We start from the raw sequence: 57,057 nt of genomic DNA on the forward strand, positions 1-57,057 counted from the left end.
TAAACTATTGCTGAACTGGAGACAGACACACATGAATATGATGAAAACTGCCATGCTGATTGCTCTCATGACAGTCATGTTCATGAGCATCGGCTATTTGCTGGGCGGTGGCGGCGGCATGATGATCGCATTTGTGATCGCTGTTGCCATGAACCTTTTTGGCTATTGGAACTCCGACAAAATGGTGCTGTGCATGTATAATGCGCAGGAAGTCGATGAGCGCTCTGGCTCCGACTATTACCGCATGGTCCGTGGTCTGGCTGCCAATGCGGGGCTGCCCATGCCGAAAGTCTATATCATCCATGAAGATCAGCCGAATGCTTTCGCTACTGGCCGCAACCCGGAAAATGCTGCCGTTGCTGCCACAACCGGACTTTTAAACCGCCTGACACCCGAAGAAGTCGCGGGCGTTATGGCGCATGAGCTGGCGCATATCCAAAACCGCGACACGCTGACCATGACAATCGTGGCAACCCTTGCCGGTGCCATTTCCATGCTCGGCAATTTTACTTTCTTCCTTGGCGGAAACCGCGAGAACGGCAATGGCATCATGGGCGTGATCGGCACAATTATCGCGATGGTCGTTGCTCCCTTTGCAGCCATGATCGTGCAGATGGCAGTAAGCCGTACCCGCGAATATGCTGCGGATCGTCGTGGGGCTGAAATCTGCGGCAACCCGCTCTGGCTTTCTTCGGCCCTTGGCAAGATCGCACGCAGTGCCAAATCTGTTGTCAATGAGGAAGCCGAACATAATCCCGCAACTGCGCATATGTTTATCATCAATCCGCTGAGCGGTCGTGGTGCAGATAACCTGTTTTCCACCCACCCGGATACGGATAATCGTATTCAGGCACTGGAACAAATGGCTGCCGAAATGGGCATTCGCACGGCTGGAATGGCTCAGCGCAGTTCCCCCCCTTCACAAAGCAGTGGGCCATGGGGTAATGCAGGCAATAATAGAAAGGGCGGTTCGGGGTCCAATTCCGGCTTCCGAGGCCCATGGTCATAAAAGCGTGCCCCTGAAAAAGCCCGCGTTAAATAAAGTAGAACAGCGTGAACGATAAAAAAGCTGCGCCAAAGCGTGGAAATAACAAGCCGACACCTCATAAACACGCAGCAGACCGTGCCGAACGCTTGCGGCCCGGTCTTGCCGTGCGTCTGACTGCGGCTCGCCTGCTTGGTGCGGTGATTGAAAAAAACACATCGCTCGACGGTCTGACCGATAACAGCCATGGCCATCCGCAATATCTGGCTCTCGAGCCACGCGACCGAGCGCTGGTTCGCGCCATTCTGGGTTCGGCACTGCGCAATCGTGGCAGCATTGATCGCGCCATAAACAAGCGCCTTGACCGTCCATTGCCGGAAAATGCCCACGCGCTCAAACACCTGCTGCATGTTGCAGTCGCCCAGATTTTCTACCTCAATCTGCCCGACCATTCAGCGGTTGATCTGGCTGTGGAAGCCGCCAATGCCGATCCGCGCAATCGTAAATATGCAGGCCTCGTAAACGCTCTGCTGCGCCGTCTGTCGCGCAACAAGGAACGCGCACTGGCGCATATATCACAACCTGAAACCAATGTACCCGAATGGTTTGCAAGAAGCATTAAAGACGCTTATGGCGCGGAAAAAGCCACGGCTATTTTCACCATGCATTCTTATGAACCGCCAATCGATTTCACGATAAAAGGCGATCCAGAACAATGGGCTGAGAAGCTCGGTGGTATCGCTTTGCCAAACGGCTCAATACGCCTTGAGACTATCGAGGGAAGTATCACCGATCTGCCCGGCTTTGCTGAAGGCGACTGGTGGGTGCAGGATGTGGCTGCAAGCCTGCCTGCACGACTGATGGGCGACATAAAGGGCAAGCGCGTTGCCGATCTTTGTGCAGCCCCCGGCGGCAAGACTGCCCAGCTCATATTTCAGGGTGCAGACGTGACCGCGCTCGATATGTCCGAAAATCGTCTTAAGCGACTTCAGGGCAATCTGGAGCGCCTTGGTTTGAAAGCACACACAATTGTCAGCAATCTGCTCGATTTCAAACCGGATGAATTGTTCGACGCAGTTCTGCTTGATGCACCCTGCTCATCGACAGGCACTGTACGCCGCCACCCTGATGTGCCATGGACCAAAACCCCGCAGGATATTGAAAAGCTTGCCAGCCTTCAGGCAAAATTGCTTGCCCATGCTGTGACGCTCGTAAAACCCGGCGGCACGATCCTGTTTTCCAATTGCTCGCTTCATCCGCTGGAAGGTGAGCAATTGGCACGCAAAGCGCTTGAAAACCCGGCACTTGAAGCCGACCCTATCATGCCAGGCGATTGCCCGGGACTTGACGGGCTGATTACGGATGAAGGCTTTCTGCGCTCCACCCCTGCTGATTTGCCAGCAGAAAAATTTGATGGCAATCCAAAGCTGGCCGGAATGGATGGCTTTTTTGCAGCTCGCTTCAGGCGGAAATCCTGATATATTAGTTATCACTGATTATAATCGATGAAATTACCATAATCGGCCTGCCTCGCCGTTATGGTTAACACTCGATTCACCATTATCGACGATTCTAATAATGCATGATTCCGAAGGTCGGAAACCGGCATTTCGATAAATCATGTCAAGAAAGGACGGACCTGCCTTATCGGGTCCAGTATGAATGAATTATAATACGGAGAACAAGAGGGTGGCAGTCGCGCTGAGCGAAACCCCGCATCTTTGGGGACTGGCTGTTGCACAGGCCTGGCGCAGGTTCAGCCGCCGCCTGCGTATGGGGCCGCTTTATCGCTGGCGTTTTACCGGTTTTACGCCGGATCGCATCCTCATTGCTCCGCCTGATCTTCGCGTTGCCGACCCGCAACTGGCACAGGAATTTTACCACGGCCGTTTCGCGCTCGCCGGTCGTCTTGTCGAAACAGGCGGCATGTCACCTTTTGCTGTCGAACCACCAACCCCTGAATGGGAAGCAGCCCTTCAGAGCTTTGGCTGGCTCAGACATCTCAAAAGCGCAAACAGCGAACTTGCCACCGCCAATGCGCGCGCACTCATTGATGACTGGATGCGCCTTTATGGCAAACGCATCGGCGGCCTTGCATGGTCGCCGGAAGTGACAGCACAGCGCATCATCGCCTGGCTACAACATTCCAACCTCATTCTCGCAGGCGCAGAGCTGCCAGCCTATCGTAAATTCATGCGCTCACTGGCCATGCAGGTGCGTTATCTGCGTACGGTCGCCTCTGCCATGGATGACGGCGAAGAACGGCTGCGTGCCCGCATTGCGCTTGCTTTCGCAGCGCTTGCCTTGCCCGTTTCACCACCGACCGCACGTGCAGCCCGCCGCAATCTCGAATATGAGCTGAACCGCCAGATCCTGCCTGATGGCGGACATATCTCACGCAATCCGGTCACGATTCTGGAACTGCTGGCAGATCTGCTGCCGCTGCGACAGACTTATGCCAATGGCACAGAATCCCCGCCCAAGGCGCTCATCGAAACCGTCGAGCGCATGTTGCCGGCACTGCGTTTCTTCCGGCATCAGGATGGCAATCTCGCATTGTTCAACGGGGTTGGCCCAACCTTGTCCGAGCGTATCATCTCGGTCCTTCGCCATGATGAAACGGCTGGTTCACCGCTGACACATGCGCCCTATTCCGGTTATGAACGCCTGTCTATGGGCGCAACCACCATCATCGCCGATACAGGTCTGCCACCACCCGTGACAGCCTCACGCGATGCCCATGCCGGCTGCCTCTCCTTTGAAATGTCCTCCGGGCGCCAGCGCTATATCGTCAATTCCGGTATCGACCGTTACGGTCCGGCAGAATTTCGCCCGTTGGGACGTTCGACTGCTGCGCATTCAACCGCTACAATCAATGATACGTCCTCCTGCCGCTTCAGCCTGAATGCTGGCCTTTCCAGCATGATTGGAACCCCGATCATTGCCGGTCCGACCAGGGTACAGCGTGATCGCATCGAAGATCAGGGACGACAGGGCTTTGTTGCAAATCATGACGGTTATGTCCGGCTTTTCGGCATTTTTCATGAACGTCGCGTTGTGCTTTCCCATAATGGCAGCGTCATTCAAGGGGCTGACCGTTTTTATCGCGGCGACGCCAAAGCACTCAAAGCCAATGGGCGCGATAATATCACCGTGCGTTTTCATATCCATCCGGCGGTGGAAATCTCATTTGACGAAAACGGCCTGATTAATCTGAGCGCCCAGCATGACGATACATGGGTATTCTCCTGTTTTGAAGTCGCTCCACAGCTTGAAGACAGCATCTTCTTTGCTGGTTTTCGCGGCCCCGTGACATCAAAGCAGATTGTACTCTCTTTCCCGGCGCACGAATTGCCGGAAGTGAACTGGCAATTCAGCCGTGTCGCCATCGGAAGCTATGCTTAATCCACAAAGGCCTCTTTTAGCTGCGATTTGAGGTATGATTCAGCTCACAGCTGTGCTAATCCGCCAGCGTCCCACCCTTCCTGAACGCAGAACGCTTCAGCAACGAAGAGACCATTTCCTATGGCTGTCAGCTCCAAGCATATTCCAGCTCCCGATCTTTATCGGGTGCGTCGCGCCCTTCTTTCCGTGTCCGACAAGACCGGTCTCATCGATTTTGCCAAGGCACTTCATGCCCACGGCATTGAAATCCTCTCGACCGGTGGCACCGCCAGGTCGATTGCTGCAGAAGGCATTCCTGTAAAGGACGTTTCGGAAGTCACCGGCTTCCCGGAAATCATGGACGGGCGCGTGAAAACGCTGCACCCATCGGTTCACGGCGGCCTGCTTGCAGTGCGCAACGACCCTGAACATGTTGCTGCCATGGAAGCCCACGGCATTGGTGGCATCGATCTTGCTGTCATCAATCTCTATCCGTTTGAGGAAGTCCGCGCCAAGGGCGGCGACTATGACACTACCGTCGAAAACATCGATATTGGTGGCCCGGCAATGATCCGGGCTTCGGCAAAGAACCATGCCTATGTTGCAACCGTTGTCGATCCGGCTGATTATGCAGACGTTGTGGCCGAGCTTGAAAAGAACGAAGGCTCGCTGCCTGTTTCTTTCCGCAAGAAGCTTGCTGCCAAAGCATTTTCGCGCACTGCCGCCTATGATGCAGCCATTTCCAACTGGTTTGCCGAAGCCATCAATGAGGAAACTCCCACCTATCGTTCGATCGCGGGCAAGCTGCATTCCGTCATGCGCTATGGCGAAAACCCGCATCAGACAGCAGGTTTTTATCTGACCGGCGAACTGCGCCCCGGCGTTGCCACCGCAACACAGCTTCAGGGCAAACAGCTGTCCTATAACAATATCAATGACACCGATGCAGCTTTTGAACTGGTCGCCGAGTTCGACCCTTCCCGCACTGCTGCTGTCGCTATCATCAAACATGCCAATCCTTGTGGTGTTGCAGAAGCAGCAACCATCAAGGAAGCCTATCTCAAGGCACTGGCTTGCGATCCGGTTTCAGCTTTCGGTGGCATTGTTGCACTCAACAGGACGCTTGATGAAGCCGCAGCCGAAGAAATCGTCAAGATTTTTACTGAAGTCATCATCGCACCGGACGCAACCGAAGGCGCACAGGCAATCGTTGCAGCCAAAAAGAACCTGCGTCTGCTGGTAACAGGCGGCCTGCCTGATCCACGGGCCAAGGGGCTCGCAGCGAAAACTGTTGCCGGCGGCCTGCTGGTTCAGTCACGCGACAATGGCAATGTCGATGATCTTGACCTTAAAGTTGTTACAAAACGTGCTCCAAGCGAAGCCGAACTGAACGATATGAAATTTGCTTTCCGTGTTGGTAAGCATGTGAAGTCAAACGCAATCGTCTATGTCAAGGACGGCGCAACAGTGGGCATCGGCGCAGGCCAGATGAGCCGCGTGGATTCTGCCCGCATCGCGGCCCGCAAGGCTGAGGATGCAGCGCAAACAGCCGGCCTTGCCGAACCACTGACCAAAGGATGTGTTGTCGCTTCCGACGCCTTCTTCCCGTTCGCTGACGGTCTTTTATCCGCTGTTCAGGCAGGTGCGACAGCGGTTATCCAGCCGGGTGGCTCAATGCGGGATGACGAAGTCATTGCCGCAGCTGACGAGCATGGCATTGCCATGGTCATGACCGGCATGCGCCACTTCCGTCACTAGGGTCAGTACTCATTAATTTGATGAGAATGGCATCTGAAATGACAAGATATGCAAGGAGAGATGTGAGGACCGGGGGGGCCCGGTTGAGCGGCTCGACGAAGCAGATCACCAAGTCATTTCGATGTCCGAAGGATGTGGCCCATCCGCCCGGTCTACTTCGTCGGAAAAGCTTGAAAATGAACCACATTTCCTTCGCCTTTCCTTCTCGTATCCGAACGGATGGCCTCACACCATTCCCGTCAAATTAATGGGTCCTGACCCTAGAGCGCGTTTCGATCTGATTCAATCAGACCGGCGCTCTAACTCTTTCTTCCTTAAGCATACTCTTATCAATCATCGTTGAACGAAGATCAAATCCCAAAGCCCCGGCGACGCAATGTTGCCGGGGTTTTTTCTTTGAGTTTTCGCAAGCAAAAAGCATCTTCGCAAACGAAAATGCACCCTATTAGTTAGTCGGCAAATTTGGTTAAAGAGACAGAATAATCACTCAAAAACACCCCTATTGCTTTCATTTGATATTCATATTATTTCGTTTAAGTTCACATTGCGCTTAAAGGAAACAAAAAAGCTTGGCAGAAAACCATCGATAGTGCAGCAATAAGAATCTGAATTATGTGAAGATGCCCGGCAGCCTGAAAAGGGTGTGCTGGCTCTTGGAGAGACACATATATTCATTTGAAAGAAGCAAATAGGATTGCAACGGATATACATATTCGCATCCTGACAATATCTCTGCCATTCGCGCGGGAGGAGTATATTAAATGACACAATTTATAGGTTCCATTGACCAGGGAACCACCAGCTCACGTTTTATAATCTTTGACCGGAACGGCGATATTGTCGCCATGAACCAGCGTGAGCATGAGCAAATTTATCCAAAAGCCGGATGGGTCGAGCACAATCCGAATGAAATCTGGCGAAACACGCAGCATGTCATTAGCGAAACTCTGAAAAAAGCAAAGCTCAAAGCTTCCGATATTGCATCTGTTGGCATTACCAACCAGCGCGAGACCACACTGCTGTGGGATAGAAAAACCGGTGCGCCACTTTACAATGCCATTGTCTGGATGGACACGCGCACAGATGCGCTGGTTGATCAATTCGTGAAAGATGGCGGCACAGATCGTCTGCGTGACAAGACAGGACTGCCGATTTCAACCTATTTCTCAGGCCTCAAACTGCGCTGGATACTCGATAATGTGGCCGGTGCACGCGAAAAGGCAGAAGCAGGCGATGCGCTGTTCGGCACAATGGATAGCTGGCTGGTCTGGAACCTCACCGGCGGCACCCAAGGCGGCATTCACATCACCGATGTAACCAATGCGTCCCGCACGCAGCTGATGGACTTGTCGACGCTTGAATGGGACGAGGAAATCCTCCGGCTTTTCGATATTCCCGCGGCTTGCCTGCCGGAAATCCGCTCATCCAGTGAAGTCTATGGCGAGATAATCCTGCCCGCGCTTGGCAATGTGAAGCTTGCAGGTATTCTGGGTGATCAGCAGGCAGCCCTTTTCGGTCAGGCCTGCCTTGAGCCGGGCGAAGCCAAAAACACCTATGGCACCGGCTGTTTCATGCTGATGAATACCGGCGAGAAACTGGTCCCCTCCACCTATGGACTTTTAACAACTGTTGCCTATCAGCTTGGTGATGAAAAGCCGGTCTATGCGCTGGAAGGCTCCATCGCAATCACCGGCGCACTGGTGCAATGGCTGCGTGATAATCTCGGCATCATCAAAAACAGTGCCGACATTGAAACATTGGCACGCACGGTCAAAGACAATGGCGATGTCTATTTCGTCCCCGCCTTCTCCGGCCTCTATGCACCGCATTGGGAAGATTCTGCACGCGGCGTCATTGCTGGTCTCACACGCTTTGCCAATAAGGGTCATATTGCACGTGCAGCCCTTGAAGCCAGTGCCTATCAGGTGCGTGAAGTGCTGGAAGCCATGGTCAAGGATTCAGGCGTGAAGATCACTGAACTGCGTGCCGATGGCGGCATGACCATCAATGAACTCTTGATGCAGTTCCAGTCCGATATTCTCAATGTTCCGGTTGTGCGTCCAAAGATCATCGAAACCACAGCTCTTGGTGCAGCCTATGCAGCAGGACTGGCCGTGGGCTATTGGAAATCGACAAATGACATTATCGAGAACTGGCAGGTCGGCCAGCGCTGGCATCCAAAGATGACAGCAAAAGAGCGGACCAGTCTGTTCAACGCATGGGAAAAGGCCGTGCAGCGCTCGCTCAACTGGGTCGATTAGAGCATAATCCGCTCTAAAATACAGGGACCCGAAGCAGACTGAACTTGAAAACGATCAATGATTATCGACAGCCGGTGAGCATATCCACTCACCGGACAGCTTTTTAGTATCTGAATTATTCTCTCGGAGCATATAATGAGCAATGGTTTTATCGGTGAATTTCTCGGCACGATGATGCTGATCCTGTTGGGCGATGGTGTGGTTGCAAATGTGCTTCTTGCAAAATCCAAAGGCCAGAACTCCGGCTGGATCGTCATTACCGCAGGCTGGGGCTTTGCGGTTCTCTGTGGTGTGATGGTTGCTGTAGCGGCTGGCAGTGCCGGCCATCTCAACCCCGCAGTAACGCTTGCTTTCTATATGGCCGATAGTTTTCCGGCGGCAGACGTCGCGCCTTACATTGCAGCGCAGATGCTTGGTGCTTTTACAGGCGCAGTGCTTGTCTATCTCGCCTATCTGCCGCACTGGCAGCCAACGCAAGACAAACAACTCAAGCTCGGCGTCTTCTGCACCGGACCTGCCATTCGCAACTTACCAGCCAATTGCCTGACAGAGATTATCGGCACATTTGTTCTGGTCTTTGTGGTTATTGCAATCGGTGCAAAATCTGTTGGCGCCACGGGCGTTCTGGGACCATTGATGGTCGGCCTGCTTGTCTGGGCACTTGGTGTTTCGCTGGGCGGCCCCACCGGTTATGCAATCAATCCAGCCCGCGATCTTGGACCCCGCATTGCCCATGCCTTACTGCCGATTCCGGGCAAAGGCAGCTCTGACTGGTCCTATGCCTGGGTACCCGTAGCAGCGCCGGTCATCGGTGGCTTCCTTGCCATTGCCTGCGCCAAAGCCGCAGGCATGATATAAGAGACAGGGCTGGCGCAGCCGGTTGCTGCGCCAGTCGCCTATATGCGTTCAGCCGGATAGGGTGTGGCTTTGGCAAGCACAAATCCAACGCCAAACAGCACAATCAGCACTGACATGCCCAAGGCTGCCGATCCACTGAGGGCCGTCACTGTTGCCACAAGAAAAGGTCCGATAAAACTGGTGGCACGACCAGCCAATGCATAAATACCAAAATACCGGCCAGATTCTTCTGGCTTGATGCTTCGCGCAAACCATGACCGTGAAGATGCCTGCACCGGTCCAAATGCAGCTCCAATCATCAAACCATAGATCAGATAGGCATGTTCGGCAGGGGTCGCAAACACGCCTGTGCCCCTTGGAGAATCAAAAGAAATAAGCCCGAACAGCGTATACGCACGCCCTGTCGATACTATACCCAATGACGCTATCAGCAAAAGCACAATTGAACCAAGCACGATAGCCTTGGAACCAAAGCGCGTATCGAGCTTGCTCGCAAGAAGACAGCTGAAAACTGCCATCACATTGAGAATCATACCAAACAGACCAATCTCAGTGATAGACCAGCCAAACAAAACAGCAGCATAGCCGGCACCAAGCGCCAGCATCGCATTGACACCATCCTGATAGACCATTCGCGCAATCAGAAAGCGGACAATCCCGGGACGTCTGCGAACTTCCCCAAGCGTTTTTTTAAGTTCACCAAGCCCCGATCGCAAGGCTGGAGCAAGTTTGTCGCCTTTGGAGACATCCGGCGTAAAGAAAAACATCGGCAGGATAAAAACAAGATACCAAAGAGCAGATATTGGCCCTGCAATGCGTCCATCCTCGCCCTGCACCGGATCAAGCCCGAACAAAGGATCAAATCCAATAATGGTCTTGCCGGTTTCAGGCGATGCGGCAAGACAGAACACGATGAAGATAAGCACAATCATTCCACCAAGATAGCCCAGCCCCCAGGCAATATTGGAAATTCGACCAATATCCTTGCGTGGCACCAGACGCGGCATCATGGAATCATTGAAGACGATAGAAAATTCTGCCGCAATCATTGCCAGGGCGAATGCAAACAGAACCCAGTAAATATTGGCCCCCGGAACAGCAAACCAGAGTGCAAAAAGAGCCGAAATCTTGATAATTGCAAAAAAGGCAATCCACGGTTTTCGTGGCCCGGTCCGATCTGAAATGGCGCCCAGAATTGGCGACAAAATTGCCACGGCCAGTCCAGCAGCGGCAAAGCCATACCCCCATGCAATCTGCCCGGTCTCCGGACTTTCTGCCATACGGGAAATGAAATATGGTCCAAAAATGAACGTTGTTACAACTGTAAAAAACGGCTGTGCCGCCCAGTCAAAGAATATCCAGCCCCACACTCCACGGCGTGACGAATAGCCGTCAGCTATCATTTTACATTCCTGTCATCGGTTGCTCCCCCACAAAGCGCAAAGAACTTACACTGCTAATATACACACCACAACAAAAAGGGCGGCCAAAGCCGCCCTTTTTAAATTCAATCACTTAAATGGAGTTATTGGATCAGATCTGACATCAAACCTGCGGCCACAGCCAGACGCGATACGCTAAGATCGCCCCCTTCAGTCAGTGCAACCATACGGTGTCTGATCTGATCAATGCGCGCTGCATCTTCTGCAAACCATGCCGCCGCCGGATCCTCGTCCTGACCGTGTTTTTTGAGGGCCGCAATTGTGATGCCACGCGCTGCCTGCGTGATCGTATCGCTTGCGCGTGACAATGCCAGACCATCATAATAATCGGTGACAGGAATATTACGTGCAGCTTCTTCGATACGACCAATGCGGAAAGCTTCCGACACACCAAAATAGGCTTTAGCCGTCGCCACCAGATCGGCAGATGCCAGATGGGCAATTAATGCAATATCCGGCATGATACCTGCAAGCTGCAGATTGGCCAGACGCCGGGCAAGCTTCTCAGGCGCCCCCTTCTCAACAAAGGCTGCCTTGTCTGCCTGCACCGTCTCGATGAGATAGTCTGGCATCAGACTATCAAAGCGCGGTTCAAGTGCAGCACGGGCAGTTGTGATCGTGCTCACCAGCTCCGTCAGATTTGCTCGCGTCGTATCATTGCGCAGCACCCAGGCAGTCGTTGCGAGCAGCATTTCTGCAACCAGTTGATAGAACTGGTTCTGCACATCACCGGCCACCTTGTTATCAAGCGCATCAATCGCATCATAGATCGCATTGATCTCGAAACCATCGCGCACCGCAACATAGGCCCGGACAATATCAGCTGGCGACTTGCCGGTCGTATCGGCCAGACGGCTGATGAAAGTGATACCACCGCGATTGATGACATCATTAGCCAGCAAAGTAGCGACGATTTCACGCTTCAACCGATGATTGGCAATTTCATCGGCATAGGTTTTTACCATCCGCTTGGGGAAATAACCAAGCAGCAATTGCTCAAAATAAGGTTCATCAGGAAGCCTGCTTGCAACCAGATCATCAGAAAGCGACAGCTTGGCATAAGCCAGCAGCACAGCAAGTTCCGGGCGCGTCAACGGCTGTCCCGACTTCTGACGTTCATTCAGAACGGCATCCGAAGGCAGATATTCGACCTTGCGATCCAGCAATTTGCGTGCTTCAAGCTCAGCCATGAAGCGAGCCTGATAAGGCAGCTCTACGAGACCCTGGCGTTCATTGAGAGACAGGGCAAGCGGCTGCAGATAATTGTTGCGCAGCACCAGTTCAGACACATCATCGGTCATGCTCACCAGCAGCTTGTCGCGTGCAGGACGCTTCAATTTGCCTGAACGCATCGCAGCAGCCAGTGCAATCTTGATATTGACCTCGACGTCAGAGCAGTTGACGCCTGCCGAATTATCAATGGCATCCGTATTACCGCGACCGCCGCTCAAGGCATATTCTATGCGCCCACGCTGGGTGACACCAAGATTTGCCCCCTCGCCAACAACCTTTGCCCGAACTTCCGAACCCGTAATACGAATTGCATCATTGGCGCGATCACCAACCTGCGCATCCGTTTCAGCGCTTGCACGAATATAGGTGCCAATACCGCCGAACCACAGAAGATCGACCTCTGCTTTCAGAATCGCCGTCATGATTTCCTGTGGCGTTGCAGTGGTTTTGCCAAGACCAATAACTTCAGCCGCTTCTTTGGAAAGCGTGATGGTCTTCTGGCTGCGGCTATAAACACCACCGCCCGACGAAATTTTCGAGCGGTCATAATCCTGCCAGCTTGAACGCGGCAGCTCAAACAGACGCTTGCGCTCTGCAAAACCTGTCGCCGGAACCGGATTTGGATCAATGAAGATATCGCGATGGTCAAAGGCTGCAACCAGCCTGATCTGCTCCGACAGAAGCATACCATTACCAAACACATCGCCCGACATATCACCCACACCGGCAACCGTGAACGGCTCGGTCTGAATATCCTTGTTAAACTCGCGGAAATGCCGTTTCACAGCTTCCCATGCACCACGTGCGGTAATGCCCATGCCCTTGTGATCGTAACCGGCAGAGCCGCCGGATGCGAAAGCATCATCGAGCCAGAAGTCATGGGCCTGGCTGATCGCATTTGCCGTATCGGAGAAAGTTGCTGTGCCCTTGTCGGCAGCAACAACGAAATAGGGATCATCATTGTCGTGTCGAACCACTTGCGCAGGCGGCACGACATCATTGTCATGAATATTGTCAGTAACCGACAGAAGCGTCGAAATGAACACCTTGTAGGCATCACGACCCGCTTCAAAAACCGTATTCCGATCACCGCCAACCGGCAGACGCTTCGGATAGAACCCGCCCTTGGCACCAACCGGCACGATCACAGCATTCTTGACCTGCTGTGCCTTTACCAGACCCAGAACTTCTGTGCGGTAATCCTGTGCCCGGTCCGACCAGCGCAAACCGCCACGCGCAACAGCGCCAAAACGTAAGTGCACACCCTCAACTTCCGGTCCATACACAAAAATTTCGCGATATGGGCGTGGATCAGGCAGACCATCGATAAGCCGCGGATTAAGCTTGAATGCAAAGGTTACACGCGGCCTGCCGTCACTATCCGGCTGATAGGCATTGGTGCGTAATGTTGCTTCAATCAGATTGCGGAAACGACGCAATATCTGGTCATCATCAATGCTTGGCACGCTCAGGAGTGCGGTTTCAATGCCATCAACCAGCTTCTTTTCAGCCGCTTCACGACGTTTGGCCGACGGATTGAAACGCAAATCAAACAGCGCATAAAGATCACTGGCAATTTCAGGATAACGGTTCAACGCTGCTGCAATAAAGCCCTGCGAGTAAGCAATACCCGCCTGTTGCAAATAACGGCCATAGGAACGCAATATCATGATCTGGCGTGCACTCAGCCGTGCTGTCTGCACCAATGCATTATAGCCATCATTATCAGCCAGTCCGTCCCAGACAGTGCGGAAGATATCTTCAAGCATCTCCCCATCGTCAGACAAATCGACCGGTGCGCCATAGGCATTTACGAGCTGCATGTCATGAACATAAACAGCAGCCCCATCCTGACCGGCATGCGGAAGATCGATGGTCTGTTCGCTCACGACACGAAAGCCCATATTTTCAAGAAGCGGCACCCGCTGCGACAGCACAACCGGCGCACCATGATGATAGATCTTGAGCGAAACAGCATCCGGGCCATCAGTGCGATAACGGTAGAAATCCACGAAAAGCGGGGCTTCGGCGCTCAGGCCAGCGATGCGCCTGGCATCAACCAGCGCCTCTGGTGCGGTAAAGATTTCGCGATAGGATTGCGGGAAGCTGGAAGCCAGAGCAATAGTCTTTGCATCTGCGTTTTCCGCGCTTTCGCGCACCTCATCATCCCATGTTCGCACAATCGAACGCACTTGTTCTTCCAGCGCATCACGATCCACATGCGGCGTTGAACGCTCATGGCGACGGATGACAAACTGAACCCGTGTCAAACCGTTTTGCAGAAAGACCGGATGAAATTCAAAACTGTCACCGCTGTAAACATCAACAAGATAGCGACCGATCTTCTCACGGACGACTGAATCGTAACGGTCACGCGGGATATAGACAAGCACCGTGGCAAAACGGCCAAAGCGGTCAAGACGCGGGATCGCGCGAACCCTTGGACGTTCGCCAAGCGCCAGAATCAGCTCGACATTGGCCGTCAGGCTTTCCGTATCGATCTGGAACAGCTCATCGCGCGGATATTCTTCCAGCACATTGACAAGCGCCTTGCCGGAATGATCTTCACGGTTGAAGCCAAGATGTTTGATAACCGTATCAGCCTTGGAACGGATAAACGGAATACCGGCGACAGAACTGATATAGGCCACCGACGTAAACAGACCCACCAGACGCAATTCGCCTATCGCTTCACCATCCGCTCCAAAAATCTTCACACCGATATAGTCAAGATAAGACCGGCGATGCACCAGTGACAGCGAATTGGCCTTGGTAACGATGAGCGGCTCATTGCTATCAAGGAATTCTGTAACCTCACGCGGTGTTACCTTGTCTTCGCCTTCCCGGCGCAAAACCCGCACTTCGCTATCATTGAGAATGCCAAGCGTTTCCTTGGCCGCAATAAGCTCACGCTTGTCGCCCTTGCCCTTGAAGGTCAGCTCGCGCATGCCAAGGAAAATAAAACGGTCATCGCGCAACCATTCAAGGAAAGCAATCGCCTCCGGCATGGCCGGATCAAGGTTCAGTTCCTGAACACGCTTATAATCAGCAATTGCGTCATCAAGACGCTTGTTCATCGGCTTCCAGTCACTGACGGCAGAACGAACCTGCCCAAGAACCCGCTTAAGAGCGGCAGTCAGATCAGCCTTCGCCTGTTTGTCGAGCAGCGGCAGATGAATCTGCACAAGGCTGACACGTTCAATCCCCTTGGCGGGTGCGAGTTGCGAAGCCTCGCCCAGAATTGTAAGATCATTCTTATCCCGCTCTATATCGAGAACCGGATGCACAACCATGAAAATCTGGCTGGCATGATCATTCAGCTCGCCCATGATCGAGTCGAGCAGAAAAGGCATATTATCATTGACGATGGTAATAACACTGACAGGGCGGCCATGGCGCTCGATGCTATTATCGATGCTGATGATGCTCTTGCCCTTGCGGTAAGTCTCAAGCGCTTCATAACCATACTGGGCAGATTTATCGAGTGCTACAGTATCATAAGCTGCAAGATCTTCAGGCGGAGCCCATTCGAAGAGAAGCTGCGCAAAGGCTGTAAACGCCCTGGACTTTCCTCCCTTCTTCTCCTCCTTGCCTGCTTTTGAACCCTTAAATTTATTCGACCGATCCTGCTTTGCAGTCACGTCGGATACTCCTGTCATGATGGCAATGCGCATCAAACTAGCAGATTGAGCATTTGTTTCGATGACAATTCGTTGAAAACAACCAAAAAAATCCGTGAAAGTCAGAAAGCTTGTATCTAATCCATTTAATTTGAAACAAAACTTCGCAAAGCTTTGGAAAAATTGCAAAATCTGCTGCTAGCCCTGTCCTGAAATGAAACATATCTTTTACGTAAGCGTCATAAAAACTGTAATTCACTATAAATCAGTGCCGAATCTCACGCCCGCAATGGCACTCAAAGCTCGATCAGATGGTCGTCAAGTTCATTGATATTGTTTGCTCCTGCCGGGAAATGCTTTTCCAGCAAAACACCGGCCTGAGCGATCGCCAGTACAAAACCCGTCCCCACTTGCGCACGCGATGCATGATGCGTGAGCGTCGCCACAATATCATTCCATTCTTCCTGCTCAACCCGCGCATCAATGCCCGCATCGGCAATCACTTCCGCATAATGTTCAGCCATGGAAACAAACAATAAAATACCAGTGCGGTGCTCTGTAATATGGACATTGCGAGCAAGAAACTGCTGCAAGGCATTGAGATGTGCACGCTTGTATCGAATGCGACGCGGCACCAGCAACATGCGCATGGATGGTAAAAACCACAAGAGAAGCATCGCCGTGATAAAAGCGGCCAGCACTGCAAGACCAAACATCGGCAGGCTGATATCAAACCAGTACCAATGTGCAAGAAAGGCTGCGATGACCGAAGCAATCAATATGCCACAGGTCGCAACAAAGCCTGCCGCAAAGAAATAGTCGTCACTGCGACGCGCCAGAACCGCATAAATTTCACCGCTTGTATTGGCTTCCGCCGCACGGATTGCCTTGGCAATATTCTCGTGATCCTGATCACTGATAAGGTTTTTCGTGTTCACAAAACTCTCCCTTACCAGCTACCCGAAGCGCCGCCGCCACCTGACGAACCACCGCCGCCGGAAAAGCCGCCACCGCCACGACCACCTGATGACCAGCCACCGCCGCCACCGGAAAAACCGCCGCCACCGGAGCCGCCACGGGAATTAAAATCCATTATCATGCCAAGCCAGCGATATTTTCCAGGGCCGATCTTCTGCCCGAAAATCGGTGCCAATATCGCCATACCAAAGCCACCGAAAAAGATCAGTGCCCAGAAAGCAATGAAGATCACAAACACCCAGTCGATATCATTGTCGCCGGTGACACTGTTCAAATTGCGCCTGGCACGCTCTTCCAGTTCAGCTGCATCACCGGAAAGAACCGACAATATACCATCGACGCCCTGAACAATGCCTTCAGAATAATTACCGTTGCGAAATTCAGGTATAATCGTGCCATTGATGATAACACTCGAAAGCGCATCCGTCATGGTGCCTTCAAGCCCGTAGCCAACCTCGATACGCACCTTACGGTCATTGGGGGCTACAACCAGCAAAACACCGTTGTTCTCCTGTTTCTGCCCCAGCGCCCAGGCACGAAACAACCGGTTGGAAAAGCTTTCAATATCTTCGCCATTGAGACTGGGAGCAGTCACCACGACCACCTGATCGGATGACTTTGCTTCAAAATCAGCAAGCTTCTTTGTGAGTTGTTGCAATTGCGCAGGATCCATGATCCCGGCAGCATCAACCACCCGTCCCGTCAGCGCCTGCGCAGGCTTTGCCGCGTCTTGCGCATGAACAGCCCCTGCAACAAAGCTGACAAATAAAAGCAGAAGAACAGCACCAAGCCATCGCGGCCCAGTCAGGCCACGAACCACCACATCACGCATGGGGAGCAAAGCTGCCACAAAATACCCGATCAGTTGTTAAAATTGACCTGAGGGGCACTTTGGCTCGACGCATCGGCACTGAATGTCTGCATCGGCACAGCATCGCGGTACCAGATCCATGTCCAGATCATCGTCGGCATGGTACGGATCGAGGTATTATAGACGCGGACCGCTTCAATATAATCGCGACGCGCGACAGCAATACGGTTTTCCGTACCTTCAAGCTGGGATTGCAATGCAAGGAAATTCTGATTGGCTTTCAAATCAGGATAGCGCTCGACAACAACCATCAAACGCGAAAGCGCACTGGTGAGGTTAGCCTGATTGTCCTGAAACTGCTTGAAAAGCTCAGGATTGCTCAGCGTTTCCGGTGTGATCTGCACCTGCGTTGCCTTGGCGCGTGCATCGATCACAGCCTGCAAGGTGTCTTTTTCATGGGCGGCGTAGCCCTTCACCGTTTCCACCAGATTTGGCACCAGATCAGCACGGCGCTGATATTGATTCTGCACTTCACTCCATGCAGCCTTGGCTTTTTCATCATTGGTTGGAATCGTATTGAAACCACATGCAGAAAGCAGCGGCACCAGAACGATAAGACCCAAAGCAATGAATATACGGCGAAAAGAGAAAGAACGGATAGCGGTCACAGCCGACATGATGTTCTCCTGAACGGGGCGCCTTTGCTGCGCCAGATAAATTTATGTGCCCGAATATATGCATTCACGCAAATGCGAGCCGTCAAATCAATAAGATAGACGAAATCCTGACTTTTTCCAGTCGTTTTACATATAGCAAAAAGCCAAACAAAAAGGCAGCGGATTGCTCCATTGCCTTTTTGTTCACACCTGCATAATTCCTTAAACTTAAAACAGTTTAAGGTAAAATTATGCAGTAGGTATAAAGCGTTAGAGCGACCTTTGTGCGCCCGATGAGGCGCACGGCGCTCTAATTGCGAAAAATTATTCGCTTGCAGCTTCTTCAGCAGGAGCGGCTGCGGCAGCAGCAGCTTCAGCAGCCTTTGCAGCGGCTTCTTCTTCAGCCTGCTTGGCCAAAGCAAGACGTTCCTGAGCTTTCTTGCCTGGCAGACCCTTGGTCAGGTTGCTGCGTGCTTCGCGCTTGGCAATACCGGCCTGATCGAGGAAGCGAAGAACGCGGTCGGTTGGCTGTGCACCCTGTGCAATCCAATGCTGAATACGCTCAGCGTCCAGCTTTACGCGTTCTGCGTCCTTAGCAAGCATCGGGTTCCATGCACCAACAGTTTCGATGAAGCGGCCATCGCGTGGGCTGCGAACGTCAGCAACAACAACGTGATAGTAAGGACGCTTCTTGGAACCAGCGCGGGCGAGACGAATCTTGAGAGCCATTTTTTCTTTCCTTTAGACAATAATCCTGCCCTGTCGGGCTATTCAGTTTCCGCTGTGATTGGCAGCAGCATGCTCATGGTGCCGAATAACTTCCTTCACGATGAAGTTCAGGAATTTTTCAGCAAAATCCGGGTCGAGATGGGCATCAACTGCAAGCGCACGAAGACGCTCGACCTGACGCTTCTCACGGGCCGGGTCGGCAGCAGCAAGGCCGCGCTCGGCTTTCAGGGTGCCCACAGCCTTGGTGCAGCGAAAACGCTCGGCAAGCATGTGGATCAATGCTGCATCGATATTATCGATGGATGCACGCAATGCGAGAAGTTCAGCAGGTACAGTGTTCTGTTCGTCAGCCATCTTACTCACTTCTTCTTCGGCAAACCAGGAAGACCGCCACCAAGACCGGGAAGCTTGGGACCGCCCAGACCGGGTAGTCCTCCACCCGGAAGACCTGGCAGTCCACCACCCTTGGTCAGACCTGCAGCTTCGGCCTGTTTTGCCAGCGCTTCAAGCTGCTTGGGGTCCATCTTGGACAGATCAGGCATTCCGCCCATTCCAGCTCCTAGACCACCAAGACCCATCTTGCCAGCAAGGCCACCCATCATCTGCTTCATCATTCCGCCCTTGCCCTTGCCCATGACTTTCATCATGTCAGCCATCTGGCGGTGCATCTTGAGAAGCTTGTTAATATCGGCGGCACTGGTGCCGGACCCTTTGGCAATGCGCTGCTTGCGGCTATGTTTGAGAAGATCAGGATTGGCGCGTTCAGCCTTGGTCATCGAACCGATAATTGCAAGCTGGCGATCAAATATCTTGTCATCAAGACCGGCTGCGGCAGCCTTGTCCTTCATCCCGCCCATGCCGGGCATCATACCCATGATGCTGCCCATACCGCCGAGCTTTTTCATCTGGCCCAGCTGGTCGGCAAGATCATTGAGATCAAACTTGCCCGACTGCATCTTCTTGGCCATCGCTGCGGCTTTTTCCGCATCAATGTTTTCAGCAGCCTTTTCAACGAGCGAAACAATGTCGCCCATACCAAGAATACGATCGGCAATACGCTTGGGATAAAACTCCTCGAGCGCATCCATTTTTTCGCCGGTTGCGATCAGCTTGATCGGCTTGCCGGTGATTGCACGCATCGAAAGGGCTGCACCACCACGGCCATCGCCATCCATACGGGTCAGCACAATACCGGTAATGCCAACGCGCTCATCGAAATTACGCGCCAGATTAACCGCGTCCTGACCCGTGAGGCTGTCAGCCACAAGCAGGATTTCATGCGGATTGGCGGCCTTGCGGATATCCGCCATTTCCACCATCAACGGCTCGTCGATATGTGTGCGGCCGGCAGTATCGAGAATAACCACATCATGACCGCCAAGCTTTGCAGCCTGAACAGCACGCGATGCAATCTCAACCGGCGACTGGCCAGCAATGATCGGCAATGTATCAACAGAAGTCTGGATACCGAGCTGACGAAGCTGCTCCTGTGCAGCCGGACGGCGCGTATCAAGCGACGCCATCAGCACCTTTTTGCGGCTGCGTTCTGTCAAGCGCTTGGCAAGCTTGCCAGTCGTCGTCGTTTTACCCGAACCCTGCAAACCAACCATCATAATGACAACCGGTGCCGGCGCATTCAGATCAACCGAAACGCCTTCAGTGCCGAGCATTTCGATAAGCTCGTCATGGACGATCTTGACGACCATCTGGCCGGGCTTGATGCTTTTGAGAATTTCAGCACCAACAGCCTTCTCACGAACGCGCTCAGTAAAAGAACGAACCACTTCCAGCGAAACATCGGCTTCGATCAGCGCACGACGCACTTCGCGCAGCGCAGCCGCCACGTCGCTTTCAGAGAGAGCGCCGCGTCCGGTCAGGCCGTTCAGAATAGAGCCAAGACGCTCCTGAAGTGATTCAAACATCTAATTTCCTTTTAATCCGAGAAGAGACCAGGGCTTCATCAGGAAGGCTCATCAGGGATACATCGTTCTTTGACCAGAGCAGTTCAAGAAGCAACCAAAGCAGTACAGCACCCGAGGGCGCATCGCGCTGTCGGATGTGGACCTCCGGGATCTCTTTATACCAAATGGGTCCCGGTCGGTGGCTCGCGTTCTGTAGATCGCGGATAGATTGGTTGAGCGTTTAAAGCGGCAGGCCGGTAATGTCAAGTAAAAGGCGGAAAACGAAGCTTTTAAAACGCAAAGACACGCATAAATACACTAAAATAAGGACCAATTTACGAAAACTTGAAGATTATATGGAAGGATGGTCACCAGTGCGCGGCTGCCCGGAGAGCTTACAATTCCTTTCTGGCATGACATTCATTGTAAAGAATGGCAAATTCGCGCTGAGGTAGAATCAACTCCGAAGGAGAAACGAATGGCATTGTTTGCCAAGGGCCGGACATGGACGGCAGCAGCAGTTCTTGCAGTAAGTATGATGGCTGGAACAAGCATCGTCGAAGCAGCCCAGTGTGGCAACAATGGCGCAGGTTATAATGCCTGGCTCCAGCAGACGATCAAGGAAGCATCTTCGCGCGGCATTGGCAAGCGTGCAATAAATGCTCTGGCTAAAACAAAATATGCGCAAGCCACCATCAATGCTGACCGCAATCAGAAGAGCTTCAAGCTTTCCTTTGAGCAATTCATGCAAAAACGTGGTGCAAACACGATCATTCAGCGTGGAAAATCGATCAAAAAACAGAATGCAGCTCTCTTCGCTGCTATCGAAAAGCGCTATGGCGTACCAGCCGGACCTCTGATCGCAATCTGGGGCATGGAAACAGGCTTCGGTGCTTATCTTGGCAAACAGCACACGCTTTCGGCTGTTGCAACATTGGCCTATGACTGTCGTCGCAGCGACTACTTCACCAACCAGCTCTACGCAGCACTCAAGCTGATTGACAATCAGGACCTTGATCCGAACGCAGTTGGTGCAATGCATGGTGAAATCGGCCAGACCCAGTTCTTGCCAGCCAACGTTCTCAAATATGGCGTTGATGGTGATGGCAGCGGCCATATCGACATGGCCCGTTCAAAGGCTGACGCCCTTTATTCAACTGCAAATTTTCTTGTCGGGCATGGCTGGAAGCGCGGCGCCGGTTATCAGCCGGGTGAACCAAATTACAGGGCAATTCAGGGCTGGAATGCGGCACAGGTCTATCAGCGTGCTATTGCCGTCATGGGCAGGGCAATCGATCAATAATCAAGTTTACAGCGCTTTATAAAAAGCGATATATCATATGCTCAATACAAAAAAGCCCCGATTTTTCGGGGCTTTTTTCACATTATACTGATGTTTTCTGCTCAGCCACAACCAAACTGTCAGGTCTTTTAAAATCACCCGTCTGCTGGTCCATCACCCACAGCTCGCCTGTCGAAATATCAAACCAGGCACCATAGAGTTTCAGCCGCCCCTTTTTCTCAAGAATATCGACACAAGGGAATGTCCGCAGATTGTTGAGCGAATAACGGATCGAAATCCGCTCCAGGGCCGTCTGTCGCTCGGTCGGTGTCATCAGTTCATTGCCATTGATCGTTTCCGCAGCCGGCGCAATCAGGCTCATCCACTTGCCAATGAAATCGCTTGGTGAAAGCGGCTCGCTCTGGGTGTCGAGCGCCGCTTTGATCCCCCCGCATCGGCCATGACCCATGACAACAATATTCTTCACCTTGAGACTTTGCACAGCAAATTCAAGCGCCGCCGAAGCCGCATGAAATTCACCATCCGGCTCATAGGGCGGAATAAGATTGGCAACGTTACGAAGAACGAACATTTCACCCGGAGCCGAGTTGAAAATTGTTTCCGGAGCGGCACGGGAATCGCAACAGGCAATCACCAGGGTTTCTGGTGCCTGCCCTTTTTCAGCGAGTTCCTTATAACGTGCCGTTTCAGACGCGAAATGCTCGCTCATAAAGGTTTGATAACCGGCGAGGAGTGAATCTGGAATATCAGCCATGGTTTTCCATTATCCTGATCGAAAATCCAGGGCAATCAAAAAAAACAACAGGCCGCAATTCTTACGACCTGTTGCCGCTTGCAAGAAATATTATGCACGCAATCCCTTGGTTGGATGGACCAGACGTCGTGTCTGAACCATTGCCATGGGTGTGACAAGACTGGAAGCATCTGCTTCAAGCATCAACTCGTCTGCGCCGCGCTTCGCCGAACGCGCCATGATCTCGAATACGGCTGCGGTGGTGCTTTGAAGAGATTTTTCCTCAGAGAAACCCGAAAGCCTGCGCGCCAGAAACACCGCAGATGTAAGATCGCCAAGGCCATTGGTCGGACCATCGACACAGCGGTGCTCAGCCATCAGCGCCATGGTTGGCGTCAGAAGAATATTGCCAATACTCCCGCTCATCAATGGAAAGGCAGATGTCACCAGCGTGGTTGCCGGTCCGATATCAAGGGCAGCTTCCATCAACGCCTTGTTGTCTTCCAGCTCGACGCCGGTCAGCCATGACAATTCAAAACGATTGGGCGTCGCAATATCTGCAAGCGGCATGAGATAATCCCGGATACCGGTGGCCGTTGCTTCCGGCACATAAAGCCCTGCCTGATCACCAATCACCGGATCACAAAGATAGACCGCTTCGGGATTAAGTTCCTTGACCTTTTTAACCAGCCCCGCCACCGCTTCCGCCTGCTCGGGATGCCCGAGATAGCCAGTCAGTATCGCTCCGACTTCGCCCAGCCATGGTGCACGTTCAAGATCATGCATCAATGTTGCAAATTCCTGCGCGGGCGGGACAATCCGCCCGGCAGCACCATGTCCGGGATGCCAGGGCAACACAACCGTTGGCACAGCCCATACTGGAAAGCCAAGCGTTTCAAGAGCAAAAACAACGGCACGGTTTCCAACAGAACCGCGCACGACATGGCTTGAGATGACAATAACGGTTGTCGCATCCGAAGGCACAGGAAGCGTCATGTTAAACCTGGCTTTTCATGAGATAGGAAATCAGCCAGACGATAATCGCCAGCGTGATGATGAGGCCAAGCCACCGTCCGGCACGGGTGGCCCAGAGTTCGATTTTATCATTTTCCGGGGCATCATGGGCAGCAAGGTGATTAGCGGTACGCGAAAACCCGCGCCGTAAAAGACCTTCAGCCCCGGTCTGTTCACGCTCCAGTCGTTCAAGAATACGCCGGGCTTCATCCTGACGCTCACGCTCCGAATTTCCACCCTCGCCTATACCCGCCTGATGGCGTTCTCCCATATTCTGCCTGCCTTCAAGAAAGACTCGTGCCCTGAATCATATCTACACAATCATGCCCGAACAGCCGTTCTGCAAGCAGAATATTGTCTACGCATACAAGTTTCACGACAGGCTTGCCAAAATCACCACCTTCGACCGCGAAAATTAGGGGCAGCGCTCTAGGGCCAATCGACATTCATGTTTTGAGGCGTGGTATGGACGAAAATTGTCCAGTTTCAGGAGCGAAACCGAAGGTGGAGTGTCGCTCCATCGAGGTTTAGCGACGCCAAAATGGGCAATTTGCGCCATATCCCTTTGGGACGTGGCGGATTTTGTCCCTGAATGCGTCGAAAAGCCCTCATGGTGTTCACACCACCTCGGCCTTTTCTTCTGTTCTGCGACAAAATCCGGCTCACGCCCCGCCCGAAAAATGAATGTCGATTGGCCCTAGCCCATCGTCGGAATGACGAACTCTGCCCCGTCCTTAACGCCAGACGGCCAACGCGAGGTGACTGTCTTGGTTTTGGTATAAAAGCGGAATGCATCCGGGCCGTGCTGGTTGAGATCACCAAAACCGGAAGCCTTCCAGCCGCCAAAAGTGTAATAGGCAATCGGAACCGGGATTGGCACATTAATACCGACCATGCCAACCTGAACACGGCTGGCAAAATCACGCGCAGCATCACCATCACGGGTGAAGATCGCAACGCCATTGCCATATTCATGCTCATTGGGCAAAGCGAGAGCTTCTTCATAGTTTCGGGCGCGAACAACCGAGAGAACCGGACCAAAGATTTCTTCTTTATAAATGCGCATATCCGGCGTCACATGATCGAACAGGCAGCCCCCCATATAAAAGCCGTTCTCATAGCCCTGCATCTTGAAACCGCGACCATCAACGACAAGCCTGGCACCTTCCTCAACACCAAGATCAACATAGCCGCGAATGCGCTCAAGTGCAGCCTTGGTAACAACCGGGCCATAATCAGCCGAATTGTCGGTCGAAGGTCCGATCTTGAGGGCTTCAACACGCGGGATCAGCTTTTCCATAAGACGGTTTGCCGTATCCTCCCCAACAGGCACCGCAACCGAAATCGCCATACAACGCTCGCCTGCCGATCCATAACCTGCACCAATCAACGCATCAACCGTCTGGTCCATGTCAGCATCCGGCATGATCAGCATATGATTTTTGGCGCCACCGAAGCACTGAACGCGCTTGCCATTCGCGCAACCGCGACCATAAATATATTGCGCAATTGGTGTCGAGCCGACAAAGCCGATTGCCTGTATATCAGGATCATCAAGCAGCGCATCAACCGCATCCTTGTCACCATTGACGACATTGAAAATACCAGCCGGAAGGCCTGCTTCCATGAACAATTCGGCAAGGCGCATCGGCACACCCGGATCGCGCTCGGATGGCTTCAGAACAAAAGCATTGCCGCAGGCAATTGCCGGGCCGGCTTTCCATAACGGGATCATGGCCGGGAAATTGAACGGCGTAATACCGGCAACAACTCCAAGCGGTTGACGCATCGAATAGGTGTCTATTCCAGTGCCTGCATTATCGGTAAATTCACCTTTCAGCATATGTGCAGAGCCAAGGCAGACCTCTACAACTTCCAGACCACGCTGAATATCGCCCTTGGCGTCAGCAATCGTCTTGCCATGTTCTCGGGCAAGCAATTCGGCAAGGCTGTCATATTCGGCTTCAACCAGTTCAAGGAACTTGCGAAGAATACGCACACGGCGCTGTGGGTTGGTCGCAGCCCATGCTGGCTGTGCTGCCTTGGCATTTTCAACGGCTTCGCGTACTTCATCTTTTGTAGCAAGCGCCACAGTTCCCTGAACGGTTCCATCAAGTGGCTGAAAAATATCAGCCGTGCGGCCGCTTTTACCAGAAACATGCTTGCCGCCAATGAAATGTCCGATCCTGCGCATCGAAATGCCTCCCATATATTGTTTCATCTGGCAGCAGATTGACTACCATCTTGCTATCTATCCTGACTCTGCAAATTCATGATTGCAATCCACTGAAAAGCGTATCCGTTGTGCGTTTTTTATAGTACGATTCTGAAACGATCACGCTCACACAGAAAATGCCATGAACTGGGATGATATTCGGATATTTCTGGCTGTGGCGCGCGCAGGGCAAATACTGGGCGCGGCCAAAAGGCTCGGCATCAATCACGCGACTGTTGCACGCCGCCTGACAGCACTGGAAACGACCCTTTCGACCACATTATTGACCCGACGCACCAATGGTTCAACACTGACTCAGGCCGGTGAGGAGTTTCTTCTGGCAGCAGAGCGTATGGAAACGGAAATGCTCTCTGCACGCGCACAGATAGGCAATGCCGATATTGCCGTTTCCGGCACCGTTCGCATCGGCGCCCCGGATGGCTTTGGCGTCAGGTTTCTTGCCCCGCGGCTCGCACGCCTCACGCAGCATTATCCCGACCTCACCATTCAACTGGTACCGGTTCCGCGCTCATTTTCACTCTCTCGCCGCGAAACCGATATTGCCATAACAGTTGAACGCCCCGAGCAAGGTAGGCTGATTGCCCGCAGGCTGGTGGATTATACACTCGGTCTTTATGCCCATCGCAGCTACCTTGAAGAACATGGTACGCCACAAAACATTGAAGAGTTAAACAAGCACAGACTGATCGGTTATGTTGAAGATCTGGTGGTCAATCAATCTCTGGCCTATGCATCCGAGATCAGCCGCGACTGGAAACCGGATTTTGAAGTTTCAAGTGCATTAGGACAGGTGGAAGCCGTACGCGCAGGCGCAGGAATCGGCATTCTTCATGCATTTATCGCAAGAGCCGATCCCGACCTGATGCCACTTTTTCCAGATCGCACAATCCGCCGTGCCTATTGGCTGGCCTATCATGAATCCGCACGGTCCTTACGGCGTGTAACCGCCGTTTCAGCGCTTATTTCAGAACTGGTCGAAAACGAGAAATCGCTTTTTGGTTAGCGAATACGCCAGTAAGTCACCATGATAACCGCAATCATAACTGCTGGAATAAGCAGCGCATCCAGACCAATAAAGGAATGCCCCAACCCGCCACACAATGCGCCGGTCATAAGAGACAGCCAAACTGAGAAATGTTGCAACCAGCGCCAACGCGGAACATCTCCACGTATATATCCGGCAAGATCAGCAGCTGAGTTGAATAACGTCCCGGTGACATAAGTCACACCAAGCCGCGCGGAACCAATTGGCTGTACGGCAGCATTCTGCGCACCCATGGCAGCGGCAAGCATCAACACCGGATGAATCAGGTCCAGCCCAAATCGACGCAATACACAAACCAGAACAAGCACAAGCGCCACAATTGCCATGACCGCTATGCTGCCATTTTTGCCATAGGACCGAACGGCAAGGGTACCGAGAAATGCGCCGGCAAAAAACAGGCCAACCAGAGCCATAGGCAGCCAGACAATTACCCGCCCCATAATATCCGGTTGTCTGGCAATGGCGAGACCGAGCTGGGTCGTGTTGCCGCTCATGAATGAGGCAAAAAAACCGCCCAGCTCCATAAAGGCTATCCCATCAACAAAACCCGCGGCGCCAGTCAGGGTCAATCCAAGCGACAGCTTTGAATTCGGTGTCATTTTTCCAAGCTTTAAAGAAGCTGCCCGGTCTGCACAAACCGGGCCAATATAATGATTTTAATGTTTCATCAGACTCGTTTGACGATCCGCAGAATAATCAAAAGAATTGCTGCGCCGATAAAGGCATTTATGATGGAGGCTATAATACCGCCACCGATCGAAAACCCGAGAAGGGGCAACAACCAGCCTGCGAAGAAGGCACCAATCACACCGACAATGATATTGCCGATGAGTCCAAAGCCGCCACCCTGCACCACTTTTCCTGCCAGCCAGCCTGCAATAAGGCCGACAAACAAAAACACAAGAAGACTCATACCATCCATAAGCATTTCTCCCTCTCAGAACCCATGCATCACATATCTTCTGCGAGTTGACAATGAGTCGGCTCAACAGGCAAGAGATTGTTCAATCCTGTTACATTCATTCAGATTATGATCTGAAATTACGATGCAAGATGCCTGAAACAATTGACGACCTCTTCATAGACCTTGCGCTTGAAGGGAACAATCAGCTCAGGCAATTCCTGCATCGGCTTCCATGCCCATTCCTCAAATTCAGCCGTATGACCTCCCGGCGGCGGATTGATCGCAATTTCATTTTCATCGCCTTCAAAACGATAGGCAAACCATTTCTGGGTCTGTCCGCGATATTTGCCCTTGAGTGCCAGCCCGACCAGAGGTGCAGGCAGATCATAATTGATCCAGTTTGGCGCCTCTTCAAGCAATGTAACTGACTTCATACCAGTTTCTTCATACAACTCACGCAATGAGGCGACAGCGGGATCCTCCCCCTTGTCGATACCACCCTGCGGCATCTGCCAAAGCTGCGTAGCACCATCCATCTCGTCACCCGGAATGACGATGCGACGACCGGCCCAGACCAGACCGGCCTTGTTGAGAACCATCACCCCGACGCAGGGGCGATATGGCAGGCTTTCAGGATCAACCGGGCCTTTACGCTTCGACATGCTATCTCCATATGCACAAGCAATTGAACAAGTATTATGCGACAAAAAGAAAACGCGGAAGCCTGAACTTCCGCGCTTGTGTTTCGAGGGTCCAGACCCCGGAGCTGATTTTCGATCAGTTCAGCACACCTTTTTTCACATCTGGCGGAAATGCTGCATTTGCAACTTCCCCACGCAGAAGTTTCAGCGCTTCATTGAGCTGCACATCGTCCTTGGGTTCAAGCGGAACATAAGCAGAAGACCCCGATCCCTGATCATCTTCAGCGTTACCCTTGATGTGTCCTTTAAGCTCAGATTCACCACGCACAACATCCTGACCGAGCATTTCCGGTGGCAACGGCTGCTCAACCTTGATGTCCGGCGTAATGCCCTTGCCCTGAATCGACTTGCCCGACGGCGTGTAATAGAGCGCAGTTGTCAGGCGCAACGAGCCATTTTCGCCCAGTGGAATGATCGTCTGAACAGAACCCTTGCCAAAAGATTGTGTGCCAAGCACAGTCGCACGACGATGATCCTGCAATGCACCCGCAACAATTTCCGAAGCGCTGGCGGAACCGCCATTAATCAAAACAATCACTGGCTTGCCATCAACAAGATCACCCTTGCGCGCATCAAAGCGTGTCACATCCTGAGGGTCGCGACCACGAGTGGAAACGATTTCGCCCTTGTCAAGGAAAGTGTCTGAAACCGCGACAGCCTGATCGAGCAAGCCACCCGGATTAAGGCGAAGATCAAGCACATAACCTTTGAGTTTATCGCCTGGCAGCTTCTCCTGAATATCCTTGATTGCTTTTTTCAGATCATCAGCAGTCTGCTCAGTGAATGAAATAACACGCAGATAGCCGACATCATTTTCGACACGTGAACGAACAGCCTTGACCTTGATCACAGCGCGGTCGATCTTGAGCGTGATCGGCTTGTCTGCCCCCTCACGAATGAGCGTAAGCTCAATCGGGGAACCAATCTCGCCGCGCATCTTTTCAACCGCATCGCTGAGACTAAGGCCACGCACTTCCTGACCATCGATCTTGCTGATCAAATCACCCGCCAGAACACCGGCTTTTGACGCAGGCGTATCATCAATCGGTGCAATGACCTTTACGAGATCATTGTCCATGGTGACTTCAATCCCAAGCCCACCAAACTCACCCTTGGTCTGCACACGCATATCCTGCGCAGCCTCGGGGTTGAGATAGGACGAATGCGGATCAAGCGAGGTCAACATGCCGTTGATCGCGCTTTCCGTCAGCTTCTTGTCGTCGGGCGGAGTCACATATTGCTGGCGCACCCGCTCAAAAATATCACCGAAAAGCGCCAGGTCCTTATAGACATCGCTATCTTTTCCCGCTGCAAAAGCAGTGGAAGCAGGCGCGCCCTGAACCATCACCATAGCTGACGCACCCATCAGGGCTCCGGCGAACAGCAGCGACAGTTTACGTATCATTTTCACGTCCTTCCAGAAAGCCGCACGGACCACCACGGGGCCGGATCAACGGGTTTTCCATCTTTTCGAAACTCAATGTAAAGCAATGGCGCCCCATTGCCCACCTCTATCGGTGCAACACTTGCGAGAAGTTTTTCACCCATTGCGCCAACAGGTTCACCCGCCAGCACAAACTGACCCTGAGCCACATCGATTCGACCCATGCCAGCCATTACGATATGATATCCACCGCCAGCATCAAGGATCAAGAGCTGCCCATAAGATCGAAATGTTCCAGCATAAAGCACAACGCCATCAGAAGGTGACGTAATCGTGGCAGCAGGCAAGGTTTCAACCACCTGCCCCATCATATTGCCGCCGATACCATCCTTTTGAGCAAAATGACGAATTGTCTTGCCGGCAGCAGGCAGAGCCAGCTTTCCCTGCAAGGATGCAAAATCAAGCTGCGCATGGAGACGATTCTCGTCAGGCGTTGATTCTCCTGCCCTTTCCTGTGCTTTTGCAAGCCGTTCTGCCTCGGCCTTGCGCACAGCATCAGCCGCATTACGCACGCCTGCCATCTGCTGATCAAGCCCATCAATAAGTTCCTTGAGGCTGCCAGCGCGGTCTGCCAGTTCTTCAGAGCGCTTGCGCTGCGCCTCAATTTCCTGCTCGGATTGTAATTGCAATTTCTTCTTTTCTTCAAGAAGAAGTGATTGACGTTTCTGCTCTTCCGCCTGTTGTATACGCGCTGTCTTGAGCCGGTCCTGCTCCTGAACAATAGAAGCGGTGACACGTTGCATATCCTGCAAATCGCCCGTCAGTTCGTTCACCTGCCCACGCATTTCAGGCACGACCGCACCGAGCAAAACCGCACTGCGAACGGATGCAAGCGCATCATCGGGCCGCACAAGAATAGCGGGCGGCGGATTTAATCCCATGCGCTGCAATGCGGCCAGAACTTCTGCCAACACACTGCGACGGGCGCGTAACGAGTTACGAATACCGTCTTCCTGCTCACGCAGGGAGATGAGCTTGTCAGCACTTTCAGCAATATCATGCTGCAATTTCTTATCCGTTTTGGCTGACTGGATAAGGGCTGCCGTAATCGTTGCCTGATCTTTTTTAAGGCTGGATATCTCATCTTCAAGCTGTTCAAGCTTCTCACCCGTAACAGACAGCTCTTTGCTAAGCTGCTCATATTCGCTTGCAGCCTGATCACGCTGCTGCTGAAGCGCTGCCTGCGCAAAAACTGGCGACACTGCGGATATAAAGAAAGTCGCAACAAAGCCCATCCGCAGCAAGGCAGACAAACAAGGCTTTGAGAAAATGCGAACAGGATTCATTATGCGCTACATCAGAAACAAAGAAGGCCACACTAGCCTGATTAGCATTAAGGAAATGTTAGCCATAAGAGTTTCATAGCATTTTTAACCTGCCCCCAGAGTCCTGACCCTAAGACCGATGATAAGGATGTCCTGCGAGAATGGTAGCGGCGCGGTATAATTGTTCAGCAATCAAAATACGGGCGATCTGATGCGGCCATGTCAACTCTCCCAGAGCGAGAACCAGATCCGCACGGGAACGCAAAGAAGGATCATGCCCATCCGGTCCACCAATAGCGACAATAAGCTGACGCTTGCCATCATCACGCATACGGCCAATGCGTTGGGCAAAAGCTTCCGAGCCAAGCGTCTTGCCACGCTCGTCAAGCAGGATAAGGGCAACTCCCCCTGAGCCGGCCCCTGAGCTGGCATTGCCGATTGCGTCATGGATGCGCTGCGCTTCTTCAACCTTGCGCAGATCCGCCGTTTGTCCGCGGCTTTCCGGGATTTCACTCACGCCGGTGAATTCCAGCCCAAGTGGCGGTCCTGCCTTGGAAAAGCGGTCAAAATAACGCTCAGCCAACTCCCGTTCGGGGCCGGTTTTCATCCGGCCCACGGCCATTACACTCACACGCATTACGCCCTCTTTACGACTTGATCAGTGCACCGTTCCCGATGCACGCTTGTCTTCGAGGTCATCATCCATCCAGATCTTTTCCAGATTGTAAAAATCACGGATTTCCGGACGGAAAATATGGACGACAATATCGCCTGTATCGATCAGAACCCAATCCCCGCCTTCAAGGCCTTCGACCCGCATGTCCTTGCAGCCCATTTCACGAAGGGCTTGCAAAAGATGATCGGCAACCGCCGAAACATGTCGATGCGAACGACCGGACGCGACGATCATATAATCGCCGATCGAAGATCTTCCACGAATGTCGATAGGGATAACAGATTCTGCTTTGGAGTTTTCAAGACTGGCCAAAGCCGCGTTAAAGGCCTGGGACACGAAAGCGGTTTCGTTCATCCCGACCGATGAAGGCGCAAGGTGGGCCTTCTTCTCAATTGCTGTTCTCAGTGTAGTTCCTTTCCGACCAGAACAACGCAATACGGCATTCATAAGCACCGTACTTGTCTAAAATAGGCAGAGTCCCTGTATTCTTTCAAGGGGCCTGACTGGTAAAGTCCGTTCACTTTTTAAATTTCTGCTGGCGAAGTGCTGTCGATGAGAGTGACGAACGCGGCCCATGAATGAAGGTCCATGCCGGTGGTTGACGCCGCGCAAGGATCGATGCGGAATGTTCATCAAGCCTGCTATCGGAAAAGGTTTGCGCCATCCGTGACGACAGATAAGCCAGAGTAGAGCCGGGCCGGTCAATAACTGCAATCGGAAAATTCTGTGCAATTTCGCGCCAACGCTGCCAGTGATGGAAGGAAGCCAGATTGTCAGCCCCCATGACCCAGACAAAATGCACGCCGGGATTGGACTTTCGAATAAGTGCCAGAATATCGGCCGTATAGCGCGTATTGAAAGCCGCCTCCAGTGCTGTCACCTTGATGCGCGGATCATTTGCAACCTGCTCGCTCAGTTGCAAACGTTCAGCAAGCGGTGCCAGTTCGCGTTTATCTTTCAACGGATTTCCGGGCGTAACCATCCACCAGAGCTGGTCCAGTTTCAGCCTGCGAATGGCAATTTCCGCAACCAGCGCATGACCACCATGCGGCGGATTGAACGAGCCGCCAAACAGCCCGACTGTCATGCCCTTTTCAACATAAGGCATCCGCAGGTAATGCGCATCAACGCCCGGATATTTTGCTTTTAATGCAGACAGTCCGAAGCCGAAACGCATCAGCCTCTGACCTGACCATTCCCACGCACACGATATTTGAAAGAAGTCAGTTGTTCGACACCAACCGGCCCACGCGCATGCATCTTGCCAGTCGCAATTCCAATTTCCGCACCCATGCCGAACTCGCCACCATCTGCAAACTGCGTCGAGGCATTATGCAGAAGAATGGCTGAATCAATCTCGTTGAAAAAGCGTGCGACGACCTCCGCATTCTGAGCAATAATCGCTTCTGTATGATGCGAGGAATAGCGATTGATGTGCTCGATCGCCCCTGAAATGCCATCGACCAGCGCAACCGAAATAATCGCATCGAGATATTCGGTTGACCAGTCTTCTTCTGTCGCAGGCTTTGCACTTGCATAAAATGCACGAACGTCTTCACTGCCGCGAATTTCACAGCCCTTTGCCGCCAGATCTTCAAGAATTGGTACAAGATGCGTTTGAGCCACCGCACGATCCACAAGCAATGTTTCGGTGGCACCACAAATACCGGTACGGCGCATCTTCGCGTTCACAGCGATCATACGCGCCATGTCAAGATCGGCAGATTTATCGATATAGAGATGACAGATGCCTTCAAGATGCGCAAAGACCGGAACACGCGCTTCCGATTGTACGCGCGCAACAAGGCTTTTGCCGCCGCGCGGCACGATTACATCAATTGCCCCATTAAGACCTTTGAGCATTTCACCAACGGCCGCACGATCCGTCACCGGCACGATCTGGATAGCATCAGCAGGCAGTTCAGCGGCTTCAAGCCCTGCGACAAGCGCTTCATGAATAGCTTTTGAAGAATGCGCTGAATCCGAACCACCACGCAAAATCACGGCATTACCGGCCTTAAGGCATAAAGCACCGGCATCGGCTGTCACATTGGGACGACTTTCATAAATCACGCCAATAACACCAAGCGGCGTACGGACACGCTCAATGTGAAGACCATTCGGACGCTCCCACGCGGCAATAACTTCACCAACAGGATCATTCAATGAAGCAATGGCGCGAATACCGTCGGCAATTGCCTGGATACGGCTGTCATCAAGTGTCAGCCGATCGACAAATGAAGCTGCCATGCCATTTTCAGCAGCATTGGCTAGATCAAGCCTGTTTGCTTGCAAAATGGCATCCTTGCTTGCAACTATCCTGTCGGCAGCAGCAAGCAGGGCTTTGTTTTTCTGTTCAGGCGAAGCGATGGAAAGCGGAGCCGCTGCCTGGCGGACTTTACGGCCAACTTCTGCCATAATGGCTGTGATGTCAGTTGCGGCGTCCACTTTGTTCAGCATCCTTGACCTCTTATACTTCTTCCATTTTGGTGGCGGCCATTTCCCGTACCACCATATCATCGCGATGGATCATTGCACTGCGTGCATCATAACCAAGAATGGAAGTGATCTCATCGCTTTTATGACCGGCAATTTTACGCGCATCCCCGGCATCATATGCAATCAGGCCACGGGCAATTTCACGTCCGTTTTCTGTAAGCACGGCGATCGTATCGCCACGCTCAAAATGGCCTTCAATTCCTTTTACACCGGCAGGCAAAAGTGACTTGCCGGATTTCAGGGCTTTCGCCGCCCCTGCATCCACTATCAGTCGGCCTGCAGGTTCCAGATTGCCGGAAATCCAGGTCTTCCATGCACTGACCGGCGTATGGGACGGCTCAAACAAGGTCGCCCGTTCTCCGCGATCAATCGCAGAAAGAGGGGCCAGCCGCGTACCGGAAGTGATAATCATCGCTGTGCCGGCAGCATTGGCAATCTTGCCCGCATCAAGCTTTGTTTTCATGCCACCCCGTGAAAGCTCAGAAGCAGCAGCACCGGCCATAGCTTCGATCTGCGGAGTAATCGCAGTCACCAGAGGCAGGAACTCGGCGTCCGGATTCTTATGTGGCGGTGCGGTATAAAGCCCGTCAATATCTGAAAGCAGGATCAGAAGATCGGCCCCCATCATGGTCGCAACACGGGCCGCCAGACGGTCATTGTCGCCATAACGAATTTCAGTTGTAGCGACCGTATCATTCTCATTGATGATCGGGACTGCACCAAGTTTGAGCAAGGTTGCAATCGTTGCACGTGCATTAAGATAGCGCCTGCGCTCTTCCGTGTCCGAAAGTGTCACAAGAATCTGGCCCGACTTGATGCCATGACCGCCCAGAACATCAGCATAGGCTTTAGCGAGCGCTATCTGACCTGCCGCTGCCGCTGCCTGACTTTCTTCAAGCTTGAGCGATTTTTTCGGCAGACCAAGCACAGTACGCCCCAGTGCAATAGCACCGGACGAAACCACCAGAATTTCAACACCGGCGTGATGCAATGCCGCGATGTCATTGCCCAGGCTCTCAAGCCAGTTTTGTTTCAACCCCGCTGAACGATCCACCAGAAGGGCAGACCCGATTTTAATCACAATGCGGCGATAGTCCTTGAGTTGTTTGAGCATAAATTCAGTTCCTGCACCGCATCCTCAACTTTTAGTCGTCTTCAACAACACCGGCTTCACGTGCGCGGCTTTGATCAATGACAGCTGCCAGTTGCCGCAACACATCATTCAGACCTTCATGGCTAACCGCAGAAAGCAGCATCGGCTCGCGTCCGCAAGCTTCCTTGAGCGCCTTCATCTTTGCCTTGCGTGCATCCGGGTCAAGCGTATCGACCTGTGACAATGCAACGATTTCCGTCTTCTCGGACAGACCATGTTCATAGGCTTCCAGTTCACCGCGAATAACTGTGTAAGCCTTTGCCACATCTTCTTCCTGCGCAGATACCAGATGCAGCAAAACACGGGTGCGCTCGACATGACCAAGGAAGCGGTCGCCCAAACCAACGCCTTCACTTGCCCCCTCAATCAGACCCGGAATATCAGCAATAACAAACTCACGTGCATCAACTCGCGCAACGCCAAGATTTGGATGCAGCGTCGTGAAAGGATAATCGGCAATTTTCGGCTTTGCAGCAGTCACACTTGCCAGAAAGGTCGATTTACCTGCATTCGGCAAACCAACAAGACCGGCATCGGCGATCAATTTGAGGCGCAGACGGATAGTCCGCTCAATCCCCTCCTGTCCCGGATTGGCACGGCGCGGCGCACGATTGGTAGAAGTCGTAAAATGCAGATTGCCAAAACCACCATTGCCGCCCTTGGCCAAACGATAACGCTGGCCGACTTCGGTAATATCGCAAATCAGTGTTTCATCATCTTCTTCAAAAATCTGTGTGCCGACCGGCACTTTAAGGATGACATCATCACCCTTGCCACCGGTCATGTTACGACCCATGCCATGCATACCGGTCTTGGCCCGAAAATGCTGCTGATAACGATAATCGATCAAAGTATTGAGGCCATTAACCGCCTCTACCCAGACATCACCACCGCGTCCGCCATCACCACCATCAGGGCCACCAAATTCAAGAAACTTCTCGCGGCGGAACGATACGGCCCCTGCCCCGCCATTGCCGGAGCGGATATAGATCTTGGCCTGATCGAGAAATTTCATTGAACTTTACCTCTTGCGACGCAATAGAGCTTGATCGATGCGTCTTGAATTTTGGGATTGCGCACAATCTCGCGCAATCCGATTTGCAATTACAGCAAAACCCCTGCCCTGCAAACAGCAGAAACATAAGGTTTTCAGCTTAAATTCAGTTTCCACACCGGATCACTGAAATCAACAAAGAGCAATTCCTGATCCCGATACGGCCCTTTTTATAAAGCGACTTCTGCTCAATATCATAACAGCATAAATATCGCTCATTATAGTCCCCGATCTTCAGCAGCCCTGCGGCTTGAACGCAGGGCTGCATTTAAATTATGACTGCCAGCTTCTCAGTCCCGTCCATGTCCGCCGGTCAAGAATATAATGCTCGACAGAAACGTTCCCGGCAGCAAGCGAATCCAGCATACCCATTCCACTAAACTGAAAACCACATTTATGGATAACGCGACGCGATCCATCATTGCTGGCGCGACATGAAACATGCAGCCGCTCTATTGGCGTGGCCCTGAAAGCCAGATCAATCAACGCATGGGCGGCTTCTGTAGCAAAGCCATGTCCCCAATAAGGCTCGCCCAGCCAGAAGCCGATCTCCAGACCTTCGCCATGTTTGTGCGGATGGATGCCACAACACCCCATAAATATACCAGTTTCAGCCTGGGTAATCGCGTAAATGCAATTGCCCATCTCGCCTTTTCGCACGCGCACGACAAAATCGACGGCATTTGCGCGGGTGTATGGATGAGGCATACGGGCGAGCATGGCGGCGACGCGGGCGTTATTGGCAAGATAGGAAATTGCATCCACATCTTCAGTATGGGGCAAGCGCAGAACCAGCCTGTCCGTGACAAGGACAGGGCAATCCAGCTGCTCTGCCAATCCGGGCGAGAGATCAGCATAGCTCGACTCCCGCTCGCTACATCTCTCGTGATATTCTTCTTCTAAAGCTTCAACGACCATTTATCTGTCCTCCAGATACAAAAAGGGAAGATGGTTGTCCCATCTTCCCTTCGATCTTTTGGCTGGTCGCCATATATACCGGGTCCAATGGGACGCCGGTATTTATGAGTGCCCGGCTTACTCTGCTGCTTCCGCGATCGGGTTAACCGACACGTAAGTACGACCGTTGGCTTTCGTACGGAAAGCAACGGAACCATTGGTGGTAGCAAAAATGGTATGGTCTTTTCCGAGGCCAACATTGGCGCCCGGATGCCACTTCGTGCCACGCTGGCGTACAATAATATTGCCGGCAAGCACAGCTTCACCACCGAACTTCTTTACGCCAAGGCGCTTCGACTCTGAATCGCGACCGTTACGCGACGAACCACCAGCTTTTTTATGTGCCATTGGATTTCTCCTTTAATCTCTTCTACTTACTCAGCCGAATCAGCCTTGGCTGCTGCCTTTTTAGGCGCTGCCTTCTTTGGCTTTGCGGCTTCACCTTCTGCGCTGGCTGCCTTCGGAGCTTTTTTCTCAGCAGCCTTCTTGGAAGGCTTTGCGCCATCAGTAAGGATCTCCGAGATACGGATAGTCGTCTGTTCCTGACGATGCCCGCGGGTGCGCTTCGAATTCTGGCGGCGGCGCTTCTTGAACGCGATAACCTTGCGTGCACGACCCTGCTCAACGACTTCTGCCGTTACCAGTGCGCCCGCAACAACTGGAGCACCGACGGTCGAACCAACCATCAGAACTTCTGCGAATTCTACGATGTCGCCAGCTTCGCCAGCAACTTTTTCAATCTTGATAAGATCATTTGCGGCAACGCGATACTGCTTGCCACCGGTCTTAATGACTGCGAACATTTGTTGTCCTTCCGGTTGTTCGGTCCGGCTCTCATTTCCACGACATTTGCGCCGAAGTGATGGGCCGTCTTTTTATCAGTCGGTTGGTGAGTAGGCTTTATACCCTTGATTACGGCTCCAGAAATCCGAATTTTCGCAATCAAAACAATAGGCGCAGATCGTCCCACGCCTAACGTCTGGTGCTTATAGGTTGTAAGCGAAAGAAAAGTCAAGAATTTTCACGATAGAAAGCAAATTAGCTCTTGTCTAATCGCTTCTGGCTCGTTATTGAGCCGCTACACACTTGGCATTCGCTTTAGATGTTAATTTACGGTGCGACTTTATAGGTTGCTTTACTGTAATGCACAATGCGGAGAGGTGGCTGAGTGGTCGAAAGTACCGCACTCGAAATGCGGCGTGGGGGTAACTCCACCGTGGGTTCGAATCCCACCCTCTCCGCCATTGACTCATTCACTCTCTGTTGATTGCCGCTGAGAAGTGACCCGGTTTGGGGTGAAATTTCCATTTAGAATTGACCCATGTTTGAACCTTCCCTCGTTTGTTTTCCAGCGAGGGCTATGGAGTGATCGACATGGCATTATTGAGCGTTATCCGACGGTGGCATTACCGGGACGAACTATCGATCCGCGAGATTGCCCGACGAACAGGCCTATCGCGGAACACCATTCGCAAGTACTTGCGTCTCAATGGTGTCGAGCCAAAGTTTCAGGTTCCGGACAGACCAAGCAAACTCGACCCATTTTCTGACCGACTGACCACGTGGTTAAAGTCGGAAGATCGCAAACCTCGCAAACAAAAGCGCACGGTGAAGCAGATGCATGCTGACCTTGTCGCTCTGGGCTATGAGGGATCATACAGTCGCGTTGCCACCTTTGCCCGCGAGTGGAAGGCCGATCTTCATATGCACAACCAGACATCGGGCCGGGGTACGTTTGTCCCTTTGAGCTTTGAGCCGGGAGAAGCATTTCAATTCGACTGGTCAGAAGACTGGGCAATTATTGGCAATGAACGGACAAAGCTTCAGGTCGCCCATACCAAGCTAAGTTATTCCAGAGCCTTTATCGTTCGCGCCTATCTCACACAGTCCCATGAGATGCTGTTTGACGCTCACAACCATGCATTCCGAGTGCTTGGTGGTGTTCCACGACGCGGCATTTATGACAATATGCGTACAGCCATCGATAAGGTCGGGCGAGGCAAAGAGCGTGACGTCAATATCCGCTTTCAAGCTATGGCCAGCCACTATCTGTTTGAACCAGACTTCTGCAATCCTGCATCGGGTTGGGAGAAGGGACAGATTGAGAAGAATGTTCAGGATTCTCGGCATCGGTTCTTTCAACCAGCTCCACGATTTGCTTCATTGAATGAATTGAACGACTGGCTGGAGGAACGTTGCAGGTTTTTCTGGGCAACCACAACGCATGGTAAAATGCGCGGCAGCATAGCCGATCTTTGGGCTGAAGAAGTCCAGACTCTTATGCCCGTTTCCCGATCTTTTGATGGCTTTGTCGAATATACCAAGCGTGTATCACCGACCTGCCTCGTTCACTTTGATCGTACGCGTTATAGTGTTCCAGCATCCGTTGCCAATCGTCCAGTAAGCCTGCGTGTCTATCCTGATCTTGTCGTGGTCGCTGCCGAAGGGCAGATCATTTGCGAGCATTCACGCATCTTCAATCGCTCTCACGAAGCACCAGGTCACACCGTCTATGACTGGCGGCACTATTTGTCGGTCATTCAGCGAAAGCCCGGCGCATTGCGCAATGGCGCTCCTTTCACGGAACTTCCTGAAGCGTTTCGCACACTCCAGCTTCATCTGTTGAAGAAGCCGGGCGGCGATAGGGAAATGGTCGATATCCTTTCCCTCGTCTTACAGCATGATGAACAGGCCGTACTTATGGCAGTCGATATAGCGTTGAAGTCGGGAGTGCCGACAAAAACCCATATTCTCAATTTGCTTCATCATTTGGTCGACGGCAAAACTCTCATTCCACCCCCGATTAATGCGCCGCAGGCACTGACCCTTAACAATGAACCCAAGGCCAATGTCGAACGCTACGACACCTTGAGAAAGACGGAGGCTCGTCATGCGTCATAATCCAGCGAGTGGTGCTATCGTTATCATGCTGCGGCAATTAAAGATGCATGGCATGGCACAAGCAGTTGGTGAACTCACCGAACAAGGGTCACCAGCTTTCGAGGCAGCTATTCCAGTTCTGTCACAGCTGCTTAAGGCGGAAACAGCAGAGCGTGAAGTCAGATCAGTTGCCTATCAGCTCAAAACTGCACGCTTTCCAGCCTACCGTGATCTGAACGGCTTTGACTTCGCAAGCAGTGAGATAAACGAGGCATTGGTTCAGCAGCTGCATCGCTGTGACTTTCTCAATGATGCAAACAACATCGTTCTGGTTGGTGGACCCGGCACGGGTAAAACTCATATCGCCACCGCTATTGGTGTCCAGGCGATTGAACACCACCACAAACGCGTCCGGTTCTTCTCAACAGTTGAACTTGTGAATGCACTTGAGCAGGAAAAAGCCCAGGGCAAATCCGGACAGATCGCCAACCGGCTCATTTATTTCGATCTCGTCATTCTTGATGAGCTCGGATATCTACCATTCAGTGCATCCGGTGGCGCGCTTTTATTCCACCTGCTCAGCAGACTTTACGAGCGCACGAGTGTCATAATCACCACCAATCTCAGCTTCAGTGAATGGGCAAGCGTGTTTGGCGACGCCAAAATGACGACTGCATTGCTCGACAGGCTCACCCATCACTGCCACATCCTAGAAACCGGAAATGACAGCTTCAGGTTCAAAAACAGTTCCGCTCAGGAACCAAAACGAGCAAAGGAATACACGAAACTTGACCGTGAATAAAAAACCGAACATTAATTAAAAGGCGGGTCAATTCTCGATGGAAAAACCGGGTCACTTCTCAGCGGCAATCAACAATTATGAGCATTTCAAGCCTTCAACCTTTGCTGCCGGTGTTCAGCAACCGACAGGATTGTTGGCAGTTCGCCTGATTATCGGAGAAACTCAGGAAGAAGCCGAACGGCTGGCAATGCCGATGAGGGTAAGTTTTAAACAGCGTCGCAAAGACAATATTATGCCGCAATACTTACCAACACCGGAAGAAGCTATTGAACTAATGGGCGGATTATTACCTGCGGAAACTACCCCTTGGCCTGCTTATATTATTGGCTCACCTGAACGGATTAAGACTGTAGTTGGGCGCATGCTAAGCGAAACTGGAGCGACTGAGCTGATGGTTCAAGATGTGATCCATGATACAGAATTGCGGATGCGTAATTACGAACTTCTGGCAAAAACCTTTGAATTATAAAACGCTGATTGGAAAAGCTGCGGCGTGCGTAGACATTCATCGCCAGAGTATAAATCACCGATCCAGTTCGAGGCAATGAGCCGAAACTTAGGGCCAGAAATTCTCCAATTTTGAAAGAAAAGTCCACCGAAGCGACATTCTTTCATTATAGAAAAGTACGAAGCAACGGCCTGGTTGTAGACTTCATGAGCTTCTGCTCCAGGCAAGCTTGACTATTTGTCAGAACAATCTGCTAACTTCGAAGACCAATACGCCGTTCGATCCATTCTATTTTCCCAAGAGACTTCGAACTCTGGAGATCCGCCAAGACAACATCTTGCACGCTTTTCGGCAGATCTGCTGCGCGTGGGTGTCCACCTTCTCGGCTAACATGCATCAAGAGTTGCTCGCAAAGCGCCAATATCTCCCCATCGGCATTGAACAGTCTCATGAATACATGCAAGCGTTTGTGATCGGCATCAATCAAAGCCAGTTTTACCTGCAATGTTTCACCGGCATGGCATTCTTTCAAATATGCGATACGACTATCGAGCGTATAGAGCGTGGCATTGCTTGTTGCACGATAAACAGCGTCGATGCCAATTCGATCCATATAAAAGGTTACCGCGTCTGAAAAGACGATTCCATAGGCATAATCGCCCATATGGCCATTGTAGTCTATCCAGTTCGGTGAAACGCTTGTGCGATAAATCGGCAATGCTTCGCTCATGCTCTTTTCCTCCGCTCTAGCCATCCATAGAACTCACCCACGATTCCCTTACGGAAGAGCAGAACGCAAACCATGAAGATGACGCCCGTCACGATCGTTACCGGGAAGTCCGAGGTTGCAAGATAGTTTTGAAGAGCCACCACGAATGCTGCACCGACAATTGGACCAATCAATGTTCCGATGCCGCCAAGCAGCGTCATCAGGATCACTTCACCCGACATCTGCCAGCCAACATCAGTGAGCGTCGCGAACTGGAAGACGAGTGCTTTCATACCGCCTGCAAGACCCGCAAGCGCTGCCGACATGACAAAAGCTGCGAGCTTATAGTGATTAACGGAATAGCCCAGCGACACGGCACGGTTTTCATTTTCGCGCACAGACTTAAGGATCATGCCGAACGGCGAATTGATGATCCGCCAGATTGCAAAAACGCCGATTACAAACACAGCCAGCACAAAATAATACATATTCATCTGCTGATTGAGATCGATGAAGCCAAAGAGATAGCCGCGCGGCACACCCTGAAGACCGTCTTCGCCGTGGGTGAAAGCCGCTTGCAGACAAAAGAAAAAGAACATCTGCGCCAGCGCCAGCGTAATCATCGTTGAATAGATGCCCTGACGGCGAATAGCGAGAAAGCCGATCACGAGACCGAGAACTGCCGCGGCCAACGCTCCAAGCAGAATGCCAATTTCCGGTGTCACCCCCCATACTTTGACTGCATGGGCCGTCATATAGGCGGCACCGCCGAAGAATGCTGCATGGCCAAAGGACAAAATTCCAGTATAGCCGAGCAGCAGATTAAAGGCTGAAGCAAAGAGTGCAAAGCACAACATCTTCATCAGGAAGATCGGGTAGACTATAAACGGCGCTACGATCAATCCGGCAATGGCAATTGCCAGAATAATAGCCGACAAGCTGTTGAGGTTCGGCGTTTTTGCCTGATGATTTGCCGTCGTTACTTTAAGAACAATATCCCTCATATCAGGCCTCCTTCCCGAACAGTCCGGCGGGTCGCACCAGAAGGACGATAGCCATGATAACGAAGACGACAATGCTGGAGGCTTCAGGATAAAACACTTTGGTCAGACCTTCCGCCAGCCCCAGCACATAGCCGGTGATGATAGCGCCAAGGATCGACCCCATACCGCCGACTACGACCACGGCAAAAACCACGATGATGATGTTGGAACCCATCAGCGGGCTGACCTGATAGATGGGGGCTGCCAGAATGCCGGCAAAGCCGGCAAGAGCAGCACCAAGCGCATAAGTGAAGGTGAGAAGCAACGGTACATTGATGCCAAAGGCTTTAACCAATGTGGGGTTTTCAGTGGCTGCACGTAGATAAGCACCAAGCTTGGTCTTCTCAATGAGAAGCCATGTAGCAATGCAAATAACGAGTGACGCCACGACTACCCATGCGCGATAATTGGGCAGGAACATGAAACCGAGATTATTACCGCCTGCAAGTGATGGCGGGACGGCATAGGGTTGACCGGCAGCGCCATAATAATAGCGGAATGTGCCTTCGATCACGAGTGCAAGACCAAAAGTGAACAACAGACCATAGAGATGATCAAGATTATAGAGTCTTGAAAGCGCGACACGTTCGATAATAGCGCCGCCCAGCCCCACGATCAGTGGCGCCAGAATAAGTGCTGGCCAATAACCGATGCCAAAGCCGCTCAAGAGCAGATAACCGACAAAAGCGCCGAGCATATATTGTGCGCCATGCGCAAAATTGATGATGCGCAACAGACCAAAGATAATCGCAAGACCAAGGCTTAGCATGGCGTAGAACGAACCATTGATCAGACCGACAAGCAATTGCCCGAGAAGTGCCTGCAAGGGTATTCCAAAAATCATTGTCATTGTATCAAACTCCCAGAGCTTGCGTGAGTGATGCCATCCGTGCTGGCAACTCGGCGGTTGGGAAGTTTTCCGTTACCACGCCATGATCCATCAGATAAAAGCGATCTGCGACTTTTGCCGCAAAGCGGAAGTTCTGCTCGACGAGAAGCACGGTCATACCGCGCTTTTTGAGCTCCACCAGCACATCGCCGATGCGCTGGATGATAACGGGTGCAAGCCCTTCGGTCGGCTCATCAAGCAGCAGCACTTTCACACCAGTGCGCAGGATACGGGCAATGGCCAGCATTTGCTGTTCGCCACCTGAAAGCTTTGTACCGGGGCTGTTGCGACGCTCGTAGAGATTGGGGAAAAGCTCGTAAATCTCGTCGAGTGACATGACGCCGCTGCCTTTGCCGACAACCGGCGGAAGCAGGAGATTTTCATGCACATTAAGCGTTGCAAAGATGCCGCGTTCTTCCGGCACAAAACCTAGGCCCGTCCGCGCTATGCGATGCAGCGGCACGCGCAAGATGTCTTTGCCATCAAGCGTTATCGTGCCGGTTCGCTTTCGGATAATACCCATGATGGTACGCAGCGTTGTGGTTTTGCCGACACCATTGCGGCCTAACAGCGTGATTGTCTCGCCGGGCCAGATATCGAGATCGACGCCGTGCAGCGCATGGCTTTCACCATACCAGGCATTAAGCCCGCGCACCGAAAGCAGAGGGTGGCCTCTATTCATGTTCAGTTCCCATATAGGCAGTGCGAACGCGCTCATCTTTTGAGACGGTGGCATAATCGCCGGAAGCGAGGATTTCGCCACGTTGCAGCACTGTGACGTGATGGGCGATGTCGGCCACCACTTTGAGATTATGTTCGACCATCAGCACCGCACGATCTTTCGCCACGTCTTTGATGAGGGCTGCAATAGTGTGCACGTCTTCGTGCCCCATGCCTGCCATTGGCTCATCAAGCAGCAGCACTTTCGGATCAAGTGCCAGCGTGGTGGCGATTTCAAGCGCACGCTTGCGGCCATAAGACAAATCCGCAGCCAGCGCATGGCGGGCATCGGCCAGACCAACGCGCTCCAGCAGATCAATCGCTTTTTCATCGAGCTGATCAAGCACAGATAAGGACCGCCAGAACTGTGTTGCCAGACCGCTTGGGCGTTGCAAAGCGACTTTTACATTTTCCAAAACCGTCAAATGTGGAAAGGTAGCGGAAATCTGGAATGAGCGCACCAACCCCATTCTCGCCACTTTGTCGGGGTTGGTCTTGGTAATATTCTCGCCAAGAAGCATAATCTCGCCGCTTGTCGACGGGAGGAATTTGGTAAGCAAGTTGAAAACGGTCGTCTTACCTGCACCATTCGGCCCGATCAGGGCATGAACACGGGCGTGCTCCACATCTAGATCGACATTCTTCACCGCATGAAAGCCGCCAAACAACTTGCCCAATCCACGCGCCGAAAGAACAGTCCCTGACAGGTCTGCTTCTCGCGGAGCCGTGGTATTCTCAATTGCTGTGTTCATCCCATCACACCCTTATTGCGTGACCAAAGGGCAGCCGCCTTTATCAAGCGGACGGAATGCTTCTTCGCCTGGAATGGTTTTGAGCACCTTGTAATAGTCCCATGGACCTGTGGATTCTTCAGGTGTCTTGACCTGTACCAGATACATGTCATGCACCATGCGACCATCCGCACGGAGTTTTGCATTGCGGGCGAAAAAATCATTGATGTCCATGCCACGCATCTGGTCGAGAACAGCTTTCCCGCCCGTTGACTTAGCAGCTTCTGCGGCTTTGAGAAAATTCATGACGGAGGAATAGACCCCGGCATGAACCATGGTCGGCATCTTACCGCCCATCCGCGCACCAAAGCGCTTTGACCATTCACGGGACTGGTCGTCATAGTCCCAATAGAACCCGGTGGTCAGCGTAAGCCCCTGAGCTGTTTCCAGTCCGACACTGTGAATATCAGAGAGGAATAACAACATACCTGCAATACGCTGGCCGCTTTGCGATATGCCATATTCATTGGCCTGCTTAAGCGCCGTCATGGTGTCACCCGACGAATTTGCGAGCGCAATTACGTCGGCACCCGATGCCTGTGCCTGCAACAGAAATGAAGAGAAATCGGTCGTTTCGCGCGGATGGCGTACAGAGCCGACAACTTCCCCACCGCTGGCTTTGACAGCTTCAGCAGTATCACGCTCAAGAGCATGGCCAAATGTGTAATCAACGGTAATGAAATACCATTTTTTTCCGCCTTCCTGCGTAACAGCGCGGCCTGTACCATTTGCCAGTGCATAGGTGTCCCATGTCCACTGAGCGGTGGTTGGCGAACAGGCCTTACCTGTCAGGTCAGATGACCCAGCGGTAGAAGCAAGAAAGGCAATATCCTTGTCACGGGTGATTTCCTGCACGGCCATTGCCACGGAAGATGTCGGCACATCGATAATGGCCTTGACGTTCTGCTCATCAATCCAGCGCCGAGCAAGCGTCGAACCAATATCTGGCTTATTCTGGTGATCACCGACGATCACTTCAATTGTCTCACCATTCAGCTTGCCGCCAAAATCTTCAACCGCCATTTTCGCGGCGACTACTGAGCCCTCGCCTGCAAGATCAAAATTCATGCCCGACATGTCTGTGAGAACGCCAAGCCGCACCGGCTCAGAAAGAGCCGGACTTGCGCTGATCATTGCCGCCAGAGCGGCTGTCACTATGAATGCTTTCATTTGAGTGTCTCCTCCACACTTTTATTGGTCAGCTTACCTCGCTGACCGTCTCCCCGATTATTTTTGCCAGCAAAAACTGATCAGCTTCGTAGCCATTTGCCCAATTGGTGCGATATCTGGAATCAATAGCCTGTTTAGACATGCGCAGCGCTAAAGGCGGGCACTCAAGGATCGTGCCAGCCAAAGCTTTCGCCGCCGACAATGCAGCTCCATCCGGCGCGATCTCATCGCACAGACCAAGGGGCAACGCGCTTTCACCTGAAACACGCTCACCGGTAAACAGCAATCGTTTGGTTTTTGAAGGCCCGATAAGTCCGCTTAACAACGGCAAGCCACCCCAGCCCAGCGTCATGCCAAGACGCACTTCCGGGAACTGGAAAAAAGCACTTTCCGCCATGATACGAAAATCAGCGGCAAGCGCGAGAATACCGCCACCGCCAACTGCCGGACCTTCCACCGCTGCAATAGTCACCTGTGGCAAACTGCGCCATCGCTCGCACATGCGCCCACCTTGAGCCATCGCATTATGACGGGTGACAGCATCCGCCTCAGGACGCCAAAGCAAATCATCCTTCAAATCCACTCCGCCGGAAAAACGCGACTGCGTTCCGCTGAGGATAACAACTTGAATCCCAACATCCACTGAAAGCTCGTCTGCCGCCGCAATCAGCGCATTGATAGCTTCATCATTGAGCGCATTGGCCTTCGCGCCGCGATCATAAGTAACGACAGCGAGGGGGCCTTCGCGCAGGATATCCACAATGGCCATTTCAATCCTCCCAATCGAATTCAGCTTTGACATACTACCGAGTATGTTGCATACTATTTTAGGATTTGCAACTACCCTCTTTTGAAGGTTTAGTCGCAAGCCGGGCAGGAGGATTTCTAAATATGACGGCAGACCAGCGCGCACTAAACCACAACTATTCGGTGTTAAGATACATTCTTGATCGTTTTGCTGCAGAGCGCCCTACAGCACCCTTCGTTCACTTCTGGCCATCGGCCGAATGGGACTATCAGACGATGCGGGATCATGTTCGTCGCCGTGCAGCAACATTGCAATTGCATGGCGTGAAGCGCGGGGATCACGTTCTTTGTTTCATGGGCAATGGCGAAGAACTGCTGACCACATGGTTTGCGATCAATTATATCGGAGCGGTCTATGTGCCCATTAATACGGCTGCCCTTGGCCGCCCGCTTGAACATATTCTGGACGATGCCGACGCCAGACTGATGGTTGCGCAAGCCGCTCTCGTGCCGCGCCTAGAGAGTATCAATCCGGGCAAGTTAAAGAAAGTTCTGGTCGTTGAAGGCTCTTGCGACTGCAGCGTTGAAGGCACGGAAATCTTATCGCTGAGCGACGTGACTGCTGTGTCCGAAAATGAGCTTATGCTCGAAAAACCAATCGAGCCATGGGACACGATGGCCATTATGTACACCTCCGGCACAACAGGAAACGCCAAGGGTGTGGTGACGTCTTATGTGCAGCTCTATACCATGGGGCCTGATGCATTTGATTGCGTGGATGAAACAGATCGCTGCATGATCTGCGGCCCGATCTTCCATTGTGGCTCAACGCTTTATGTCTATGCCATGCTGGCACGCGGGCTTTCGATAGGCATGATGCGTGAGTTTAAGACGCAGCATTTCTGGCAGGCTATCCAGGATACAAACTCAACTTATTGTCTGCTGCTTGGCGTGATGGCGAGTTTCCTTCTTAAACAACCACCGACCCCGGAAGATCAGAACCATCCACTGCGCCGCGCATTTATCACTCCCTTTGGCGAAGACGGCCCATTATTTGCCAGCCGGTTCGGAGTGGATGCCTGGACCATCTATAATATGACCGAAATTGCCAGCCCACTTGTTGCGGGGCCAGGCATTACGCAAAAGGGAATCGCCGGAAAGCCGCGGCCATGGTATGAGCTTCGTATCGTTGATGAGAACGATATTGAAGTGCAGGACGGCACTGCCGGCGAACTGATTCTCCGTTCGAGCCGCCCATGGGCTTTAATGAAGGGCTATTATAATAATCCCGAAGCAACCGTAGAAGCCATGCGCAATGGCTGGTTTCACACCGGAGACAGCTTTCGCAAAGATGAAAATGGCGTCTATTTCTTCGTTGATCGCCTGAAAGACGTCATCCGACGGCGTGGCGAAAATATTTCCTCCTTCGCCTTGGAAGCTGAGGTGCTTTTCCACGACAGCGTTAAAGAATGCGCGGCTATCGCAGTGCCAAGTGAATTGAGCGAGGATGAAGTTCTTATCGCCGTAACGCCTGTCGAGGGACAGAAAATCGTTGCCAGAGAACTGCTGGATTTTCTAGCAGGTCGCCTACCCCGTTTCATGGTGCCTCGCTATGTGCGAATTTTGGAATCCCTTCCCAAAACCTCGAGCGGTAAAATCCAGAAGCATATACTACGCAACGAAGGCATTACCAAAGATACGATCGATCGCGAGTTCAATGTGAAGCGCGCAAGCTGATCTCTCAAAATCGAAAGACCTGAACCATCATGGAAAACTTCGTTTTCAACACAACGCCATCTATCGTTCAACAAAGCGGTGGGCTGGCAAAAATTGTCGAGATTGCCGGGCATTTGTTGGGCAAGCGCGTTATTATCGTGACCGACAAGGGATTGCGCAAGCTCGGATTGCTGAGCCCGGCCACAAACGCATTGGAGCAAGCAGGCATCGCCGTTTCGATCTTCGATGATGTACAGGCCGACCCACCGGAAAGCAATGTTCTGACACTGAAAGACCGGATTGTCGCCCATGAAGCAACTGGCGTCCTCGCCATTGGGGGTGGCTCATCAATGGATGTTGCAAAGGTTGCTGCCCTGCTGGCAAGAAGCGGTGAAACGCTGAACGACATTTATGGCATCAACAACGCGCGTGGACCACGCCTGCCGCTTGTGCTGGTGCCAACGACCGCGGGAACGGGATCGGAAGTCACACCAATATCGATCATCACCACCGGAGTATCGGAGAAGAAAGGTGTGGTCTCACCTCTTCTGCTGCCGGACATGGCTCTTCTTGATGCGGATTTGACCGTCGGTTTACCAGCTGCCGTCACCGCCGCAACCGGCATCGATGCAATGGTGCATGCTATCGAGGCTTATGCTTCGGCTTCCGCCAACAACAACCCTTTGTCGCGCTCGCTGGCACGCAACGCCCTGCAACTGCTCGGCAGCAATATCCGAACTGCTGTGTTTGAGGGCGGCAACCGCGACGCTCGCGCCGCCATGCTGCTCGGCTCGCTGCTTGCAGGTCAGGCCTTTGCCAATTCTCCTGTTGCTGCTGTGCATGCCCTCGCCTACCCGATTGGCGGGCATTTTCATGTGCCGCACGGCTTGTCCAATGCGCTCGTACTTACGCATGTGCTGCGCTTCAACCTACCGGAAGCGAGCCACATTTATGCGGAAATTGCAGCAGATGTTTTCCCGGAACTTGTTGCAGTATCAACAGAAAAACGTGCTGAAGCCTTTGTCGAAAAGCTGGCAGACCTCAGCCGTGAACTCGGTGTGCCACAGACTTTACGCGAAGTGAATATCACGGAAGATGACCTGCCCCAGCTTGCGCGCGACGCCATGAAACAGACGCGCCTTCTGGTCAACAATCCACGCAAGGTAACCGAGGCGGATGCCTTGGCGATTTATAAGGCCGCATATTAATAGGAACACAGGCAACCTTATGAAAAAGGCCGGTTTTCACCGGCCTTTTTCGTTTCAATCAACAAATTTCAAACAAGCCAGCAGCACCCATACCGCCGCCGATGCACATGCTCACCACAACATAGCGTCCATTGCGCCGTTTACCTTCGATGAGGGCATGCCCGGTCATTCGCGCACCCGACATTCCATAGGGATGGCCAATCGAAATAGCGCCGCCATTCACGTTCAGTTTTTCATTATCGATGCCAAGCCTGTCGCGGCAATAAAGTACCTGCGCCGCAAAGGCTTCATTCAACTCCCACAGATCGATATCATCGACCGTCAGGCCATGCAATTTGAGCAGTTTCGGCACGGCATAAACAGGGCCGATACCCATCTCGTCGGGTTCACATCCGGCTACAGCCATACCCCGATATATACCGAGCGGCGAAAGGCCCCGCTGTTCCGCCTCCTTCGCTTCCATCAGCACGGAAGCCGAGGCCCCGTCCGACAATTGCGATGCGTTACCAGCGGTAATAAAGCTCCCCTGTGCTAAAGCCTGACCACCGGAAAAGACCGGCTTCAATCCCCGCAAGCCTTCCAGTGTGGTTTCAGGACGGTTGCCTTCGTCCATCGCCAGCTCAATGCTTTTCTCGGATATCTCGCCCGTAATCTTGTCCTTGACAAGCATTGTAGACTGAAGCGGGACAATCTCGTCGTTCAGGCGACCTGCTGCCTGTGCTGCCGCAGTGCGCTGCTGCGATTGCAGCGCATATTCATCCTGCGCTTCACGCGATATACCATAACGCGCCGAAACGATCTCCGCCGTCTCGATCATGCTCATATAGGTAGCGGGCAGATGCTCCCTCAGCCACGGATCGCGCCAACGATAAACGTTCATATGCTCGTTCTGCACCAGCGATATCTGCTCCACGCCACCGCCAATGGCAATCGTCATACCATCGCCGGTGATCTGTTTGGCGGCTGTTGCGATAGCCATCAGCCCCGATGCGCATTGACGATCCATCGACTGACCCGGAACTGAAGCCGGAAGGCCAGCCCGCAACAAGGACGTGCGGGCGATATTCATGTGGGTCGTGCCTTGCTGAAGCGCAGCACCGAGGACAACATCCTCTACTTCCGCACCATGGATGCCCGCCCGCTTGACCGCAGCGGCAATCGCGTGACCCGCCAACTCTGGCGCAGTCGTGTCGTTGAAGGCTCCACGATAGGCTTTGCCAATCGGCGTACGCGCAGTTGATATAATTACAGCTTCTCTCATCAGAGCTCCTCCACTGGCGCTGGAACGTAAAGCCTTTCGGCCAGTTCTCTCAGTTCCGGAGTAAGCGGAACAGGTCGCCGCGTGTCTCGATCTACATAGACATGCACATATTCACTTATAGCAGCGGTCAGCTCTTCACCATCCTTGAAGATGCCGAACCCCCACAGCAGACTGGTATTGCCGATATGCTCGACACGAACCCCAACAACGATATTGTCAGGATAGGAAATCTCGGAGAAATAATTTGTTGAATTGCGTGCAACGATACCAATGGGAGTGGAACCACTCAGCTCCAGAGCACCAGACGCAATAAGCGACCGGTTCAATGCTGCATCGCAATATTGCATATAGATGACATTGTTGACATGTCCATAAATGTCCATGTCGCTCCAGCGCGTCTGCATCTCATAGAACTCCCGATAGGCTGACCGAGCTTCAACCTTTGGACGGGCTTTGGAGGTTGTCATTCGATAACCTCATGATTGCGCGACGCCACGATGATGCGATCCACATGCGCCAAACCGGCCTCGGTCTCAATGAAACTGGACATGTCAGCGATCTTGGTGAAAGCAGCGGCAACGGCTTCCGGCGTTCGCTCGCCTTTCGGTAGATAAACCCCTTCACTTTCTACAATCGCCATACGGGCCACTGTTCCCGCACCAGCCAGAAGCACCGTGCGCTTTGGCGCCTGTTCACTGACGAGGAAGAGAGCCGCAGGAACGACGTTTTCAGGTGCGAGACGTACCAGCATTTCTTCATCCAGCACATCGCCGGTCATGCGCGTTGCAGCAGTCGGAGCAATCGCATTGACATGAATGTCGTATTTCTCTCCTTCAAAATGCAACACATTCATCAGGCCGACGAGTCCCGCCTTGGCCGCACCATAGTTGGACTGGCCGAAATTTCCATAAACACCCGACGTGGAAGTTGTCATCAGAATGCGGCCATAGTTCTGGCCTTTCATGATATCCCACACAGCGCGACTGGCATTGGCCGAGCCAATAAGATGCACATCAACCACAGCGCGAAAATCGGACATTTCCATCTTCGCGAAGCTCTTGTCGCGCAATATCCCAGCATTGTTGATGAGAATATCGATGCGCCCGAATTCTTCGACCGTATGCTTCGCCAGCGCCTGCATGTCTTCGAACTTCGTGACGTTGCCAGCATCGGCAATGGCAACACCGCCATTGGATCTAATTTCCGCAACGACCTTTTCGGCTGCGTGCAATGCGCCGCCAGTACCGTCACGGCTACCACCGAAATCATTCACAACAACTTTTGCGCCGCGTGCTGCCAGTTCTAAGGCATAAGCGCGCCCAAGCCCTCCGCCCGCGCCCGTTACAATAGCAACACGATTTTCATAAGAAATGGCCATGTGATCCTCAACCTACTGTCAGTATAAGCCAATCAGCGACCAGCGCTGGCTTTGCTTCGTCTTTAATTTCAACAGTCGCTCCAAGGGTCTGGAGCTGGCCATTGCCCTTCAGCTGAACCGATTTCAAATTGAACGCACCACGAATGAAAGAACCTACCTTCACCGGCGCAAGAAAGCGGACTTTGTCGAACCCGTAATTGATTTCAACCGTACTCGCCGCAACCATCGGCAAAACATCACGACTAAACCTGGTCAATAGACCAAGCACTAGAAAACCGTGTGCAATAGTGCCACCAAAAACACTTTCCGTGGCTGCGCGTTCCGGGTCTGTGTGAATAAATTGATGATCATCGATCACATCCGCAAACCGATCCACAAGCTGCTGATCGATCTTGATCCAGTCCGAATACAGGAGCTGGATTTCTGTGTTTGCCGGGAGTTCTGACGCAGCAGAATTAGAACTAATTTCCAAAATTACATCCTCCAAGTGTCGAGAAATAGACGATAGTCACATTAATCAACAACATACTGAGTAGTATGCACTTGAACATAGCTTTGTCTAGTGGCATTTTGGCATCGAAATTTGCTAGGCTAGGCTGCCGCTTACCTATGCATAAATCGGAGTATATAATGGCTGACAGCCGCCGAAATAACCGAACGGACAGTACAGGGAATGTCATAATCCTGGAAACCGCCGCGCAGTGCTTCATGGAGCAAGGCTTCTCCACAACAAGCATTGATGATGTGGCGCGCAGGATGGGGTCGACCAAAGGACGCATTTATCACTACTACTCATCGAAGACGGATTTGTTCTTCGACGTGCATCGCGAAGGTATGGATCGACTGTTCAAGGCTGTCGAACCAATCATGACGATAAACGGCTCGGGACTGCACCGGCTTGAGGAGATGCTCATGGCGCATGCAATCGCCATGATGACCAACGTCGCTTTCGAAGCCGTGGTGGTGCAAGGCGTCCATATGCACAAACTGGCTGCAACCACGCCAGATCAGCGCCGCACACTCAACGAGCTTATTTCCATCCGGCGTCAGTTCGAGGATTTGTTCAAGCAGACTATACGCGACGGGATTGATGACGGCAGTATTCGGGAGGTCGATGTGTCGATAGCTGCCAAAGCAGTACTCGGCGCCATCAACTGGTTGTCCATCTGGTATCAGCCGAGAAGCATTCAAACTGAGAACGACAAAGTTACCTTGGCCAAAGAGATCGTAACTATCCAGATAAATGGGCTTCGCCGATTCAATTAAGTATTGCGGTGTAGAAAAATCCTGATGCTTCTTAGATGAATCACGCCCTCAGTATGTCAGTCAAAAACCACTCACCGTTGTAGACACTGAGATGTCAGACCTTACCAAAGAAACGGCGGTGATCAGTTGCAATATCGCACTATAGAGGGCAATCGGTGACGCTGGCAGGCCGAGCGAGATTGGAATTTTTATATCGAAGCACTCGACTAGCGCTCCGCCATTCCATAGACTATGTCGGCTTCCGGGAACTCTCAAGCATAGGTCAAACGGCCAATATAAAGCTCAAAACGGTCGTATTATTAAGGACAATGCCCTCTTATTATTCCTAATTACGACCATAATCTAATTTTTACTATAAAGTATAAAGTATATATCCATCCGCATTGGAATTAATAGAAAAATTCTTCAATCCAGCAGTCTCTGGATTGCGCATAGAAATGGATCAGTTCAATATCTGGAGCTCAAACAACTTTGCAATACTATTGAAACAGGCTCCGGCATTTACCGGAGCCCATAAGCTTTTAATCGCGTTTCGCTTCCCAACCTTGATAGTCATCAACATTATCACGCGTGACCAGCTTTGAATCTAACAATACGATAGGCTGCTCCGGCTTTTCACCATTTAACGCTTTGAAGCCGAGCTCAACAGCTGTACGGGCCATCATGTAGGGATCCTGACTGGCTGTAGCCTGGATAGACATATTTGCTGGATTCTTCAGCTCCACCTCAAGGTCTGGTGCACCATCAACAGATGCAATAATAATACCCTCACGTCCAAGCTGTTTCATGGCAAGGCTACTGCCAATTGACTGTGGATCTGCGACTGCAAACACCGCATCAATGTTGGGGAACCGTGTCAACTGCGCCTGCATCACCTGCAAACCGCCATCACGTGAACTCTTTCCGTCCTGATCGTCTGACAAGATTTTAATATCTGGATTAGCTGAAAATACCTGCTTGCATCCTTTCACACGATCAATAATCGCAGAATTCTGCGGGCCATTCTGGATAATTACATTCCCTTTTCCGTTAAGCTTGTCAGCGATGAACTGACAGGCCACTTCGCCAGCTTGAACATTATTGGTGGTCACTGTTAAATCTGCTCCCTGAGCAGCGGTATCAACTGAGACCACAATAATTCCAGCGTCTTTGGCCTTCTTGATTGCAGGTGCAAGAGCGCTTGGATCTCCTGGATTAAGCAAGATCATCTGCACACCAGCAGCGATAAAGCTATCGATCTGATCAACCTGCTTATTCAAATCCTGTTCAAAGCCAACAGTCGTCACTTTAACCTCAGGATTAATTTTCTTCGCTTCTGCCTCAGCACCGGATGCCAAAGCCACAAAGAACGGGTTTCCCAGCGAAGCTAGTGAAATACCTATTGATTTCAACTCCGTGGCCGAAGCCATCGAAATACTAAAAGTGAGAAGCGAGGCTGTAGCTAACAATAAACGTTTCATTTCGATGTTCCCCTTTTTTATCATCGGCTTATTGAAATGCCGGAAAGACGGCCGATACATCTCCCACGCAATGTCTTGATCAGGTATGAGCAGAATTTTTCAAACGATATCGGTCAAGCGCGACTGCGCCTATAATCACTAAGCCTTTGATGATGAACTGCCATACATCTGAAACACCAGTCAGGATGAGGCCATTGGATAATACAGCGATAATTAGTGCACCGATCAAGGTGCCCCAAATCGTTCCGACTCCACCCACAAAGCTTGTTCCACCGAGGATGACCGCTGCAATTGCATCAAGTTCATAGCCTTGCCCGAGCTGAAGGCCATTTGCTGCCAGTAGCCTTGTAGAAGACATCACGCCACCTAGCCCGGCAAGAAAACCCGAAGCTACGTAAACAAATAATAGAACAGCCCATACCTTAATTCCTGAGAGACGAGCTGCAACCTCATTGCCGCCAACAGCATAAATACGAACGCCAAGCGCAGTAAATCGCAATATAAACCAGGACACCAATATGACTGCAAAAGCGATAACGGTTAGCCACGAAATGCCAAAGAATGCAGGGCCATTGATAAATGCGAACGGCAAGTCAGGATTAAATACGGTCTTATCAGCACCTAAAAGCCGAGCCAGACCACGGACCGCAGTAAGTGTTCCTAATGTCACAATGAACGGTGGAAGCTTGGCAAACGCTATAAGTGCTCCGTTGATAAACCCTAACACCATACCAAGCAGGATGCCTGCAGGGATGCCAAGATATCCAAAACCGTCTGGAATGAGGGATACCATCACAGCAACCATGGCTGAGGCAGCCAATACAGAGCCTACCGACAGATCAATTCCGCCAGTCAGAATGACAAAGGTCATCCCAGCTGCAAGCACCGTATTGTGAATAGCCCCTAGATTTGTAGACACCTTGTGACTTAAAAAAGAGGCAAGGAGCTTACGATGGGTAAAGCTAATTT

52 protein-coding genes, 1 tRNA gene and 1 pseudogene are annotated in these 57,057 nt (G+C 52.1%); 15 read left to right on the forward strand and 39 right to left on the reverse strand.

Going from position 1 to position 57,057, the window contains the following annotated elements; genetic code table 11:
* Positions 1-31 precede the first annotated feature (31 nt).
* The 6 genes from htpX to FHY56_RS11780 all read left to right on the forward strand — a co-directional run bounded on the left by htpX (position 32) and on the right by FHY56_RS11780 (position 9,246).
* Entirely contained in the window at positions 32-1,009 is a 978-nt protein-coding gene (gene htpX, locus FHY56_RS11755) for a zinc metalloprotease HtpX (RefSeq protein WP_140905358.1), read from the forward strand.
* Positions 1,010-1,053: 44 nt separating this feature from the next.
* Complete coding sequence (locus tag FHY56_RS11760; protein WP_140905359.1) at positions 1,054-2,463, forward strand: RsmB/NOP family class I SAM-dependent RNA methyltransferase; 1,410 nt, start codon at positions 1,054-1,056, stop codon at positions 2,461-2,463.
* 184 nt (positions 2,464-2,647) lie between these two features.
* Positions 2,648-4,390 carry a heparinase II/III family protein gene (locus tag FHY56_RS11765; RefSeq protein WP_140905360.1) on the forward strand — a complete coding sequence of 581 codons (1,743 nt, stop codon included), beginning with the start codon at positions 2,648-2,650 and terminating at the stop codon, positions 4,388-4,390.
* A gap of 120 nt (positions 4,391-4,510) precedes the next feature.
* Entirely contained in the window at positions 4,511-6,127 is a 1,617-nt protein-coding gene (gene purH, locus FHY56_RS11770; protein WP_140905361.1) for a bifunctional phosphoribosylaminoimidazolecarboxamide formyltransferase/IMP cyclohydrolase, read from the forward strand.
* A 761-nt stretch (positions 6,128-6,888) separates the two neighbouring features.
* Complete coding sequence (gene glpK / locus FHY56_RS11775; RefSeq protein WP_140905362.1) at positions 6,889-8,388, forward strand: glycerol kinase GlpK; 1,500 nt, start codon at positions 6,889-6,891, stop codon at positions 8,386-8,388.
* 135 nt (positions 8,389-8,523) lie between these two features.
* Entirely contained in the window at positions 8,524-9,246 is a 723-nt protein-coding gene (locus FHY56_RS11780; protein WP_140905363.1) for an MIP/aquaporin family protein, read from the forward strand.
* Between the two features lie 38 nt (positions 9,247-9,284).
* Here FHY56_RS11780 and FHY56_RS11785 read toward each other — a convergent pair whose 3' ends face one another.
* The 8 genes from FHY56_RS11785 to ffh form a co-directional block, all read right to left on the reverse strand.
* Positions 9,285-10,649 (reverse strand): MFS transporter, encoded by a 1,365-nt coding sequence (locus FHY56_RS11785; RefSeq protein ID WP_140905364.1) that lies wholly within the window; start codon positions 10,647-10,649, stop codon positions 9,285-9,287.
* Between the two features lie 122 nt (positions 10,650-10,771).
* Positions 10,772-15,562 (reverse strand): NAD-glutamate dehydrogenase, encoded by a 4,791-nt coding sequence (locus FHY56_RS11790; RefSeq protein ID WP_140905433.1) that lies wholly within the window; start codon positions 15,560-15,562, stop codon positions 10,772-10,774.
* 275 nt (positions 15,563-15,837) lie between these two features.
* Positions 15,838-16,479 carry a TPM domain-containing protein gene (locus tag FHY56_RS11795; protein ID WP_140905365.1) on the reverse strand — a complete coding sequence of 214 codons (642 nt, stop codon included), beginning with the start codon at positions 16,477-16,479 and terminating at the stop codon, positions 15,838-15,840.
* An 11-nt stretch (positions 16,480-16,490) separates the two neighbouring features.
* Positions 16,491-17,351 carry a TPM domain-containing protein gene (locus FHY56_RS11800; protein WP_140905434.1) on the reverse strand — a complete coding sequence of 287 codons (861 nt, stop codon included), beginning with the start codon at positions 17,349-17,351 and terminating at the stop codon, positions 16,491-16,493.
* Between the two features lie 29 nt (positions 17,352-17,380).
* Entirely contained in the window at positions 17,381-18,007 is a 627-nt protein-coding gene (locus FHY56_RS11805) for a LemA family protein (protein ID WP_140905366.1), read from the reverse strand.
* Between the two features lie 303 nt (positions 18,008-18,310).
* Positions 18,311-18,715, reverse strand: coding sequence for a 30S ribosomal protein S16 (rpsP, locus tag FHY56_RS11810; protein ID WP_140905367.1), 405 nt, complete (start codon positions 18,713-18,715; stop codon positions 18,311-18,313).
* Positions 18,716-18,757: 42 nt separating this feature from the next.
* Positions 18,758-19,069, reverse strand: a complete 312-nt coding sequence (locus FHY56_RS11815) for a chorismate mutase (protein WP_140905368.1) — start codon at positions 19,067-19,069, stop codon at positions 18,758-18,760.
* 5 nt (positions 19,070-19,074) lie between these two features.
* A complete protein-coding gene (ffh, locus tag FHY56_RS11820; protein ID WP_140905369.1) occupies positions 19,075-20,637 on the reverse strand; it encodes a signal recognition particle protein in 1,563 nt (520 codons plus the stop codon).
* Between the two features lie 457 nt (positions 20,638-21,094).
* Between ffh and FHY56_RS11830 the strand changes: the two genes are divergently transcribed.
* Positions 21,095-21,919 (forward strand): lytic murein transglycosylase, encoded by an 825-nt coding sequence (locus tag FHY56_RS11830; protein WP_140905370.1) that lies wholly within the window; start codon positions 21,095-21,097, stop codon positions 21,917-21,919.
* Positions 21,920-22,001: 82 nt separating this feature from the next.
* Here the strand turns inward: FHY56_RS11830 and FHY56_RS11835 are convergent, their stop codons facing one another.
* From FHY56_RS11835 to FHY56_RS11850, 4 genes are all read right to left on the reverse strand, one after another.
* Positions 22,002-22,673 carry a carbonic anhydrase gene (locus FHY56_RS11835; RefSeq protein ID WP_140905371.1) on the reverse strand — a complete coding sequence of 224 codons (672 nt, stop codon included), beginning with the start codon at positions 22,671-22,673 and terminating at the stop codon, positions 22,002-22,004.
* Between the two features lie 90 nt (positions 22,674-22,763).
* Positions 22,764-23,648, reverse strand: coding sequence for a pyridoxal kinase PdxY (pdxY, locus tag FHY56_RS11840; RefSeq protein ID WP_140905372.1), 885 nt, complete (start codon positions 23,646-23,648; stop codon positions 22,764-22,766).
* A 1-nt stretch (position 23,649) separates the two neighbouring features.
* On the reverse strand, positions 23,650-23,937 hold the full coding sequence (locus tag FHY56_RS11845) for a hypothetical protein (protein ID WP_140905373.1): 288 nt from the start codon (positions 23,935-23,937) through the stop codon (positions 23,650-23,652).
* 426 nt (positions 23,938-24,363) lie between these two features.
* On the reverse strand, positions 24,364-25,860 hold the full coding sequence (locus tag FHY56_RS11850; protein WP_140905374.1) for a CoA-acylating methylmalonate-semialdehyde dehydrogenase: 1,497 nt from the start codon (positions 25,858-25,860) through the stop codon (positions 24,364-24,366).
* Between the two features lie 163 nt (positions 25,861-26,023).
* On the opposite strand from FHY56_RS11850, the gene FHY56_RS11855 reads away from it, so the two are divergent.
* Complete coding sequence (locus FHY56_RS11855) at positions 26,024-26,905, forward strand: LysR family transcriptional regulator (RefSeq protein WP_140905375.1); 882 nt, start codon at positions 26,024-26,026, stop codon at positions 26,903-26,905.
* Here FHY56_RS11855 and FHY56_RS11860 read toward each other — a convergent pair.
* The 14 genes and pseudogenes from FHY56_RS11860 to rplU all read right to left on the reverse strand — a co-directional run bounded on the left by FHY56_RS11860 (position 26,902) and on the right by rplU (position 38,403).
* A complete protein-coding gene (locus FHY56_RS11860) occupies positions 26,902-27,546 on the reverse strand; it encodes a YoaK family protein (protein ID WP_140905376.1) in 645 nt (214 codons plus the stop codon). The two genes, FHY56_RS11855 and FHY56_RS11860, sit on opposite strands and share 4 nt — an antisense overlap.
* Before the next feature lie 68 nt (positions 27,547-27,614).
* Positions 27,615-27,869 (reverse strand): GlsB/YeaQ/YmgE family stress response membrane protein, encoded by a 255-nt coding sequence (locus tag FHY56_RS11865; protein WP_140905377.1) that lies wholly within the window; start codon positions 27,867-27,869, stop codon positions 27,615-27,617.
* A 119-nt stretch (positions 27,870-27,988) separates the two neighbouring features.
* On the reverse strand, positions 27,989-28,513 hold the full coding sequence (locus FHY56_RS11870; protein ID WP_140905378.1) for an RNA pyrophosphohydrolase: 525 nt from the start codon (positions 28,511-28,513) through the stop codon (positions 27,989-27,991).
* A 115-nt stretch (positions 28,514-28,628) separates the two neighbouring features.
* Complete coding sequence (locus FHY56_RS11875; RefSeq protein WP_140905379.1) at positions 28,629-29,957, reverse strand: S41 family peptidase; 1,329 nt, start codon at positions 29,955-29,957, stop codon at positions 28,629-28,631.
* Positions 29,947-31,231: pseudogene (locus FHY56_RS11880) on the reverse strand (murein hydrolase activator EnvC family protein). The gene FHY56_RS11875 and the pseudogene FHY56_RS11880 overlap by 11 nt, the downstream one beginning before the upstream one ends.
* 160 nt (positions 31,232-31,391) lie before the next feature.
* Positions 31,392-31,898 carry a 23S rRNA (pseudouridine(1915)-N(3))-methyltransferase RlmH gene (gene rlmH, locus FHY56_RS11885; protein WP_140905381.1) on the reverse strand — a complete coding sequence of 169 codons (507 nt, stop codon included), beginning with the start codon at positions 31,896-31,898 and terminating at the stop codon, positions 31,392-31,394.
* A 21-nt stretch (positions 31,899-31,919) separates the two neighbouring features.
* Complete coding sequence (gene rsfS / locus FHY56_RS11890) at positions 31,920-32,291, reverse strand: ribosome silencing factor (protein ID WP_140905382.1); 372 nt, start codon at positions 32,289-32,291, stop codon at positions 31,920-31,922.
* A gap of 163 nt (positions 32,292-32,454) precedes the next feature.
* Positions 32,455-33,114, reverse strand: a complete 660-nt coding sequence (locus FHY56_RS11895) for a nicotinate-nucleotide adenylyltransferase (protein ID WP_140905383.1) — start codon at positions 33,112-33,114, stop codon at positions 32,455-32,457.
* Positions 33,114-34,397, reverse strand: a complete 1,284-nt coding sequence (locus FHY56_RS11900) for a glutamate-5-semialdehyde dehydrogenase (RefSeq protein WP_140905384.1) — start codon at positions 34,395-34,397, stop codon at positions 33,114-33,116. Before FHY56_RS11900 ends, FHY56_RS11895 begins: the two co-directional genes overlap by 1 nt.
* A 10-nt stretch (positions 34,398-34,407) precedes the next feature.
* Positions 34,408-35,550, reverse strand: a complete 1,143-nt coding sequence (proB, locus tag FHY56_RS11905; protein ID WP_140905385.1) for a glutamate 5-kinase — start codon at positions 35,548-35,550, stop codon at positions 34,408-34,410.
* 31 nt (positions 35,551-35,581) lie between these two features.
* Positions 35,582-36,604 (reverse strand): GTPase ObgE, encoded by a 1,023-nt coding sequence (gene obgE / locus FHY56_RS11910; RefSeq protein WP_140905386.1) that lies wholly within the window; start codon positions 36,602-36,604, stop codon positions 35,582-35,584.
* Positions 36,605-36,916: 312 nt separating this feature from the next.
* Positions 36,917-37,561, reverse strand: a complete 645-nt coding sequence (locus FHY56_RS11915) for a GNAT family N-acetyltransferase (protein WP_140905387.1) — start codon at positions 37,559-37,561, stop codon at positions 36,917-36,919.
* Between the two features lie 117 nt (positions 37,562-37,678).
* Positions 37,679-37,948: a 50S ribosomal protein L27 gene (gene rpmA, locus FHY56_RS11920; protein ID WP_140905388.1), complete on the reverse strand. Its 270-nt coding sequence runs from the start codon at positions 37,946-37,948 to the stop codon at positions 37,679-37,681.
* A gap of 26 nt (positions 37,949-37,974) precedes the next feature.
* Complete coding sequence (gene rplU / locus FHY56_RS11925) at positions 37,975-38,403, reverse strand: 50S ribosomal protein L21 (protein ID WP_140905389.1); 429 nt, start codon at positions 38,401-38,403, stop codon at positions 37,975-37,977.
* Positions 38,404-38,754: 351 nt separating this feature from the next.
* Here rplU and FHY56_RS11930 point away from each other — a divergent pair.
* From FHY56_RS11930 to FHY56_RS11945, 4 genes are all read left to right on the forward strand, one after another.
* A tRNA-Ser gene (locus tag FHY56_RS11930) sits at positions 38,755-38,844 on the forward strand.
* A 130-nt stretch (positions 38,845-38,974) separates the two neighbouring features.
* Positions 38,975-40,501: an IS21 family transposase gene (gene istA, locus FHY56_RS11935; protein ID WP_140905390.1), complete on the forward strand. Its 1,527-nt coding sequence runs from the start codon at positions 38,975-38,977 to the stop codon at positions 40,499-40,501.
* Positions 40,491-41,282, forward strand: a complete 792-nt coding sequence (gene istB / locus FHY56_RS11940) for an IS21-like element helper ATPase IstB (RefSeq protein WP_140905392.1) — start codon at positions 40,491-40,493, stop codon at positions 41,280-41,282. Before istA ends, istB begins: the two co-directional genes overlap by 11 nt.
* A 37-nt stretch (positions 41,283-41,319) precedes the next feature.
* Complete coding sequence (locus FHY56_RS11945) at positions 41,320-41,751, forward strand: LLM class oxidoreductase (protein WP_140905393.1); 432 nt, start codon at positions 41,320-41,322, stop codon at positions 41,749-41,751.
* Positions 41,752-41,983: 232 nt separating this feature from the next.
* Here the strand turns inward: FHY56_RS11945 and FHY56_RS11950 are convergent, their stop codons facing one another.
* The 7 genes from FHY56_RS11950 to FHY56_RS11980 are packed head-to-tail and all read right to left on the reverse strand — an operon-like array spanning position 41,984 to position 47,821.
* Positions 41,984-42,460, reverse strand: a complete 477-nt coding sequence (locus tag FHY56_RS11950; protein WP_158447759.1) for a thioesterase family protein — start codon at positions 42,458-42,460, stop codon at positions 41,984-41,986.
* Positions 42,457-43,443 (reverse strand): branched-chain amino acid ABC transporter permease, encoded by a 987-nt coding sequence (locus tag FHY56_RS11955; RefSeq protein WP_140905396.1) that lies wholly within the window; start codon positions 43,441-43,443, stop codon positions 42,457-42,459. Before FHY56_RS11955 ends, FHY56_RS11950 begins: the two co-directional genes overlap by 4 nt.
* 1 nt (position 43,444) lies before the next feature.
* Entirely contained in the window at positions 43,445-44,332 is an 888-nt protein-coding gene (locus tag FHY56_RS11960) for a branched-chain amino acid ABC transporter permease (protein ID WP_140905398.1), read from the reverse strand.
* A 4-nt stretch (positions 44,333-44,336) separates the two neighbouring features.
* On the reverse strand, positions 44,337-45,053 hold the full coding sequence (locus FHY56_RS11965) for an ABC transporter ATP-binding protein (protein ID WP_140905400.1): 717 nt from the start codon (positions 45,051-45,053) through the stop codon (positions 44,337-44,339).
* A complete protein-coding gene (locus tag FHY56_RS11970; protein WP_140905401.1) occupies positions 45,046-45,843 on the reverse strand; it encodes an ABC transporter ATP-binding protein in 798 nt (265 codons plus the stop codon). Before FHY56_RS11970 ends, FHY56_RS11965 begins: the two co-directional genes overlap by 8 nt.
* Before the next feature lie 12 nt (positions 45,844-45,855).
* A complete protein-coding gene (locus FHY56_RS11975; RefSeq protein ID WP_140905402.1) occupies positions 45,856-47,052 on the reverse strand; it encodes an ABC transporter substrate-binding protein in 1,197 nt (398 codons plus the stop codon).
* A 28-nt stretch (positions 47,053-47,080) separates the two neighbouring features.
* Entirely contained in the window at positions 47,081-47,821 is a 741-nt protein-coding gene (locus FHY56_RS11980) for an enoyl-CoA hydratase/isomerase family protein (RefSeq protein WP_140905404.1), read from the reverse strand.
* Between the two features lie 122 nt (positions 47,822-47,943).
* On the opposite strand from FHY56_RS11980, the gene FHY56_RS11985 reads away from it, so the two are divergent.
* The gene (locus FHY56_RS11985; protein ID WP_140905406.1) at positions 47,944-49,536 is read left to right on the forward strand and encodes an AMP-binding protein; all 1,593 of its coding nucleotides are present in this window, start codon (positions 47,944-47,946) and stop codon (positions 49,534-49,536) included.
* Between the two features lie 29 nt (positions 49,537-49,565).
* Complete coding sequence (locus tag FHY56_RS11990; RefSeq protein WP_140905408.1) at positions 49,566-50,723, forward strand: iron-containing alcohol dehydrogenase; 1,158 nt, start codon at positions 49,566-49,568, stop codon at positions 50,721-50,723.
* A gap of 58 nt (positions 50,724-50,781) precedes the next feature.
* Here the strand turns inward: FHY56_RS11990 and FHY56_RS11995 are convergent, their stop codons facing one another.
* From FHY56_RS11995 to FHY56_RS12010, 4 genes are read right to left on the reverse strand one after another with little or no spacing between them, the layout of a single operon-like run.
* The gene (locus FHY56_RS11995) at positions 50,782-51,984 is read right to left on the reverse strand and encodes an acetyl-CoA C-acyltransferase (protein ID WP_140905410.1); all 1,203 of its coding nucleotides are present in this window, start codon (positions 51,982-51,984) and stop codon (positions 50,782-50,784) included.
* Positions 51,984-52,451, reverse strand: a complete 468-nt coding sequence (locus FHY56_RS12000) for an acyl-CoA thioesterase (RefSeq protein WP_140905412.1) — start codon at positions 52,449-52,451, stop codon at positions 51,984-51,986. Before FHY56_RS12000 ends, FHY56_RS11995 begins: the two co-directional genes overlap by 1 nt.
* Entirely contained in the window at positions 52,448-53,362 is a 915-nt protein-coding gene (locus FHY56_RS12005; protein WP_140905413.1) for an SDR family NAD(P)-dependent oxidoreductase, read from the reverse strand. The genes FHY56_RS12000 and FHY56_RS12005 overlap by 4 nt, the downstream gene beginning before the upstream one ends.
* Before the next feature lie 7 nt (positions 53,363-53,369).
* Positions 53,370-53,828 carry a MaoC family dehydratase gene (locus FHY56_RS12010; protein ID WP_235889486.1) on the reverse strand — a complete coding sequence of 153 codons (459 nt, stop codon included), beginning with the start codon at positions 53,826-53,828 and terminating at the stop codon, positions 53,370-53,372.
* A gap of 164 nt (positions 53,829-53,992) precedes the next feature.
* On the opposite strand from FHY56_RS12010, the gene FHY56_RS12015 reads away from it, so the two are divergent.
* Positions 53,993-54,628 (forward strand): TetR/AcrR family transcriptional regulator, encoded by a 636-nt coding sequence (locus FHY56_RS12015; protein ID WP_140905416.1) that lies wholly within the window; start codon positions 53,993-53,995, stop codon positions 54,626-54,628.
* Positions 54,629-55,149: 521 nt separating this feature from the next.
* Here FHY56_RS12015 and FHY56_RS12020 read toward each other — a convergent pair.
* Complete coding sequence (locus FHY56_RS12020) at positions 55,150-56,088, reverse strand: ABC transporter substrate-binding protein (RefSeq protein ID WP_140905418.1); 939 nt, start codon at positions 56,086-56,088, stop codon at positions 55,150-55,152.
* A gap of 79 nt (positions 56,089-56,167) precedes the next feature.
* Positions 56,168-57,057: ABC transporter permease subunit (locus FHY56_RS12025; RefSeq protein WP_140905419.1), on the reverse strand; the 890-nt coding region annotated here is incomplete at its 5' end.

The organism is Brucella gallinifaecis, assembly GCF_006476605.1.
Lineage (GTDB): Bacteria > Pseudomonadota > Alphaproteobacteria > Rhizobiales > Rhizobiaceae > Brucella > Brucella gallinifaecis.

Coding starts and splice junctions, on each gene's coding strand:
- FHY56_RS11800 (WP_140905434.1), bottom strand. CDS start 17,351: ATGCGTGATGTGGTGGTTCGTGGCCTGACTGGGCCGCGATGGCTTGGT.
- FHY56_RS11845 (WP_140905373.1), bottom strand. CDS start 23,937: ATGGGAGAACGCCATCAGGCGGGTATAGGCGAGGGTGGAAATTCGGAG.
- FHY56_RS11780 (WP_140905363.1), top strand. CDS start 8,524: ATGAGCAATGGTTTTATCGGTGAATTTCTCGGCACGATGATGCTGATC.
- ffh (WP_140905369.1), bottom strand. CDS start 20,637: ATGTTTGAATCACTTCAGGAGCGTCTTGGCTCTATTCTGAACGGCCTG.
- FHY56_RS11815 (WP_140905368.1), bottom strand. CDS start 19,069: ATGGCTGACGAACAGAACACTGTACCTGCTGAACTTCTCGCATTGCGT.
- FHY56_RS11870 (WP_140905378.1), bottom strand. CDS start 28,513: ATGTCGAAGCGTAAAGGCCCGGTTGATCCTGAAAGCCTGCCATATCGC.
- FHY56_RS11915 (WP_140905387.1), bottom strand. CDS start 37,561: ATGGTCGTTGAAGCTTTAGAAGAAGAATATCACGAGAGATGTAGCGAG.
- rplU (WP_140905389.1), bottom strand. CDS start 38,403: ATGTTCGCAGTCATTAAGACCGGTGGCAAGCAGTATCGCGTTGCCGCA.
- FHY56_RS11995 (WP_140905410.1), bottom strand. CDS start 51,984: ATGAGAGAAGCTGTAATTATATCAACTGCGCGTACGCCGATTGGCAAA.
- pdxY (WP_140905372.1), bottom strand. CDS start 23,648: ATGACGCTTCCTGTGCCTTCGGATGCGACAACCGTTATTGTCATCTCA.
- FHY56_RS12005 (WP_140905413.1), bottom strand. CDS start 53,362: ATGGCCATTTCTTATGAAAATCGTGTTGCTATTGTAACGGGCGCGGGC.
- FHY56_RS11945 (WP_140905393.1), top strand. CDS start 41,320: ATGGAAAAACCGGGTCACTTCTCAGCGGCAATCAACAATTATGAGCAT.
- FHY56_RS11950 (WP_158447759.1), bottom strand. CDS start 42,460: ATGAGCGAAGCATTGCCGATTTATCGCACAAGCGTTTCACCGAACTGG.
- FHY56_RS11965 (WP_140905400.1), bottom strand. CDS start 45,053: ATGAATAGAGGCCACCCTCTGCTTTCGGTGCGCGGGCTTAATGCCTGG.
- rpsP (WP_140905367.1), bottom strand. CDS start 18,715: ATGGCTCTCAAGATTCGTCTCGCCCGCGCTGGTTCCAAGAAGCGTCCT.
- FHY56_RS11875 (WP_140905379.1), bottom strand. CDS start 29,957: ATGATACGTAAACTGTCGCTGCTGTTCGCCGGAGCCCTGATGGGTGCG.
- FHY56_RS11975 (WP_140905402.1), bottom strand. CDS start 47,052: ATGAAAGCATTCATAGTGACAGCCGCTCTGGCGGCAATGATCAGCGCA.
- FHY56_RS11805 (WP_140905366.1), bottom strand. CDS start 18,007: ATGTCGGCTGTGACCGCTATCCGTTCTTTCTCTTTTCGCCGTATATTC.
- FHY56_RS12020 (WP_140905418.1), bottom strand. CDS start 56,088: ATGAAACGTTTATTGTTAGCTACAGCCTCGCTTCTCACTTTTAGTATT.
- FHY56_RS11765 (WP_140905360.1), top strand. CDS start 2,648: ATGAATTATAATACGGAGAACAAGAGGGTGGCAGTCGCGCTGAGCGAA.
- FHY56_RS11955 (WP_140905396.1), bottom strand. CDS start 43,443: ATGAGGGATATTGTTCTTAAAGTAACGACGGCAAATCATCAGGCAAAA.
- FHY56_RS11985 (WP_140905406.1), top strand. CDS start 47,944: ATGACGGCAGACCAGCGCGCACTAAACCACAACTATTCGGTGTTAAGA.
- FHY56_RS11830 (WP_140905370.1), top strand. CDS start 21,095: ATGGCATTGTTTGCCAAGGGCCGGACATGGACGGCAGCAGCAGTTCTT.
- istA (WP_140905390.1), top strand. CDS start 38,975: ATGGCATTATTGAGCGTTATCCGACGGTGGCATTACCGGGACGAACTA.
- istB (WP_140905392.1), top strand. CDS start 40,491: ATGCGTCATAATCCAGCGAGTGGTGCTATCGTTATCATGCTGCGGCAA.
- FHY56_RS11785 (WP_140905364.1), bottom strand. CDS start 10,649: ATGATAGCTGACGGCTATTCGTCACGCCGTGGAGTGTGGGGCTGGATA.
- FHY56_RS11835 (WP_140905371.1), bottom strand. CDS start 22,673: ATGGCTGATATTCCAGATTCACTCCTCGCCGGTTATCAAACCTTTATG.
- FHY56_RS11855 (WP_140905375.1), top strand. CDS start 26,024: ATGAACTGGGATGATATTCGGATATTTCTGGCTGTGGCGCGCGCAGGG.
- FHY56_RS11865 (WP_140905377.1), bottom strand. CDS start 27,869: ATGGATGGTATGAGTCTTCTTGTGTTTTTGTTTGTCGGCCTTATTGCA.
- rsfS (WP_140905382.1), bottom strand. CDS start 32,291: ATGAACGAAACCGCTTTCGTGTCCCAGGCCTTTAACGCGGCTTTGGCC.
- FHY56_RS11960 (WP_140905398.1), bottom strand. CDS start 44,332: ATGACAATGATTTTTGGAATACCCTTGCAGGCACTTCTCGGGCAATTG.
- obgE (WP_140905386.1), bottom strand. CDS start 36,604: ATGAAATTTCTCGATCAGGCCAAGATCTATATCCGCTCCGGCAATGGC.
- purH (WP_140905361.1), top strand. CDS start 4,511: ATGGCTGTCAGCTCCAAGCATATTCCAGCTCCCGATCTTTATCGGGTG.
- FHY56_RS11895 (WP_140905383.1), bottom strand. CDS start 33,114: ATGCGTTTCGGCTTCGGACTGTCTGCATTAAAAGCAAAATATCCGGGC.
- FHY56_RS12015 (WP_140905416.1), top strand. CDS start 53,993: ATGGCTGACAGCCGCCGAAATAACCGAACGGACAGTACAGGGAATGTC.
- FHY56_RS11850 (WP_140905374.1), bottom strand. CDS start 25,860: ATGCGCAGGATCGGACATTTCATTGGCGGCAAGCATGTTTCTGGTAAA.
- FHY56_RS11900 (WP_140905384.1), bottom strand. CDS start 34,397: ATGCTGAACAAAGTGGACGCCGCAACTGACATCACAGCCATTATGGCA.
- htpX (WP_140905358.1), top strand. CDS start 32: ATGAATATGATGAAAACTGCCATGCTGATTGCTCTCATGACAGTCATG.
- FHY56_RS11990 (WP_140905408.1), top strand. CDS start 49,566: ATGGAAAACTTCGTTTTCAACACAACGCCATCTATCGTTCAACAAAGC.
- glpK (WP_140905362.1), top strand. CDS start 6,889: ATGACACAATTTATAGGTTCCATTGACCAGGGAACCACCAGCTCACGT.
- proB (WP_140905385.1), bottom strand. CDS start 35,550: ATGCTCAAACAACTCAAGGACTATCGCCGCATTGTGATTAAAATCGGG.
- rlmH (WP_140905381.1), bottom strand. CDS start 31,898: ATGCGTGTGAGTGTAATGGCCGTGGGCCGGATGAAAACCGGCCCCGAA.
- FHY56_RS11980 (WP_140905404.1), bottom strand. CDS start 47,821: ATGGCCATTGTGGATATCCTGCGCGAAGGCCCCCTCGCTGTCGTTACT.
- FHY56_RS11970 (WP_140905401.1), bottom strand. CDS start 45,843: ATGAACACAGCAATTGAGAATACCACGGCTCCGCGAGAAGCAGACCTG.
- FHY56_RS11860 (WP_140905376.1), bottom strand. CDS start 27,546: ATGACACCGAATTCAAAGCTGTCGCTTGGATTGACCCTGACTGGCGCC.
- rpmA (WP_140905388.1), bottom strand. CDS start 37,948: ATGGCACATAAAAAAGCTGGTGGTTCGTCGCGTAACGGTCGCGATTCA.
- FHY56_RS12000 (WP_140905412.1), bottom strand. CDS start 52,451: ATGACAACCTCCAAAGCCCGTCCAAAGGTTGAAGCTCGGTCAGCCTAT.